Origin of the sequence: Streptomyces sp. NPDC091287 (assembly GCF_044768525.1) — a bacterium.
Lineage (GTDB): Bacteria > Actinomycetota > Actinomycetes > Streptomycetales > Streptomycetaceae > Streptomyces.
This window is the reverse complement of the sequence record NZ_JBIVUV010000002.1, coordinates 129018-183902: the sequence shown is the minus strand read 5'-3', so window position 1 is coordinate 183902 and position 54885 is coordinate 129018. Positions and strand designations below refer to the sequence as shown.

Genomic DNA, 54885 nt, shown 5'->3' with positions numbered 1-54885 from the left:
CCAAGCAGCTCGCCGAGCTGATGGTCGGCAGCGAGCTGCCCTCGCCGGAGACCCGCGAGTCCACCGTCACCGATGTGCCGATGCTGCGCGTCCAGGACCTGGCGCTCACGGTCACCGACCCCGACGGCACCGTCCGCGACGTGCTCGCCGGCATCGACCTCACCATCCACCAGGGCGAGGTCCTCGGCATCGCCGGGGTCGAGGGCAACGGGCAGACCGAGCTGATCGAGGCCCTGATCGGCATGCGCACCCCGGACGGCGGGGTGATCACCCTCGACCAGGACGACATCTCGCAGGTCCCCACCCGCAAGCGGCGCGAGGCCGGCATCGGGTACATCCCCGAGGACCGTCACCGCCACGGCGTCCTGCTGGACGCCCCGCTGTGGGAGAACCGCATCCTCGGCCACGTCACCGAGAAGCCCAACAGCCGCGGCTGGCTGCTGGACAACAAGGCGGCCCGCGCCGACACCGAGCGGATCGTGCGCGAGTACGACGTGCGCACCCCCGGCATCGAGGTCACCGCGGCCTCCCTCTCCGGCGGCAACCAGCAGAAGCTCATCGTCGGCCGCGAGATGAGCCACGCGCCCAAGCTCCTGATCGCCGCCCACCCCACCCGTGGCGTGGACGTCGGCGCGCAGGCGCAGATCTGGGACCAGATCCGCGAGGCCCGCCGCGAAGGGCTGGCCGTCCTGCTGATCTCGGCCGACCTGGACGAGCTGATCGGGCTCTCCGACACCCTGCGCGTCATGTACCGCGGCCGACTGGTCGCCGACGCCGACCCGGCCACCATCACCCCGGAGGAACTGGGCTCGGCCATGACCGGCGCCGCCACCGGGCACCTCGAAAGCCCGGAGGACGAGGCCCGATGAAGAAATTCGACAAGGACCGGCTGATCCTGGGCTTCGCCGGCCCGGTGCTCGCCCTGGTCGTCGCCCTCGCGCTGACGACCGTGGTGCTGCTCGCCTCCGGCCGGAACCCCTTCGAGCCGTACCGGATCATGTTCGAGTCGGCCAGCTACGTCGACGTACAGGTCCTGATCGTCAACCAGGCCGGTACGTACTACCTCGCCGCACTCGCCGTGGCCGTCGGCTTCCGGATGAACCTCTTCAACATCGGCGTCGACGGGCAGTACCGCCTCGCCGCCATGATGGCCGCGCTGGTCGGCGCGAGCGTCAGTCTGCCGGGGCCGCTGCACATCGCGCTGATCGTGGTCGTCGCGATGCTGGTCGGCGCGTTCTGGTCGGGCATCGCGGGCTTCCTCAAGACCACCCGCGGGGTGAGCGAGGTCGTCTCGACGATCATGCTGAACTCGATCGCCACCGCCCTGGTCGCCTGGCTGATCCTGCCGAAGAACTTCGGCGAGCAGCCCGCCGGGTCCAACAACCTCACCACCGGTGAGATCCCGGAGTCCGGCTGGTTCCCGGGGCTCCCGATGGGCGACCAGGCCGGAGAGATCTACGGCTTCACCTTCGTCGCCGCGGGCTGCGGCCTCCTGTACTGGTTCGTGCTGAACCGCACCCGGTTCGGCTTCGACCTGCGCGCCACCGGCGCCAGCGAGAGCGCCGCCCAGGCGTCCGGTGTGGACGCCAAGAAGATGATCCTCACCTCGATGCTGATCTCCGGTGCGGTCGCGGGCCTGGCCGGCATGCCGACCCTGCTCGGCGACACCCACACCTACAGCCTCGACTTCCCCACCGGTATCGGCTTCACCGGCATCACCATCGCGCTGCTGGGCCGCAACAACCCGCTCGGCATCGCCTTCAGCGCCCTGCTGATCGCCTTCCTGGACAAGTCGTCGGCCTCGCTCGACCAGTACGGGTACGAGAAGGAGATCGCCACGATCATGCAGGGCCTGATCGTGATCTCGGTCGTCGTCTCCTACGAGCTGGTCCGCCGGTACGGCATCCGCCGCCAGCAGCAGAAGGTCGGCGAGGAGCTCGCCGCCGGCCATGCCATCAAGACCGAGAAGGAGGCGGCCCTGTGAGCACGAGCAAAGCCACCGCCGCACGCGTCGCCCCCACCAAGGGCGGCGGCCGCCGCAAGCTCTCCCTGCCCGTCGTCCTCCTGATCATCGCGGGCGCGCTCGCCCTGGTCTCCCTGGTACGCCTCATCAGCGGCGCCAACGACGTCACCTCGGTCGGCCAGGTCGCCGGCGCCCTGGAACTGGCCGTCCCGATCGGCCTCGCCGGACTCGGCGGCCTGTGGGCCGAGCGCGCGGGCGTCGTCAACATCGGCCTCGAAGGCATGATGGTCCTGGGCACCTGGTTCGGCGCCTGGGCCGGGTTCCAGTGGGGCCCGTGGGTGGGCGTCCTCTTCGGCATCCTCGGCGGCTGCCTCGGCGGCCTGCTGCACGCGGTCATCACCGTCACCTTCGGCGTGAACCACATCGTCTCCGGTGTGGCCATCAACATCCTCGCCGTCGGCGTCACCCGCTACCTCTCCAACTTCGCCTTCGACGGCATCCAGGGCGGCTCCTCCAAGCAGTCCCCGCGCATCGATCCGATCGACAAGATCACCATTCCAGGGCTTTCGGACTGGATGCAGGACCTGCAACAACAGCACTGGTTCCTGATCTCCGACATCGCGGGCATCGTCGGCGGCCTGGTCACCGGGCTCTCCCTGCTGACCGTCGTCGCCCTGCTGCTGATCCCCGCCACCTGGTGGATCCTGTGGCGCACGCCGTTCGGGCTGCGGCTGCGCTCCTGCGGCGAGTCCCCGGTGGCCGCCGAGACCCTCGGCGTCAACGTGTACAAGTACAAGTACATCGCCGTCACGGTCTCGGGCGGTCTGGCGGGGCTGGGCGGCGCGTTCCTCGCGATCGTCGCCACCGGCATCTACCAGGAGGGCCAGACCGGCGGCCGTGGCTACATCGGCCTCGCCGCGATGATCTTCGGCAACTGGATGCCGGGCGGCATGGCGCTGGGCGCCGGGCTCTTCGGCTTCACCGACAGCCTCAAGCTGCGCGGCGGCGCGGAGAACGTCCACGCGATGCTGCTCCTGCTGGCGATCCTGCTGGTCATCGCGGTGTTCTGGCAGCTGTACCGGAAGAAGTACGTCGCCGCGGTGATCTCGGCGGCCGTCTCGGCGCTGCTGTTCACCTGGTACCTCCTGACCGACCAGGTGCCGAGCCAGTTCGTCGACGCCGCCCCGTACGTCACGACGCTGCTGGTCCTCTCGCTCTCCGCGCAACGGCTGCGGATGCCCAAGGCGGACGGCGTGCCGTACCGCAAGGGCGAGGGCAAGTGACGCCGCCCGCCGCCGGAGGCCCGTCCGCCGAGGCGTTCGGCGAGGCCGGCTGGGAGGCCCTGCGGGTCGCGGCCCGGGACGCCATGTCCCGGGCGTACGTCCCCTACTCGCGCTACCCGGTCGGTGTCGCCGCCCGGGTGGACGACGGCCGCACGATCACCGGCTGCAACGTGGAGAACGCCAGCTACGGCCTCTCGCTCTGCGCCGAGTGCGGTCTCGTGTCCGCGCTCCACGCCACCGGTGGCGGCCGGCTGACCCACTTCACCTGCGTGGACGGCACCGGGGCGATCCTGGTGCCGTGCGGCAGGTGCCGGCAGCTGCTGTACGAGTTCGGCGGCCCGGAGCTCCTCCTGGAGACGCCCGACGGGCGGCGCACGCTGGACGAGATGCTGCCCCAGGCGTTCGGCCCGCAGCACCTCGGCTGAACCCCGTTTCCTCGGCGGTGGCCCTTCCCCTTTCCCGGAAGGGCCACCGCTCTTCTCTCCCTCTATGCGCGTAGAGTCATCGAGGACTCTTGCGTACGCACCGGCCGGAAGGATTCCCATGGACGCCATCTCCGTCATCCGCACCAAGCGGGACCGAGGCGAGCTGACCCCCGAGCAGATCGACTGGGTCATCGACGCCTACACCCGCGGCGAGGTCGCCGACGAGCAGATGTCCGCCCTCGCCATGGCGATCCTGCTCAACGGGATGAACCGCACCGAGATCGCCCGCTGGACCGCCGCGATGATCGCCTCCGGCGAGCGGATGACCTTCGACGGGCTGTCCCGCCCCACCACCGACAAGCACTCCACCGGCGGCGTCGGCGACAAGATCACCCTGCCGCTCGCCCCGCTGGTCGCCGCCTGTGGCGCGGCCGTGCCGCAGCTCAGCGGCCGGGGCCTCGGCCACACCGGCGGCACCCTGGACAAGCTGGAGTCCATCCCCGGCTGGCGGGCCCACATCTCCAACGAGGAGATGCGGCACGTCCTCGACACCACCGGCGCGGTCATCTGCGCCGCCGGTGACGGCCTCGCCCCCGCCGACAAGAAGCTGTACGCGCTGCGCGACGTGACCGGCACCGTCGAGGCGATCCCGCTGATCGCCAGCTCGATCATGTCCAAGAAGATCGCCGAGGGCACCGGGGCGCTCGTCCTGGACGTCAAGGTCGGCTCCGGCGCCTTCATGAAGACCATCGAGGACGCCCGCGAACTGGCCTCCACCATGGTCGCGCTCGGCACCGACAGCGGTGTGCGCACGGTCGCGCTGCTCACCGACATGTCCACCCCGCTCGGCCTCACCGCGGGCAACGCGCTGGAGGTCCGGGAGTCGGTCGAGGTGCTGGCCGGCGGCGGCCCCAGGGACGTCGTCGACCTGACCCTCGCCCTCGCCCGCGAGATGCTCGACGCCGCCGGGCTCAAGGACGCCGACCCGGAGAAGGCCCTCGCCGACGGCTCCGCCATGGACGTCTGGCGCCGGATGATCGCAGCTCAGGGCGGCGACCCGGATGCCACGCTCCCCACCGCCCGCGAGCAGCACGTCGTCACCGCACGCTCCTCCGGCGTACTGACCCGCCTGGACGCCTACGACGTCGGCGTCGCCGCCTGGCGCCTGGGTGCGGGCCGCGCCCGCAAGGAGGACCCGGTGCAGGCGGGCGCCGGCGTCGAGCTGCACGCCAAGCCCGGCGACACCGTCACCGAGGGCCAGCCCCTCATGACGCTGCACACGGACACCCCCGAGAAGTTCGACTACGCACTGAAGGCGCTGCCGGAGGCGTACGACATCGCCCCGGCAGGCACGTCGTTCGCACCGCTGCCGGTGGTGCGGGAACGTATCGCCTGACCTGCGGATTCCCCATTTGGGTGAACGGGATCGGTGGACCGCTACCGGTTCCGTTCGGCATGCTGGACTCGGTGACGTACCGATAGAGGAGACCGCCATGAGCGCACTCACCGTCGAACCCGTGCCGGGCCAGGGACAAGGCCAGGACTGGGACGACCTCGTCCGGATCTGGGAGGAGACGGACGCACCCGAGGGCTGCAAGGTGGAGATCATCGAGGAGATCGTCACCGTGTCGCCGCCGCCGTCCAAGGACCACAACACCACCGCTGCCCTGCTCCAGCGCAGGCTCTATACCGTCATCCCGGAAGACTGGGAGATCTACCAGACCCTCGGCCTCTCGTTGCCGGGGCGGGGCGGCATCTACATTCCCGACCTCGTGGTCGTCCCCCGCGCGGTGGCCTCGGGGCCGGGCAGCACCGTGCCTGCCGAGGAGGCCCTGCTCGTCGCCGAGATCACCTCCCGCTCCAACGCCAACCACGACCGCGTCAGCAAGGTGAACGGCTACGCCAAGGCCGGAGTGGAGCTGTTCCTGCTCCTCGACCCCTGGCACTCCGGCCGGCCGACCGCGACGCTGTACGGGGAGCCGGAAAGCGGTACGTACCGGGTCCTGGAAACGGTCGAGTACGGGCGGAAGCTGACCCTCCCCGAGCCGTTCGGCCTTGTGCTCGACACCGGCGTCTTCCCCATCAGCTGACACACGGGCGGCCCGCCGCGCGGAGAGGATCCGTGCGGCGGGCCGCCGTCGTGCGAGCGTGAACTACCTTACGTATCGGGTCACTTGCCCAGGTAGGCGCTGTAGATCTTCACCGACGAGGTGTTGCCCTTCTTGTCGGTGACCTTGGCGGAGAAGGAGATCGACTTGCCCTTGGCCGGGTTCTTGACGGTGATCTTGCCCTTCTTGACGGTGACCTTCTTCCAGGTCTTGCCGCCGTTGTAACTGACGTACGTCTTCAGCGACTTCAGGTTCTTGCCCGCGGCCGCGCCGTGCACCTTCACCGGCACCGAGACGGTCTTGCCCGCCTTGACCCGGCCGTCGGCGCCCACGGCCGGGGTGAACCGGACGGTGGAGACGGGCAGCATCGTGAACGCGGTCTTCTTCGAGCGGAACGTCCAGGCCGCGTCCACCCGGGTGGAGAGCGGGCTGACCTTCGCGCTGTGGCTGACCGTGGTCGTCAGCCGGTAGTCGGCCGCGCCCGCCGGAACCCGGAAGGACTCGCCGCCGGACACCGGGTCGCCGTTCTGGCCGAGCTTCTTGCCGTTGCGGTACAGGACCGTCTTGGCCGACGTGAACAGCATCCCGCCCGCGTTGCCCCGGCCGTCGGCCAGCAGTGGGAGGGAGCCCGTGATGTCGTTGCCCTCACGGACGACGCCGTAGTTCTTGTTGTCGACCAGTGGGCCGAACACCGCGGTGTTCACGGACTTCGTGTACGTCTTGCCCGCCTTGTACGCCGCCTCCTTGCCGACCTGGTAGTTGGCCTCGTACGTCGGCCAGCCGTCCGCGTCGACCGGGCCCTGCTGGTCGAAGTCGAAGCTCCAGGCCACCTTGTCCGCGGTGGAGACGTACAGCGTGCGGGTGCCGGGCAGCTTCTGATCGATCGAGGTCGCCCAGCTGCCGCCCTGCGTGGGCAGGAAGGGGAAGGCGGTGATCGAACCCTTCTTCTTCGGCGCGGCCGCGCCCATGGCGATCTTCACCTTGGCCAGCTGCGCCGTGGTGAACTTCCGGTTGAAGCCGGTGGCGAGCTGCTTGACCGTGCCGCCCACCGCGATGTCGTACTCGGTCGACGCGCCCTTGCTCCAGGTACCCGACCAGTGCTGGGCGAGCGAACCGTCGGTGATCTTCGGGCCGGCGTGGAGCGTGCGGATGCCTGCCGGCGACTCCATCAGCCAGCCGAAGGAGACCGCGTCGTCTCCCGACTCCACCACGTAGTCCGGGGAGAACAGCTGAGCCTTCGCCTTCGCGTCCGGCACCGTGACGTTCACCGGCTTCGCCTTGCGGGCGTCGAACGTCAGTGAGGTGTTCTTGGTGACCGCGATCTTGGGCTGCGCGATCCAGTCGGCACCCTTGGTGACGTCGTCCGGGTCGATGTAGACCGTGGAGTTGACCACGTACGTGCCCTTGGGCACCCGGATCTTCGCCGTGCCGTCGACGACCTGCGGGCTCAGGAACGGGTTGCCGGACTCCGCACCGAAGCGGAAGAGCGTGCTGTCCGCGTACACGGCCGGACGGCCGTCCCGCCCGAGGTGCTTGACCGTGACGTCGTAGCTCTCCACCTCACGCTCGACCGCGGCGGCCGTGCGCACGGTCTGCCCGCCGCCGGTGGCCACCAGATACGCGGAGTACGTGCCGTCGGCCGTGGAGCCGAGCCGGGTGTCGGCGGTCAGGGTCACCTCCGCCGTGCCGCCCGCCGGGACGGTGACCCGGTCCGCGCCGAGGGTGAAGAAGCCGGCCGGAGCGGGCTTGCCGCCCGGTCCGGTGCCCGTCACCTTCAGATCGAGGGTGACCTCGCCCGTACCGAGGTTGCGGTACGTGACCTTCTCGGTGGCCGGCTCGTCGTCCGTGTGCGGCCACTGCTGCACCCCGAAGCTCACCGAGACCGGGTCGGCGACCACGGTCTGGGCGATCGCACGGTCCACCGCGATCCGGCCGGAGCCCTGCTGGAACGGGTTGTACGCCCCGGGCTTCGTGGACGCGGTCAGCGCGCCCTTCAGCTCGGTGTACGCCCAGTCGGGGTGCTGCTGCTTGAGCAGCGCGGCCGCGCCCGCGACGTGCGGGGTGGCCATCGACGTACCCGAGATCGTCGCGTAGCCGGCGGGGTTCTCACCCACCTCCTTCGCGATCTGCGAGCCGGACGGGATGGCCGCCGTGGTGTCCACGCCGGGGGCCGTCACGTCGGGCTTGACCGCCCCGTCCCCGACCCGCGGGCCGCGGCTGGAGAAGTCCGCCAGCTTGTCCTGGTCGTCGACCGCGCCCACGGTCAGCGCGGCGTCCGCGCTGCCCGGCGAGCCCACCGTGCCCGCGCCGTCGCCCTCGTTGCCCGCGGCGATGGCGAACAGGACGCCCTTGTCGGCCGACAGCTTGTCGACCGCGGCCTCCAGCGGGTCCACCTCCGGGGTGTCCGTCCCGCCGAGGCTCAGGTTGATGATGTCGGCGCCCTGGGCGACCGCCCACTCCATTCCGGCCAGGATGCCGGAGTCCTCGCCGTACCCCTCGTCGTCGAGCACCTTGCCCGAGAGCAGCTTGGCGTCCGGGGCCACGCCCTTGAGCTTCCCGCCCGACCTGGCGCCGGTGCCCGCCGCGATAGAGGCGACGTGCGTGCCGTGGCCCACCCGGTCCTTGGTGTCCGCGGAGGCGCTGAAGTTCTTCTCCGCGAGGATCTGGCCCTTGAGGTCGGGGTGGGTGGCGTCCGTTCCGGTGTCCAGGACCGCGATCTTGACGCCCTTGCCGGTGAACCCGGCCTTCCACGCCGCCTGGGCGCCGATCTGCGGGACGCTCTTGTCCAGGCTCGCCCGGCGCACCCCGTCCAGCCAGACCCGGTCGATGCCGGCCGCGGTGGTGACCCGCTCCCCGCCCGCGCGCCGGTCGGTGAGCGCCTTCCAGATGGCCGGCGCGTCGGCGGTCGGCGTGGTCACCGACTCGGCGTTCAGCGACGTCAGGCTCCGGCCCACCTCGGTGGAGCCCGCGTCGCGGACCTGCGCCTTCGCGGTGGCGGTCTGCTTGCCCCGGTAGCCGACGATCAGCTTCAGACCGTCGCGCTGGGCCCGGAGGTTCTCCGGGCGGCTCAACTCGGTGACGTCGAACAGCCGCCGGTCGAGCTTGCCGGAGACGATCAGCCGATGGGCGTCGGCCGGGACGACGAGTGTGTGCCCCTGGTTGCTCATCCGCTGCACCGGGATGTTCTCCCGGCCCTTCGCGGGCCGGAAGGCGACCGGCTTGCCCCGGTCGTCGACGGTGACCCGGTCACCCGTGACGAGGGTCAGCCGACGCAGCTCCCTCTCCTGGGAACGGTCCTGGGCCCGGGCGTCGGACGACGCCCTCGGATCCGGCTGGGCGACGGCGGACGAGGTCATGCCCGCCGCCAGTGCCACGGCCACGGCAGCGGCGACCGCCGGTATGCACGCGGTTCTCACGTGTCTGCGCAACTCTCCCCCTGGAGAACTCGATGGTTTCTCGGTCCCGCCGGTCCGCAGAGACGCAGGAACGACGGCTGCGGCCCGTCGGTTCACGGAACTAGAGGTAATGCTGGGGGAGTTGGTTCACGCACGAGGTGCCAGGAGCTCACAGTTGTCGCAAAACGGCCCCTCCGTGGCGGGGTCGCACGGAGGGGCCGATGAATTTCGCCCGCCGGTCCGGTCTGCCTGGTGTGGATAACGAGAATCCGATCGCCCTGACAGTGACGGGCCGGGTCAGCCGTGCCGTCGTACCCGACCTCTGCGTCGAGCTGGAGCGTGCCCTCGCCGACCCGCGCGGGGCCGCCCTCGCCCCGGGTGCGGCGGTGGACTGCGATGTGGGCGGGGTGATCCGGCCAGATCTGACCCTGGTCGAGGCGGTGGCCCGTCTCGCGCTCGTCGCCCGCCGGTCCGGACGCACGCTGCGGCTGCGCCGCGTGCCCCCCGAACTCCGCTCGCTGCTGGACCTGGTGGGGCTGGCCGACGTGGTGACCCTGGAGGAGGGGCCTGAGGGGCGGGTGCCCGATCCGCGCTGACGTCGGGCGCGCCTACATGCGTACGGCTGTCGGCCGGGGCCCGGCGCCCCCGGGTGTGCCGTGGGGTGCCGGGCCCGGCCGCCGACTCCTACGCGTCGGCCGGGAGCCGGTCATCCAGGCCGAACAGCGGGAACCAGCGCGGGACGTCCAGGAAGCAGTGCATCCCGGTGATCGCCCCGTCCTGGATGTCGATGACCTGGACCGCCCACGGCACGAACCCGTCCCCGTCCTCGGCGGGCTTGTAGTGCGCGAAGCCGGGGGAGCCGTTGGCCAGGACGGGCACCAGCTTGGAGCCCGCGCACGCCGCGCCGATGGAGGTCATGAAGCCCGTGATGTCTCCGGTGCCCCGGAGCCACAGGTCGAACGGCGGCATCGTCATCACCGCGTCCTCGTGGAGCAGCGCGGTCAGGGCGGTCATGTCATATCCCTCGAACGCCTTCACATAACGCTCCAGGAGCTTCTGCTGCTCCTCGTCGAGGGGGTCCGCCACATCGCCCGCCCGGCCCTCCGTCTCGGTCAGCGTGGCGCGGGCCCGCTGAAGGGCGCTGTTGACCGAGGCGACGGAGGTCCCCAGCAGCTCGGCCACCTCCGCGGCCTTCCAGGCGAGGACCTCGCGCAGGATCAGCACGGCGCGCTGCTTGGGCGGCAGGTGCTGGAGGGCGGCGACGAACGCGAGGCGCACCGACTCACGCGCCACGGCCGCCTCCGCCGGGTCCTGGACCGAGGGCAGGATCCGGCCGTCGGGCATCGGCTCCAGCCAGACGTTCTCCGGGCGGGGGCTCAGCGCGGCCTGGGCGAGCGGTGTGGGGCCCGTCAAGTCGACCGGGCGGGCCCGCTTGTTGCCCGCGTTCAGCATGTCCAGGCAGACGTTGGTGGCGATCCGGTAGAGCCAGGAGCGCAGCGAGGAGCGGCCCTCGAACTTGTCGAAGTTGCGCCAGGCCCGGACCAGGGTGTCCTGCACCGCGTCCTCGGCCTCGAAGGCGGATCCGAGCATCCGGTAGCAGTACCCCGTCAGCTCGGTCCGGTGCCCTTCCAAACGGCTGTCGATCCCGGCTGCGTCGGCGCCCCCGGCGCCCGCCGCCGCTCCTGTGGCCGTCGTCGTGGTCAGATCGCTCATCGCTCCACCCCTGTTGCGCGCAGCCGCGCTGTGGCATCCGTCACCCGGTACGTCGGAAGCTACCGCAGGCCACTGACAGTCGGGGCGGGAAAGAGGACGAGGGGGTGCCCGGCGGCCGTGGCTGCGGCCACGATCCGCCCGGCACCCCTCAAGTGTCCCGCCGGTACCGAGCGTGTCGCTCAGGTCCCGGGCTTGCGCCCGTACACGTACACGTCGTCGCCGTTCTTCAGCAGTTTCCAGTATGCCTTCGCGTCGGCGGGGCGCATGTTGACGCAGCCGCCGGAGCCCGGCGGGTTGTACATGGACTTGGTGACCGAGTGGAACGCCTGGCCGCCGTCGAAGAACTGGGAGTGCGGCATCCAGACCTTGTAGATGGTCGACCAGTGCTTGATGTTGCGCCAGTAGATCTTCTTGGACCCGGTCCGGGTCTCGACGCCGTTCCGGCCGGTCCGCACCGGCACCGGCCCGTACTTCAGCTTCTTGCCGTCCTGGATCCAGCTCAGCTGCCGCGTCAGGTCGACGCAGGCGATGCGCCCCTTGTTGGTGGGGCACTTCTTCGCCTTGTTGGGGTTCTTCCCGGCCGCCTTCTGGGCGAGCATCGTGTTCATCGTGCGCCAGGTCAGCGGACCGGCGTAGCCGATGGTGGGGGTGATCCCGTGCTTCTTCTGGAACTTCTGGGTCGCCTTGCAGTCGGCCGTCGACTGCTTGCCGTCCACGGGCCGCTTCAGGAACTTCTCGACCTGCTTCTGGTGCGGTCCCACCGACGTGGTGCAGGACGCCGCGTGGGCGGCGGTGCCGGTGCCCAGGACCAGGGCCGGAGCGGCCACCAGTCCGGCGACGGACAGTGCCACCCCTCGTCGCAGAGGTCTTCCGGATATCTTCGCCGTGACTCGCATGCGCGCCGACTCCCCTTCGCCCACAGTGCGTTGTTGGTTACGCCTGGTAGACGTGCGAAGGGGTGCGGTGGTTGCGCGCCGGTATGTCTCGGTTGTGCTTCAGCGCGTCGCGGGGACGAGCGCCCGCCGCTCCGCACGCGCCACCCGGGTCCCGTACAGGGTGATCGAGACGACCCCGAGGACCGCGAGCAGCCCCAGGGCCACCGTCGCCGTCCAGCCCCCGGCGTGGAAGGCGACCGCGCCCAGCGTGCCGCCCGCGCTGGAGCCCAGGTAGTACGCCGACTGGTAGAGCGCCGAGGCCTGTGCCCGGCCCGTCGTCGCGGTGCGGCTCACCGACGACGAGGCGACCGCGTGCCCGGCGAAGAAGCCGGCCGTGATCAGCACCAGGCCCAGCAGTACGGCGGCCAGCTGGTCGGCCAGCGAGAGCAGCAGCCCGGCGGCCGTGGTGGAGACCGCCAGATAGAGCGCGCCCCGGCGGCCGAGGCGGGCCACCAGACGTCCGGCGGCGGCGGAGGAGACCGTACCGACCAGATAGACCAGGAAGATCGAGCCGATGACGCCCTGCGGCAGGCTGAACGGCTCCTCGACCAGCCGGTAGCCGATCACCGTGTAGACCGCGCCGAACACCGTCATGAACAGCGCGCCGATCGCGTACAGCCGGACCAGCAGCGGGTCCGCCAGATGCGTGGCGACGGTCTTCGCGAGGGCCTTCGGGTTCAGCGAACCGGGACGGAAGTTCCGGGCCTTCGGGATGAGGAAGTGGAACGCGACGGCGCACGCCAGCGCGAGCAGCCCGACCGCCGCCAGCGCGGCGCGCCAGCCCCAGGCCTGGGCGACCCACCCGGTGAGGATGCGCCCGCTCATACCGCCGATGCTGTTGCCCGCGACGAACAGCCCGATCGCGGCGATCAGCGCCTTGGGCCGCACCTCCTCCGCGAGATACGCCATCGCGGAGGCCGGGAGTCCGGCGAGCGCCGCACCCTGGACGGCGCGCAGCGCGATCAACGCACCCATCGAGGGGGCGAGGGGCACCAGCAGTCCGACGAGCACCGCGATCGCCAGCGACGCCGTCATCATCTGCCGCCGCCCGAACCGCTCCGAGAGCGCGCTCAGCGGCAGCACGAACAGGGCCAGCGCCCCGGTCGCCGCCGAGACCGTCCAGCTCGCCTGTCCGGCGGTCGCGTCGAACGACGCGGAGACGGCGGGCAGCAGCGCCTGGGTGGAGTAGAGGAGAGCGAAGGCCGCGACACCGGCGGCGAAGAGGGCGAAGCTCATCCGGCGGTAGCCGGGGCGGCCGGGCTCCAGGCGCTCATGGGTGGCGGCGGCGGGCGCGGCGGTGGTGGTGACGGGGGACTGCGGGGCAGAGGCATCCACGACGATGGTGGATGCCCCGGTACTGGCGGGAGGCATACGTCGAAAGTAGAGCGCGACGTTTCATGCGTCCAATGCACAAAACTGCGATAATCAATCCCATGGTGCATGAACGCAGCTCAGGGCCTCGGCTGTCACCGAGCAGTTACGAAGAAGACATCCGGGCCGTGCTCGCTCCCCGCCTCGCGTACTTCGAGGCGGTCGCCCGGCACGAGCATGTGACCCGCGCCGCACACGAGCTGGGCGTCCCGCAGTCCACCCTCTCGCGGGCCATGGTCCGGCTCGAAGCGGACCTGGGCGTCGCCCTGTTCGCCCGCAGGGGCCGCACGGTCTCGCTCACCCCGGCGGGCCGCACCTTCCTCGGCTCGGCGGAACGGGCCCTGGCCGAGGTGGAGAAGGCCGCCGACACGGTCCGGGCGGACGCCGACCCGACGGCGGGCCGGGTCTCCTTCGGCTTCCTGCACACCATGGGCTCGGAGACCGTGCCCGCCCTGATCCGCGCCTTCCGGGTCGACCACCCCAAGGTCCGCTTCCAGCTCGTGCAGAACTACGGCGAGGCGATGATCGAACGGCTGCGCGCGGGCGGCCTCGACCTCTGCCTCACCTCACCCGTGCCCGACGCCCCCGACCTGGTCGCCCGCCGCCTCGACGAACAGCGGCTGCGCCTCGTGGTCCCCGACGACCACCGCCTGGCGTCCCGCCGGCGCATCCGGCTCGCGGAGGCCGCCGACGAAACGTTCGTCACCCTGGAGCCCGGTTACGGGCTGCGCCGGATCACCGACGACCTGTGCGCCCAGGCGGGCTTCAGGCCCCGGGTCGCCTTCGAGGGCGAGGAGGCGGAGACCCTGCGCGGGCTGGTCGCCGCCGGGCTCGGGGTGGCCCTGCTGCCGCCGCCCGCGGTCGCCCGCCCCGGCGTCGTCGAGCTGACGGTCACCGCGCCGCGCGCCGCCCGCGAGATCGGGGTCGCCTGGCTGGACGGCCACCCCGACACCCCGCCGGTCGCCGCCTTCAAACGCTTCCTGCTCTCGCGCCGGGGCAATCTGCTGCCGGACTGAGCGGGCGCCCGGCGGGGCGTGCGTTCAGTGCCGCAGCGACCGGCCGAACCCGGCGGCCAGCGGCATCCGCAGCCCCAGCGGCGGCGGTGCGGCGAGCGCGTCCGCGACCGGGCGGGCGTAGGACCGGGCGAAGAGCGAGCCACGCACGAAGTCGGCGGCCAGCGCCATCACTTCGGGGCGGTGCTGGCGCAACGCGTGGCCGTCGGAATGGACTTCGAAGCGGCAGGTGTCCCGGTTGGACTTCTTCGCCCGCTCGGCCAGCCGGTAGGACAACTCCGGGTCGGTGCGCTCGTCGTTGGTGCCGTGCACGATCAGCACCCGCCGCCCCACCAGCTGCTTCACCGGCTCCGGTTCGGCCGCCGCCCGCTCCGGCAGCCACGGGGCCAGCGCCAGGACCGAGGTGACCGCGCCGTGCCCGGCGGCCCGCAGCGCGGCCCGCCCGCCCATCCCGTGGCCGGCCAGGCAGACCGGTACGTCGCCGTACCGGCGCTGGACCTCGTCGGCCGCCCACGCGGCGTCCTCCACGGGATGCGCGTCGTCCGCGTTCCAGCCCCGGCGGCGGTAGTGCAGCACGTGCACCGCGAGCCCGTCGCCCGTCCCGGCGCGGGCCAGGGAACGCGCGAACGGCAGCTGTGCCGCGTACGACAGGGGGGAGGGGCGACGGTGCGAGTCGGCCCGGCCGTCCGGGAGCAGCAGCACCACGCCGCTGACCTCGTCCATCGTTCCGGCCGACCGAACGGCCCGTCCCAACCTGGGGGGCGTCTTGTCGGTCATGCCGGGCTCGCGGGGTCTGGTGCCGCGCCTCGCCGCGTTGTCGTCACTCGCCATGGCTCCGCCATGACTCCCTTCTCCGCCTTGCGATGCACGGCACCAGACCCCGCTCCCTGATCCGGCCTGACCGACAAGACGCCCCCTGGCATCGGGCGAGGAGAGTGCGCGCTGTCCCATGACAGAACAGTGTCAGAAGGAGAGGTGTACTCCACCCGACTTCGCGGTCACTGTTACGCATCGACCCCAGGCGCTCTACGCGCGTAGGCGCTAGAGTGCCAAGATGACGAGCCAGACCCCGAATGTCCCTGATTCCGACCAGATCCGGCGCGCCCCCAAGGTGCTGCTCCACGACCACCTCGACGGCGGCCTGCGGCCGGGCACCATCGTCGAGCTGGCCCGCGCGCAGGGTTACGACTCCCTCCCCGAGACCGAGGCCGACAAGCTCGGTATCTGGTTCCGCGAGGCCGCCGACTCCGGTTCGCTGGAGCGCTACCTGGAGACGTTCGCCCACACCTGCGCCGTCATGCAGACCCGTGACGCGCTGTTCCGGGTGGCCGCCGAGTGCGCCGAGGACCTCGCCGAGGACGGCGTCGTCTACGCCGAGATCCGCTACGCCCCCGAGCAGCACCTGGAGGGCGGCCTGACCCTCGAAGAGGTCGTCGAGGCCGTCAACGAGGGCTTCCGCGAGGGCGAGCGCACCGCCCGTGCCAACGGCCACCGCATCCGCGTCGGCGCCCTCCTGACCGCGATGCGGCACGCGGCCCGCGCACTGGAGATCGCCGAACTCGCCAACAGCTACCGCGACCAGGGCGTCGTCGGTTTCGACATCGCGGGCGCCGAGGCCGGGTTCCCGCCCACCCGCCACCTCGACGCGTTCGAGTACCTCAAGCGCGAGAACAACCACTTCACCATCCACGCGGGCGAGGCCTTCGGCCTGCCGTCGATCTGGCAGGCGCTCCAGTGGTGCGGCGCCGACCGCCTCGGCCACGGGGTGCGGATCATCGACGACATCGAGGTCGCCGAGGACGGCTCGGTCACCCTCGGCCGCCTCGCCTCCTACGTACGGGACAAGCGCGTCCCGCTGGAGATGTGCCCGACCTCCAACCTCCAGACCGGCGCGGCCACCTCGTACGCCGAGCACCCGATCGGACTGCTGCGCAAGCTGCACTTCCGGATCACCGTGAACACGGACAACCGGCTGATGAGCGGCACGAGCATGACCGGGGAATTCGAGCGGCTGACCGAGGCCTTCGGATACACGCTCGATGACATGCAGTGGTTCACAGTCAATGCGATGAAATCAGCTTTCATTCCTTTCGACGAACGTCTCGCCATGATCAACGACGTCGTCAAGCCCGGCTACGCGGAGCTGAAGTCCGAGTGGCTCTTCCGTCAGACCGCTGTGACCAGCGGTTCCGGGGCCTCCACGGGCTGAGGCCCCCGACAGGCAAAAGGGCCGGGAAGCAAAATCCCGGCCCTTTTCCGCGTGTCGGGATGTTTGCGATAGGGGCAGCGGGATGGCTAGCTTGCAGAGCCGCTCACATCCCCTTCCCCAAGGATGAATTCGCCATGAAGAAGTCTGCTGCCAAAACTCTCGGTGTCGCCGCTCTCGGCGCCGCTTTCGCCGCTGCCGCCGCCGGCAGCGCCTCCGCAGCCCCCTCGCTGCCGCTGGAGGCCGCGGCCGGGGTGCTCCCCGTCTCGACGATGGCGCTCGACACCGTCGCCAAGTCGGCCCAGAACGCGCCGGTCCAGGAGACCGTCGGCAAGGTCCTCGGCGGCGACGCCACCGACGCGGCCGCCCCGGTCACCGGCCTGCTCGGCGGACTGCCCACCAAGGGCCTCACCGCCAACGGGATCCCGCTCGGCGGCTGAGAGGCTGCCGGGTGACCCCGGGGCGGACAGTGGACGCGGTCCGACCCGGCCCGCGCGCCGGGCCACCGGCGCCACCCGTACCTGCCAGTGGGGCGCACACCCTGAACCAGGGTGTGCGCCCCACCGTGCGTTCTCGCTCCCCGTGGTCCGGCGCGTCACCAGGCCGTCGCGGAGGAGGCGGACTTCTCCGACGGCAGCAGCGCCCACAGGGCCAGGTAGAGCAGGAACTGCGGGCCGGGCAGCAGACAGGAGACGACGAAGATGACGCGCATCGTGTTGGCGGAGATACCGAAGCGCCGGGCGAGGCCCGCGCACACTCCGCCGATCATGCGGCCTTCGCGGGGGCGGACAAGTGCGGCCATGGTGGGCTCCTTCGCGAACCGTTGCGTGAGGAGCGGCCTTGTGCGCTCCCCGATGTATCCATGGTGCGCCGCGAAGGGGGACAAAGCATCGCTCTACGGTGCGAGGCCGACCCCGGTAATCGTCGGGGTCGACCCCCCAGGGGCCTCGTCCCTGAGACGGGTCTCCTGCCGGTAGTAGGGCAGGTCCCGTACCCCCGGCACGCCCCGGCGGCGCAGCCGAGCCCGGCAGACCGGGACGACCAGCAGATGGGCCAGCACCACCCCGGTGGTGTTCAGCAGCAGCGAGTCGATGTCGACGATCTGACCGGGCACCCCGGTCTGGCCCAGCTCGATGGCCAGCGAGATCAGCGCACCGGCGGCGACCGTACGCAGCAGTGAGACCCAGGGGGAGACGAAGATCCGGCCCCCGGCCATCGGCAGCAGCACCCCCAGCGGGGCCAGCAGCAACAACGCCCCGCCGATCCGGCGGGCCGCCTCTGCCGGTCCCAGCGCGAGGTCCGCCCTGATCCCGGCGAGCGGCTCGAAATTCGCCGCCGTGATCCAGGGAACGTCCAGCGGGCGCAGCGTCAGCCACCCGACGAACAGCAGATGCGCGGCAAGGAGAGTGACCCCCGCCGCGCGGAAGTGGATGACGGTCTCGCCGTCCGAACTGTGACGCACGTCCACCAAGACGCCACGACCGGCAGGATCGGTTCCGCGCCGCCGCGGCCCGCCTCCCGGACGGCCTTCTCGGACGGCTCTCCCGGGCGGCCCCGCGGACCGCCCGGAACCCGCGTCAGTCCAGCCGGACGCCGTCCGGCGTGGCCAGGTCGCCCGGCCGGGACTTCGTCTGTGAGGTGCACAGATAACCGCGCGGCGGGTAGTCCCCGGGCCCGCCCAGGACCACCGAGCCGTCCCGGACCAGCGTCTCGCTCTCCGCGTACGTGCACACCAGCTGGGCCAGCGCCTCCGCCGACAGGTCCTCCGGCTGGCTGCTGAGGCGCACGGCGCCCGCCGGGTCGCCGTTCCGGGCCGGCGCCACCCGCAGCCCCGCCGGAACCGCGGTGGTGAACCCGGCCCGCCGCTCGTTCGCGGGCGGCGCCTGCTGGACCTCCTTCAGCAGCGCCCGGGCGACCACCAGGGGGTCGGTGCCGGTCGCGTCCGCCGCCACCGGACGTTCCGCGGTGACCAGCTGCGAGGTGCACACCAGATACACCGTGGTGCTCACGCTGTCCGGCGACCGGGTGGCGACGTCCGAGGAGGACAGCCGGCACGGCACCCGGGAGGGCGCGGCCCCCGCGTCCACCGGCACCGAGGTCGTACGGATCCCGCACCCGGAGACCAGCGCCGCGGCCGCCAGCACGGCCGCCAGCGAGGCTGCCGTACGTCGCCGGAGCGGGTCTCGCCGGTACGTGACATCGCCGCGCTTCACGTCGTCTCGTTCCCGTCCGGGGCGTCCGCCCCCGGTTCGCCGTGGTGCGCGAGCTTCTCGGCGTCGCGCGGCAGCCGCAGTTCGAAGACGGCGCCGCCGTCCGGGGAGTTCGCCGCCGTGATGTCACCGCCGTGGATGTGCGCGTTCTCCATGGCGATGGAGAGGCCGAGCCCACTGCCCTCCGACCGCGGCCGGGAGGCGCTGGCCTTGTAGAACCGGTCGAACACGTGCGGCAGCACGTCCTGGGGGATCCCCGGACCGTGGTCCCGTACCTCGATGACCAGCTCGTTGCCCTCGGTCCGCACCCGTACGCCCACCGGCGAACCCCCGTGCTTGAGGGCGTTGCCGATCAGGTTGGCCAGGATCACGTCCAGCCGGCGCGGATCGAGCCGGACCATCATGCCGCGCTCCGCGTCCAGGTCCACCGCGTCCAGCCAGGCCCGCGCGTCGATGCACGCGGTCACCTGGTCGGCGACGTCGACCGTGTCCAGCACCAGCCGGGCCGTGCCCGCGTCGAAGCGGGTCACCTCCATCAGGTTCTCCACCAGGTCGTTGAGCCGCCGGGTCTCGCTGACCACCAGATGCACGGCGGGCGCGATCATCGGGTCGAGGGTGTCCGCCTCGTCCTCCAGCACCTCGGCCACCGCCGTGATCGCGGTCAGCGGGGTCCGCAGCTCGTGCGACATGTCGGCGACGAACCGGCGGCTCGCCTCCTCCCGCGCGCTCATGTCCGCGACCTTCTTCTCCAGCGATCCGGCCGTTTTGTTGAACGTACGGGAGAGATCGGCGAGTTCGTCCGTGCCGGACACCTCCAGCCGGGTGTCGAGCTTGCCCTCGCCGAGCTTGCGGGCCGCGTCGCCGAGCCGCTGCACCGGACGCAGCACCGTCGTCGCGGCGGCCTGCGCCAGCAACGCCGAGCCGACCAGCGCGAGGGCGGTGGCGATCCCCAGCGACCAGGCCAGCGAGTTGAGGTCCTGCCGCTCCTGGTCGAGGGACTTGAGCATGTAGCCGGTCGGGCCGCCGCCGATGATCCGCGTACCGGCGACCAGATACGGCGTGCCCGCGATGCTCGTCCGCTGCCAGAACAGGTGGTACTCGTGCTCGTTGCTCGACGTCAGCGACTGCTTGCGGGCCACCTGCTTCTGCAACGAGTCCGGCACATCGGCCAGGGTGAAGCTGTCCAGGTCGGAGTAGCCCACGATCGGCTTGCCGCGCTCGCGTTCGGCCTCCAGCAGCACGCTGTAACCCGGGCTGCTGGACGCCATCTCACCGGCGGCCCGCTGGAGGTCGTCCTTGGTGGGACCGGTCGGCAGCCCGGCCGCGGTCTCCTGCATCTGCCGCCGGAAGTCGTCGAGCGCGGTGTCCTGGGTACGGGTCAGCACGGCCTCGCGGTTGAGCCAGTACGCGATCCCCGAAGCGGAGACCGCGGCCGTCAGCGCCACCAGCGCGAACACCACGACCAGGCGCAGCCGCAGACTGGTCCAGCGCAGACCGGCGCGCAGGGACCGCTTGGCGGTTTCGGTCACTGAGGCGAGTCCAGCCGGTAGCCCACGCCCCGCACCGTACGGATCAGGGTCGGCGAGGACGGCACGTCCTCCACCTTCGCGCGCAGCCGCTGCACACAGGCGTCCACCAGACGGGAGTCGCCCAGGTAGTCGTGCTCCCACACCAGGCGCAGCAACTGCTGCCGGGACAGGGCCTGGCCGGGCCGGCGGCTCAGCTCCAGCAGGAGCCGCAGCTCGGTCGGCGTGAGCTGCAGATCCTCACCGTCCTTGGTGACGGTCATGGCGGAGCGGTCGATCACCACGTTGCCGAAGGTCGCCGAGTCGGTCGACTCGCGCTCCCCCCGGCGCAGCACCGCCCGGATGCGGGCGTCGAGCACCCGTCCCTGGACAGGTTTCACCACATAGTCGTCCGCGCCGGACTCCAGTCCCACCACGACGTCGATGTCGTCGCTGCGCGCGGTCAGCAGAATGATCGGCAGCTGGTCGGTGCGGCGGATACGCCGACACACCTCGAAACCGTCGATCCCGGGCAGCATCACATCCAGCACGACCAGGTCGGGCCGCTGCTCGCGCAGCAGCTCCAGGCCGTCCTCTCCCGTCGCCGCGGTGGCCACACGGTGGCCCTGGCGTGACAACGAGAGTTCGAGGGCCGTGCGGATGGCGTCGTCGTCCTCGATCAGCAACAGGAAAGGCACGAACGTCATTCTGGCCCATGGTGGCGCTTCAGTTCGACCTGTGGCCCGGTCCGATTGTCCGGGCACGGCCCCGACCACCCCTGTGACAGGCCTGTGACAGTCGGGGGACAGCGCCATGAAACTGCCCCGGCAAGCTCTTCGACAACAGGGAACGAACGGACTCCACCGATAGGGGGCGCGAGATGAACGCACTGCACAGCACCAGCTCAAGCGCAGTTGTCACGCGTCTCCACGACGTCGGGCGGAGCACGGAGAGGTCCGGCGCCACGGGGGGTGCCTCCCTGCTCGAGCGCAGCCGAGAGCTTGGGGGAGTACGGGGGTGTGTTCGGAGCGCCGGGCGTCAGCACCAGACGGTGGCGGAGCAGGTGCGCATGCCGTACATGACGGTGCTCGACGCGCCCAAGGGGGCGACGAGCGCGTACGGGGAAGCCACGGGGGATCGCACGGCCAGGGCGGGAGACGCGGACGCCGAAGCGGCGTTCACGGCCTACGTCCAGGAGCGACGGGCCTCCCTGTACGCGACCGCCTACCACCTGACCGGTGACCGGTTCGAGGCCGAGGACCTGCTGCAGAGCGCCCTCTTCTCGACGTACCGGGCGTGGGACCGGATCAGCGACAAGGCGGCGGTCGGCGGCTATCTGCGCCGCACCATGACCAATCTGCACATCAGCGCCTGGCGCAGGCGCAAGCTCAACGAATACCCGACCGAGGAGCTGCCGGAGACGGTGGGCGACACGGACGCGATGCGCGGCACGGAGCTGCGGGCGGTGCTGTGGCAGGCGCTCGCCCGGCTGCCCGAACTCCAGCGCACGATGCTGGTCCTGCGGTACTACGAGGGCCGCACCGACCCGGAGATCGCGTCGATCCTCGACATCAGTGTCGGCACGGTGAAGTCCAGCATCTGGCGCTCCCTGCGCCGGCTGCGCGAGGACGAGGTCCTCAGCTTCGGACGTGACGAGCAGGAGTCCTTCGGCGAGTTGGTGGCCTGAGGCTGGGCCCTTCGTCTCGGGGGAGGCGGGGGCCACGGGGGAGTACGGGGGAGCAGTAAAAAACGGGGACCGAGGGGGTTCGGGGGAACCACGGGGGAACGGCCCGTCGCTTCGGGGGAGGCGCGGGTCACGGGGGAGACACAGCGGGGTCGTACGGGCCGGGGGGTCCTGTACGGCCCCGCTTTCTCTCTACTCCGGGACCGGCGCCCCCACGCCCGCCCGGCGGCACCGCCCCGCCGCCGCGGCGGCGAACCGCCCCAGCGCCTCCTCCTTGCCACAGGGGTACGCCCCCAGGGCGGTCTGGCGGGCCACGATGCGGCGTTCGGCCCGCATCAGCCGCCAGCCCCGCCGCAGCAGGAACGGCACCGACTTGCGGCCCTCGCGCAGATCCCGCACCAGCCGCCGCCGGAACGTGGTGGACGGGCGGCCGCGCAGACACAGCGCGTCGGCCAGCAGCCCCAGGTCCTGGCAGCGTTCGACGATGTCCGCCGCGAAGATGCCCTCCGCCACGAACAGCGGTGACCGCTCGATGTGGAAGGCCTCGTGGTCCGTACGGGAGCTGGTGGCGATGTCGTACACCGGAACGTCCGTACGGCCGCACCGGCACAGCTCGGCGATGGCGGCCACCGCCGCGTCCGCGTCCCAGGACCCGGCGGAGTCCCAGTCGATGTCCGTGGAGCCCGGCACCCGGGGCAGCGTCGGGTCGTCGTGCTCCTTGTAGAAATCGTCCAGGCGCAGCACCGGCAGACCGGTGCGGGCGGCCAGGACGGACTTGCCGGAGCCGGAGGGGCCCGCGAGCAGCACGACGCGGGTCGGGATCGGTTGGGAACTCACAGAACAGAAGTGTGAGGCATTGACCCGCGCAGGGGACCCCTCGGGCCTCCTGTTGGTATCCAGCATCACACCTCAACTACTCTGCGCGCACAGACGATTACCCAACCAGATCGATCAGGTGGAAAACATGGCACTTCATGCACGTAAGCCCGAACGTCGCGTCCTGCTGCGTGCCGGTCTGACCCTCACCGCGCTGGGGGCCGCCCTGGGGGCCGGTGCGGGCTCCGCGGGGGCCGTTCAGCTGCCCCCGGTCGCGGAGATCCCGGACCAGGGCGCCTCGGCGCTCCAGGCGGTCGGCGAGACGGCCGGACCGGCGGTGACCAGCGCGCTCGGGACCTCGCTGACCGAGAGTGTCGCCCCGATCACCGAGCTCCAGCTGGACCCGCTGGCCAACACCGGGGTGGACCCCCTGGACAACGCCGTGGGCACCCAGATCGCGGACTTCAAGCCGCTGACCACGGCCGTCCTGACGGACCCGATCACCAGCGGCGGCTCGCTGGGCGACCTGCCGGTGGTGGGGACGGTCACCGGGCTCATCACCGGCTGACGCCCGGCGCGGAGAGACGGCGGACGGGGCCGCCCCGGGGTGGGAGGGCGGCCCCGTCCGGGCATCGGGTGGGTGTCAGTACGAGGAGCCGGCGGCCCCCAGGGCGCCCGTCGGGTGCCACACCGTCTTGGTCTCCAGGAACGCCGTCAGGCGGTGCGTGCCGGGGGAGGCCGACCAGTCCGCGGAGTCCGCCGCGCCGTCCGCGTCCGCCGGCCCCGGGCGCAGTACGCGCTTCAGGTTGTCCGCCGCCGCGATCTCCAGCTCCTTCGCCAGGGCGGTGTCCGCGCCGGTGAGGTCGATCGCGTTGACGTCCTGGTGGGCGGCGAGCGGGGCCGCCAGCTCCGCCGTGACGCCCGACAGGACGTTGACCACGCCGCCGGGCACGTCGGAGGTGGCGAGCACCTCGCCCAGCGACAGCGCGGGCAACGGGGCGTCGGCCGAGGCGACGACGACCGCCGTGTTGCCGGTCGCGACGACCGGGGCGATCACCGAGACCAGGCCGAGGAACGACGACTTCTGCGGTGCGAGGACCGCGACCACGCCCGTCGGCTCGGGGGTGGAGAGATTGAAGAAGGGGCCCGCGACCGGGTTCGCCCCGCCGGAGATCTGCCCGATCTTGTCGGTCCAGCCCGCGTACCAGACCCAGCGGTCGATCGCCGCGTCCACCACGGCCGCCGCCTTGGACTTCGACAGCCCCTCGGAGGCGGCCACCTCACGGACGAACTGGTCCTTGCGGCCCTCCAGCATCTCCGCGACGCGGTAGAGGACCTGGCCGCGGTTGTACGCGGTCGCGCCCGACCAGCCGCCGAACGCCTTGCGCGCGGCCACGACCGCGTCGCGCGCGTCCTTGCGGGAGGACTGCGGCGCGTTGGCGAGCCACGCACCCTTGGAGTCGGTCACCTCGTACACCCGGCCGCTCTCGGAGCGGGGGAACTTGCCCCCGACGTACAGCTTGTAGGTCTTGAAGACGCCAAGTCGGTTCTGCTCAGACATCGAGGTACGCCTCCAGGCCGTGGCGGCCGCCCTCGCGGCCGTAGCCCGACTCCTTGTAGCCGCCGAACGGCGACGTCGGGTCGAACTTGTTGAACGTGTTGGCCCAGACGACGCCCGCGCGGAGCTTGTTCGCCACCGCGAGGATGCGGGAGCCCTTCTCCGTCCAGATGCCGGCCGAGAGGCCGTACTGACTGTTGTTCGCCTTGGCGACCGCCTCGTCCGGGGTGCGGAAGGAGAGGACGGAGAGCACCGGGCCGAAGATCTCGTCGCGGGCCACCGTGTGCGCCTGGGTGACGTTCGTGAAGAGCGTCGGGGCGAACCAGTAACCCGACGACGGCAGTTCGCAGGGGGCGCTCCAGCGCTCCGCGCCCTCCGCCTCGCCGGTCTCCACCAGGGAGGTGATCCGGGCGAGCTGTTCGGAGGAGTTGATCGCGCCGATGTCGGTGTTCTTGTCCAGCGGGTCGCCCAGGCGCAGCGTGGACAGCCGGCGCTTCAGGGCGTCCAGCACCTCGTCCTGGACCGACTCCTGGACCAGCAGCCGGGAACCGGCGCAGCAGACCTGGCCCTGGTTGAAGAAGATCCCGGTGACGATGCCCTCGACGGCCTGGTCGATCGGCGCGTCGTCGAACACGATGTTCGCGCCCTTGCCGCCCAGCTCCAGGGTGACCTTCTTGTCCGTGCCCGCGACGGAGCGCGCGATGGCCTTGCCCACGGCGGTCGAACCGGTGAAGGCGACCTTGTTCACGTCCGGGTGCGTGACGAGTGCCTCGCCCGCGTCCCCGTAACCGGTGAGGATGTTGACGACGCCCTTGGGGAGTCCCGCCTGGCGGCAGATGTCCGCGAAGAACAGAGCGCTGAGCGGGGTCGTCTCGGCGGGCTTCAGGACCACCGTGTTGCCCGTGGCGAGCGCCGGGGCGATCTTCCACGCGAGCATCAGCAGCGGGAAGTTCCACGGGATGACCTGACCGGCCACGCCCAGCGGCCGGGGGTTCGCCCCGTACCCCGCGTGGTCCAGCTTGTCGGCCCAGCCCGCGTAGTAGAAGAAGTGCGCCGCGACCAGCGGGAGGTCCGCGTCGCGGGTCTCCTTGATCGGCTTGCCGTTGTCGAGGGTTTCGAGAACGGCGAGCTCGCGGCTGCGCTCCTGGATGATCCGGGCGATCCGGAACAGGTACTTGGCGCGCTCGGAGCCGGGCAGCGCCGACCACTTCTCGAACGCCTTGCGGGCCGCCTTCACGGCCCGGTCCACGTCCGCCGCGCCGGCCTGCGCGACCTCGGAGAGGACTTCCTCGCTGCTCGGCGAGACGGTCTTGAAGACCTTGCCGTCGGCTGCCTCGGTGAACTCGCCGTCGATGAACAGCCCGTAGGAGGGGGCGATGTCGACGACGGCGCGGGACTCCGGCGCCGGTGCGTACTCGAATGCGGATGCCATGGCTATCAGTCCACCGTCACGTAATCGGGGCCGGAGTAACGGCCGGTGCTGAGCTTCTGGCGCTGCATCAGCAGGTCGTTGAGCAGGCTGGACGCGCCGAACCGGAACCAGTGCGGGGCCAGCCAGTCCTCGCCCGCGGTCTCGTTCACCAGCACCAGGAACTTGACCGCGTCCTTGGTGGTGCGGATCCCGCCGGCCGGCTTCACGCCGATCTGCGTACCGGTCTGCGCCCGGAAGTCGCGGACGGCCTCCAGCATGAGGAGCGTGTTGGCGGGGGTGGCGTTGGTGGCCACCTTGCCGGTCGAGGTCTTGATGAAGTCGGCGCCCGCCAGCATCCCGATCCAGGAGGCCCGGCGGATGTTGTCGTACGTGGACAGCTCACCGGTCTCGAAGATCACCTTGAGGCGGGCGGGGCCGCACTCCGCCTTCACGGCGAGGATCTCCTCGTACACCTTCAGGAACCGGCCGGAGAGGAACGCCCCCCGGTCGATCACCATGTCGATCTCGTCGGCCCCGGCCGCCACGGCGTCGCGGACGTCCGCGAGCTTGACGTCCAGCGCGGCACGGCCCGCCGGGAAGGCGGTCGCCACGGACGCCACCTTCACGCCGGAGCCGGCCAGCGCGGCGGCGGCGGTGGCCGCCATGTCGGGATAGACGCAGACCGCGGCGGTGCGCGGGGCGGTGCGGTCGGTCGGGTCGGGGTTGACGGCCTTGGCGGCGAGAGCCCGGACCTTGCCCGGGGTGTCCGCGCCTTCCAGCGTCGTCAGGTCGATCATCGAGATGGCGAGATCGATGGCGTACGCCTTGGCCGTCGTCTTGATCGAACGGGTTGCGAGGGAGGCGGCGCGCGCTTCGAGGCCGACGGCGTCGACGCCGGGCAGCCCGAACAGGAAGCGGCGCAGCGCACTGTCGGACGCCGTCGCGTCGGAGAATGCGGGAGCAGTGGTGGGCATGGTCACCAGGGGAGCATATCTACGCGCGTAGCGACCTGTACAGAGGGCCAGGTCATCCGTGCGTCCCGCACCCCGCACCCGCGCGTCCTCCCTCGGGACGCCACGGCCCGGCGGCGGGCGGCCGTGCGGTGCGTCCGCTGCGCCGCCCTCCGCGCCCGTCAGGCAGAATCGGCCCCATGACGAGCCCCACACCTCCCGCGGAGCCGCCCCCCGCGACACGGACCTACCGCTCCGTCGCCGCACTGGTCTGCGGGTCGCTGCTGCTCCTGCTGATCGCCTGGATGGCCGGCGACGCCATGATCCGGGGCGAGGGACGGGTGCCCTGGCTGGCGACGGCCGCGCTGCTCCTCGTGGTGCCGCTGGTCGTGGCGTTCACCCTGCGGCCCGCCGTCTTCGCGGACGACGAGCGCATCCGGGTCCGCAACCCGTTCCGGACGATCCAGCTGCCCTGGACCGAGGTCGCCGACGTACGGGCTTCGTACTCCTCCGAGCTGCTCGCCCAGGACGGCACGAAGTACCAGCTGTGGGCGATCCCGGTCTCCCTGCGCGCCCGCAAGCGCGCGGCGCGCGGCGCGGCCCGCGCGGCGCACGACGACCCCTACGGCCGCACCTCCGTCAGCGCCGACGTCCGCGACTCCGCCGCGCGCACCGCACCCGCCGACCAGAGCGTCCGCGATCTGCGGGACATCGCCGAGCGGGCCGGCGACACGACCGCCGAGGGCGCGGACCGGGGCTCCGTGCGCTGGGCGTACGAAGTGATCGCCCCGGCCGTCGCGGGGGCCGTCCTGCTTGTGGTGGTGGGGGCGCTCGGCTGAGCCCGACGCCTTCGAACACCGAAGGGCCGGTACCCGGGGAGGGGTACCGGCCCTTCGGCGTGAAAGCGGTCGTCAGATCCCCGCTGCCGCCGCCAGGTCCCGCTTGATCCCGGCGAGCAGTTCGGCGCCCCGGGCCCGCGCGGCGGGCAGCCCGGCCGCGTCCGCCACCGGGACGACGACCTCCAGGTAGCACTTCAGCTTCGGCTCGGTGCCGCTCGGGCGGACGATCACCCGGGCGCCCTCCAGCTGGTAGCGCAGCCCGTCGGTGGGCGGCAGCCTGTCCGTGCCCCGCGCCAGGTCCTCGGCCGAGGTGACGGCGAGACCGGCCAGCCCGGTCGGCGGCTGCTCGCGGAGCCGGGCCATGGCGTCCGCGATGACCGACAGGTCCTCCACCCGCACCGAGAGCTGGTCGGTGGCGTGCAGACCGTGCGCGAGCGCCAGGTCGTCCAGCAGATCCAGGAGCGTACGGCCCTGCTCCTTGAGTACGGAGGCGAGCTCGGCGACGAGCAGGGCGGCGGTGATGCCGTCCTTGTCGCGGACGCCCTCGGGGTCGACGCAGTAGCCGAGCGCCTCCTCGTACCCGTACCGCAGGCCGTCCACCCGGGCGATCCACTTGAAGCCGGTCAGCGTCTCCTCGTAACCGAGGCCCGCCTTCTCCGCGATCCGGCCGAGCAGCGACGACGACACGATCGACTCGGCGAACACGCCGCTCACGCCCCGCTCCACCAGGTGCGCGGCCAGCAGCGCGCCCACCTCGTCGCCGCGCAGCATCCGCCAGCCGCCCTCCGTGGCGGTGTCGGGCACGGCGACTGCGCAGCGGTCCGCGTCCGGGTCGTTGGCGATGACCAGGTCCGGCGCCGCCCGGCGCGCGGTGGCGAAGGCGAGATCCATCGCGCCGGGCTCCTCCGGGTTGGGGAAGGCCACGGTGGGGAACGCGGGGTCGGGCTCGGCCTGCTCGGTGACGAGGACCGGTGCCGGGAACCCGGCCCGCTCGAACGCGGCGGTCAGCACGGAGGTGCCGACGCCGTGCATCGCGGTGTAGACCGCGCGAGCCGTACGGGGGCTGTCGGGGGCCAGGACCGCGTCCGTACGGGCCAGGTAGGCGGCCAGGACCTCGTCCCCGAGGGTCTCCCAGCCGTCCTCGGGGCGCTCCACGCCCGCCAGCGGGCCGACCGCGTCGATGGCGGCGGCGATCTCGCCGTCGGCCGGAGGCACGATCTGTGAGCCGTCGCCGAGGTAGACCTTGTAGCCGTTGTCGCGCGGCGGGTTGTGGCTGGCGGTGACCTCGACCCCGGCGACCGCGCCCAGATGCCTTATGGCGTACGCCAGTACGGGGGTGGGGAGCGGGCGGGGCAGCACGGCGGCGCGCAGCCCGGCCCCGGTCATCACGGCCGCCGTGTCGCGCGCGAAGTCTTCCGACTTGTAGCGGGCGTCGTAGCCGATGACGACGAGCCCGCCCTCCTCGCCCTGGGCCTTCAGATACGCGGCGAGGCCCGCCGCCGCCCGGATCACCACGGACCGGTTCATCCGCATCGGCCCGGCTCCCAGCTCCCCGCGCAGCCCGGCGGTGCCGAACTGGAGCGTGCCCGCGAAGCGGGCCGCGAGCTGCTGGGTGTCACCCGCCTCGATGATCGCGCCCAGCTCCGCGCGCGTCTCGGGGTCGGGGTCCTCGGCCAGCCAGGTCCTGGCCTGCGCGATGAGGTCGTGCTGCACGGGGGCCGCCTTTCGGGGGGTGTGCGGAAGGGGGGTACGGGGGTGGGGTGCGGGTGGGGCGGGTGCGGGTGGGGAGGGGTGGGCGCTGCGCGGGCTGTTCCCCTCCCCGCCCCTTCCCGAAACCGGGGCTCCGCCCCGGGCCCCGGTCCTCAAACGCCGGACGGGCTGAAAAATACGCAGCCGGGGCGGGCTGGTAACGCAGTCGAACAGGCTGGAAATGCAGCCGGACCGGCTGCGGCACGCCCTAGACGCGCTCCAGCACCCTTGCCAGCAGCGCGCCCATCCGGGTCGCCGAGTCGCGGCCGGCCTGGAGGACCTCCTCGTGGTTGAGGGGTTCTCCGGACAGGCCCGCCGCCAGGTTGGTGACGAGGGAGAGGCCGAGCACCTCGGCGCCCGCCTCCCGGGCCGCGATGGCCTCCAGGACCGTGGACATGCCCACCAGGTCGCCGCCCATGACCCGGACCATGTTGATCTCGGCCGGGGTCTCGTAGTGCGGGCCGGGGAACTGGACGTAGACGCCCTCTTCGAGGGTGTCGTCGATCTCCTTGCACAGCGCGCGCAGCCGCGGGGAGTACAGGTCGGTCAGGTCGACGAAGTTGGCGCCGATGATCGGGGAGGCGGCCGTCAGGTTGATGTGGTCGCTGATCAGGACCGGCTGTCCCGGGCGCATCCCATCGCGCAGACCGCCGCAGCCGTTCGTCAGGATGACGGTCCCGCAGCCCGCGGCCACCGCCGTACGGACCCCGTGGGCGACGGCGGCGACGCCCCGGCCCTCGTAGAAGTGCGTGCGGCCGAGGAAGACCAGCACGCGCTTCTCGCCGATCCTGTACGAGCGGACCGTGCCGCCGTGGCCCTCGACGGCGGGCGCCGGGAAGCCGGGCAGGTCGGTCACGGGGAACTCGGCCTCCGGGACGCCGAGTGCTTCGCCCGCGGGCGCCCAGCCGGAGCCCATGACCAGGGCGACGTCATGGGTCTCGGCGCCGGTCAGCTCGCGCAGGCGTGCGGCGGCCCCGGCGGCGGCTGCCCGCGGGTCGGCCTGGATGTTGTCCGGAATAACAGATGCGTTCACGCGGACGAGCGTAACCGCTCAATCCCTACGCGCGTAGATGTACTGGCGCAAAGACGCGCCGCGGGTCTTTGTGCTTTTGCACGAACACGGCGCGACCGGGCCCCGGTCCGCCCTGGTCAGCAGGGGCGCTTGCGCAGTTCCATCACATAGTCGTGCGGTGCGCCGGCGGATTCCGCGGCGTCCGCGATCTCGCCGAGATAGCGCGCCGAGGGCAGCCCGCCCTCGTAGCCGTTCAGCACGTACATCCAGGCCGGCTCCTCGCCGTCCAGGGTGTGCACCCGCACCCGCATCCGCCGGTAGATATCGAGCCCGACACCCTCCCAGCGGTCCATCGAGTCCTCGTCCATCGGCGCCAGGTCGTACAGCGCGACGAAGACCTGGGAGCGCGGCGCCTCGACCACGGTGGCCAGCGCCCCCTCCCAGCCCATCTGCTCCCCGCCGAAGGTCAGCCGCCAGCCGTTGAGCCAGCCGGTGCTGCGCATCGGGGAATGCGGAGCGCGGCGGGTCATGAGCCGCGCGTCGAGGTTGCCGGCGTACGCGGCGTAGAGCGACATGGGACCGAGGGTACGGGAGGTGGGCGCGGGAGCGGCGGTTCCTGTGACGAAGGCCCCGGTCGGGGGGGTGCGGGGCGGGTCCCCGGTTTCGTTCCCGGCGGTTCGTTCCCGTGCGGCGGACGCCCTCTTTCCCGTATGGAGGGCCCCGGGGCGAAGCACCTTGGCGCGTGCGGGACAATGGAGTACGTACTGCATTCCCCCGGGGCGATCCCCCGGACCCCCGGCCGGGGCGGCAGACGGCCGCGGGTTACACAACGCGAGGCGGACTTTTCGTGACCCGGATCGTGATCATCGGCGGCGGCCCCGGCGGCTACGAGGCAGCCCTGGTGGGCGCCCAGCTCGGCGCGGAGGTGACCGTCGTCGACTGCGACGGTCTGGGCGGGGCCTCGGTCCTCACCGACTGCGTGCCCTCGAAGACCCTGATCGCCACGGCCGAGGTGATGACCACCTTCGACTCCTCGTACGAGGAGCTGGGCATCATCGTCGCCGACGACACCCCGCACGTGGAGCAGGCCGCCCGGGTCGTCGGCGTGGACCTCGGCAAGGTCAACCGCCGGGTCAAGCGCCTCGCGCTCGCCCAGTCCCACGACATCACCGCCTCCGTCACCCGGGCCGGCGCCCGCGTGATGCGCGGCCGGGGCCGGCTCGACGGGCTCCAGGCCGCCGACGGGTCGCGCCAGGTCGTCGTCACCGCCGCCGACGGCACCGAGGAGCGGCTCACCGCCGACGCCGTGCTGATAGCGACCGGCGGCCACCCCCGGGAGATCCCGGACGCGCAGCCCGACGGCGAGCGCATCCTGAACTGGACCCAGGTCTACGACCTCGACGAGCTTCCCGAGGAGCTCATCGTCGTCGGATCCGGTGTCACCGGCGCCGAGTTCGCCGGGGCCTACCAGGCACTCGGCTCGCGCGTCACCCTCGTCTCCTCCCGCGACCGGGTACTGCCCGGCGAGGACCCGGACGCCGCCGCCGTCCTGGAGGACGTCTTCCGCCGCCGCGGGATGAACGTCATGGCCCGCTCCCGCGCCCAGTCCGCCAAGCGCGTCGGCGACCGGGTCGAGGTGACGCTGGCCGACGGCCGGGTCATCACCGGCTCGCACTGCCTGATGGCGGTCGGGGCGATCCCGAACACCGCGGGCATGGGCCTGGAGGAGGCCGGCGTACGGCTCAAGGAGTCCGGGCACGTCCTCACCGACCGGGTCTCGCGCACCAGCGCCCCCGGCGTCTACGCGGCCGGTGACGTCACCGGGATCTTCGCGCTGGCCTCGGTCGCCGCGATGCAGGGCCGCATCGCGATGTACCACTTCCTGGGTGACGCGGTCGCCCCGCTGAACCTCAAGGCCGTCTCCGCCAACGTCTTCACCGACCCGGAGATCGCCACCGTCGGCTACAGCCAGGCCGAGGTGGACGCGGGCAAGATCGAGGCCCGGATGGTGAAGCTGCCGCTGCTGCGCAACCCGCGCGCCAAGATGCAGGGCATCCGCGACGGCTTCGTCAAGATCTTCTGCCGCCCCGGTACGGGGATCGTGGTCGGCGGCTGCGTGGTCGCGCCGCGCGCCAGCGAGCTGATCCACCCCATCTCGATCGCGGTCGACAACAACCTGACGGTGGAACAGATCGCAAACGCATTCACCGTGTACCCGTCCCTGTCCGGATCGATCGCCGAAGTGGCCCGGCAGCTGCACACCCGCAAGCTCACGGGCGAGGGCTGAGAGCCCGGGAAGCGCGGCATTTCCGGCATCTCGCCGCAACTGGGCGGCAGTCCGGCGGCGCGGCGATCGCTTGACGATCACCGCCGAACAACAAAGGGGCCTCCTATACCACTTGGAGGCCCCTTTGAAGTACAACTTCTGTTATTCGGCGCAAACTGCTGAAAACTCACCGGCGGCCAGGTTACTGTCAGTTTCGTGTTCGCTGCAGAACGTCGTCAGTTGATCCTCGAAATGGTGCGTGCCAACGGGGCGGTATCGCTCCGTGAGCTCGCCCGCGTCGTCCAGACCTCCGAAGTGACCGTACGGCGGGACGTGCGGGCACTGGAGGCAGAAGGACTCCTCGACCGCCGGCACGGCGGTGCGGTCTTGCCGGGCGGTTTTACGCGGGAGTCCGGCTTTCCGCAGAAATCCCATCTCTCCACCGCGGAGAAGACTGCCATCGCCGACCTGGCCGCAGGCCTCGTCGGCGAGGGCGAGGCCATTGTGGTCGGCGCCGGCACGACCACGCAGGAGCTGGCCCGCCGGCTCGCGCGGGTCCCCGGTCTGACCGTCGTCACCAACTCCCTGCTGGTGGCCCAGGCGTTGGCCCATGCCAACCGGGTCGAAGTCGTCATGACCGGCGGCACCCTGCGCGGGAGCAACTACGCGCTGGTGGGCAGCGGGGCCGAGCAGTCCCTCCAGGGGCTGCGGGTCTCCCGGGCCTTCATCTCCGGGAGCGGACTCACGGCGGAGCGTGGCCTGTCCACCTCCAACATGCTCTCGGCCAGTGTCGACCGGGCTCTCGTGCAGGCCGCCGCGGAGGTGGTCGTCCTGGCGGACCACACCAAGCTCGGCTCGGACACCATGTTCCAGACGGTGCCCACCGAACTGATCACCCGTCTGGTGACGGACGAGCCCCCGCTCCACGACGAGCGGGCCGCCGCCGAGCTCCAGTCCCTGGCGGACCAGGGTGTGGAGATCACGGTGGCCGGCCCGGACGCGGACGCGTCCGGCGGGGACGGCCCCCCACCGGGGCGTCAGCCCCGCCGGGACATGCCGCTCCCCGGCCAGCGGCGCACGCAGAACGGCGGTCTCGGGCCGCAGCTCCGCAGCGCTTCCGCCTTGGCGGACGTACCGGGCGAACGGGCCCGCGTGGCGGACCTGCGGCGGCGGTAGGGCCGCCTTTCAGCCCCTCCGGCGTTTGAGGAGCGGGGTCCGGGGCGGAGCCCCGGGTTCGGGAAGGGGCGGGGCGGGGAGAGGCCCCGCGCAGCGGCCGACCACGCCGGGCGCACGGGCGGAGCCCCGGGTTCACGCCCCCTACTTCAGCCCGCGCAGCGTCAGCCGCAGCAGCCGCTCCGCCAACTCCGGGTCATCGGGCGACTGCTCGGCCGCCAGCGCGATCGCGTTGGTGAGCTGGAGCAGATCGTCGATCGAGACGTCCGCCCGGACCGACCCGCTCTCCTGGGCCCGGCGCAGCAGCCCCGCGCCCGCCTCCCGGAGCGGCAGATGGCACTGGACGAGTGCCGAGGTCCCGTTGCGCGAGGCGGACATCAGGCCGTGGGCCAGGCCGCGGTACTCACCCGCATGAGTGACGATCGCGCCCAGCCAGTCCACCAGCGCCCGGCACGGGGCTTCCGCCGCCGCCAGCTCCCGGGAGCGGTCCAGGAGCGAACTCAGGGCGTCCTGGAAGACCGCGTTCATCAGGGCGTCCCGGTTCGGGAAGTGCCGGTAGAGGGTGCCGATGCCCACGCCCGCCCGGCGGGCGATGTCCTCCAGCGACGCGTCCGTGCCGTGCTCGGCGAAGGACCTGCGAGCCTCGCCCACCAGCCGGTCGTGGTTCCGGCGCGCGTCCGCGCGCATCGGCCGGACCGGCGGTTGTGCCGTGCTCGTCTCGATCGGGATCGCCCCTGCCATGGCTTCCGCCCCTCCCTCGGTCCTCGGACCTTCTGTGGGTTCCAGGATGCCACTGTGACGAAGGGGCCCGGCCCGCGTCGTCACGACGTGGACCGGGCCCCTTCGGAGTGCGGCGGGCGGTCAGTCCTTGATCTCGCAGATCAGGGCGCCGGAGGAGACGGAGGCGCCGACCTCGGCGGTGAGGCTCTTGACGGTGCCGGAGCGGTGCGCGTTGAGCGGCTGCTCCATCTTCATGGCCTCCAGGACGACGACGAGGTCGCCCTCCTTGACCTCCTGGCCCTCCTCCACCGCGATCTTGACGATGGTGCCCTGCATGGGCGAGGCGAGGCTGTCGCCCGAGGCGGCGGAGCCGGCCTTCTTCGCGGCGCGGCGCTTGGGCTTCGCGCCGGCGGCGAGGCCGGTGCGGGCCAGCGACATGCCCAGCGAGGACGGCAGCGACACCTCCAGGCGCTTGCCGCCGACCTCGACGACGACGGTCTCCCGGCCCGCCTCGTCGTCCGTGTCCGCGTCGGCGGGGGCGGCGAAGGGCTTGATGTCGTTGACGAACTCGGTCTCGATCCACCGGGTGTGGACGGTGAACGGGTCCGCGGTGAAGGCGGGGTCCGCGACGACGGCACGGTGGAACGGGATGGCGGTGGCCATGCCCTCGACGGTGAACTCGGCGAGCGCGCGGGCGGCGCGCTGGAGCGCCTGTTCGCGGGTCGCGCCGGTCACGATGAGCTTGGCGAGCAGGGAGTCCCAGGCCGGGCCGATGACCGAGCCGGACTCGACGCCCGCGTCGAGGCGGACGCCGGGGCCGGTCGGCGGCGCGAAGGTGGTGACGGTGCCGGGGGCGGGCAGGAAGCCGCGGCCCGGGTCCTCACCGTTGATACGGAACTCGAAGGAGTGACCGCGCACGGCGGGGTCGCCGTAGCCGAGCTCCTCGCCGTCGGCGATGCGGAACATCTCGCGTACGAGGTCGATGCCCGTGACCTCTTCGGTGACGGGGTGCTCGACCTGGAGGCGGGTGTTGACCTCAAGGAAGGAGATCGTGCCGTCGACGCCGACGAGGAACTCGACCGTCCCGGCGCCGACGTAGCCGGCCTCCTTGAGGATCGCCTTGGACGCCGCGTACAGCTCGTCGTTCTGCGCCTGCGTCAGGAAGGGGGCCGGGGCCTCCTCCACGAGCTTCTGGTGGCGGCGCTGGAGCGAGCAGTCACGGGTGGAGACGACGACCACGTTGCCGTGGGTGTCGGCCAGGCACTGGGTCTCCACGTGGCGCGGCTTGTCGAGGTAGCGCTCGACGAAGCACTCGCCCCGGCCGAACGCCGCGACGGCCTCGCGCACCGCGGAGTCGTACAGCTCCGGGATCTCCTCCAGGGTGCGGGCCACCTTCAGGCCGCGACCGCCGCCGCCGAAGGCGGCCTTGATCGCGACCGGCAGTCCGTTCTGCTCGGCGAACGCGACGACCTCGTCGGACCCGGAGACCGGGTCCGGGGTGCCGGCCACCAGCGGGGCCCCCGCGCGCTGGGCGATGTGCCGGGCGGCCACCTTGTCGCCCAGGTCGCGGATGGCCTGCGGCGGCGGGCCGATCCAGGTCAGCCCGGCGTCCAGGACGGCCTGGGCGAACTCCGCGTTCTCCGACAGGAATCCGTACCCGGGGTGGATCGCGTCCGCCTCCGAGTCCTTGGCGGCCTGCAGCACCTTGGCCATGTCCAGGTAGCTGGCGGCCGGGGTGTCACCGCCCAGGGCGAACGCCTCGTCTGCGGCCCGGACATGCAACGCGTCCCGGTCCGGCTCGGCGTAGACCGCGACGCTCGCGATCCCCGCGTCCCGGCACGCCCGAGCAACGCGGACAGCGATTTCGCCACGGTTGGCGATGAGCACCTTGCGCACGATGACTCCCTCCTCGAAACAAGCTGAGTTTAGGGACTACCGACACGGCTGTACGACCCGTCCCCATTGGTGAGCTTGCCCACACGGAGTGTGATCCGAGGCTTGCCCCAGTAGTGGAATCCCTTGTGGCACCACGGTACGCCGCGATCCTCAACCGCACAGTAACCAGCCGGTGTGGTGCAGGTCTCTGTCTTTAGGGTCAACGCCTCACAGCATTTCTTTGTGGGGTCCCTACGAACGGTCGATGGATTCTTTGCCCGGCGTACGGGCCTGTCCGACCCCTTGCCCGAAGGAATACCCATGAGTAGGGTCCGCGCTACGCACGTACCGCAGGTAACAGGGGGTGGATCGGTCATGCGCAGACCGGTGGCGATAGTGACCGCGCTCGTCCTGTTCGGGGAGGCGGTGGGCATCGTGCTCATCAACGCCGTCCTGGCCACGGTCGCCGAGAACCAGAACATGTCGCTCGCCGGCCTGGACCCGGACGCCATGTCCACCGGCACCTGGGTGATGGGCGGCGTCTCCGGGCTGCTGCTGGTCCTGTGCGGGCTGATCGCCCTGCTGGCCGGGGCCCGCGACCGCGCCCCGGGGCGCTTCGGACGCGTCGCCCTGATCGGCTGCGCGGTCGTGCACGGCGTCCTCGGCGCGGTCACCGTCGGCCTGGTGGGCTGGAGCGCCTTCGCGTTCATGGTGCTCGTGCTGGCCCTGCTGGTGCTCACCCTGCTGGCGTACGGGCCCGAGACCCGGGCCGAGGACGGCGTGAGCGGCGGGGCGGGCCCGGCGGAGGCCCGGACGGCCTAGAAGGCGTGCGCCGAGGTCGCCGCGGGTCTCGGACCCGCACTCCGTTACGGATCAGAACCAAGCTCCGTGACGGATCAGACTCACAGCTCCGTGACGGATCAGACCCACAGCTCCGTGACGGATCAGACCCACAGCTCCGTGACGGATCAGACCCACAGCTCCGTGACGGAGACGTCCAGCTCGCCCAGCAGTCGGCGCAGCAGCGGCAGCGAGAGCCCGATGACATTGCCGTGGTCGCCCTCGATGGAGTCGACGAACGGCGCCGAGCGGCCGTCCAGGGTGAACGCCCCCGCGACATGGAGCGGTTCGCCCGAGGCCACGTAGGCGGCGACCTCGGCGTCGCTCGGCTCGCCGAACCGTACGACCGTGGACGCCGTCGCCGAGGCCGTACGGCCCGAGGCGGTGTCGATCACGCTGTGCCCGGTCCGCAGGACGCCCGACCGGCCGCGCATCGACTTCCAGCGGGCGGTGGCCTCCTCGGCGTCGGCCGGCTTGCCCAGCGCCTCGCCGTCCAGCTCCAGCACCGAGTCACAGCCGATGACCAGGGCGCCCGCCGCCTCGGCGCGCTCCGCGACGGCCGCCGCCTTGGCCCGGGCCAGGACGAGCGCCAGCTCGGCGGGGGTCGGTGCGCTCAGGGCGTCCTCGTCCACCCCGCTGACGATCACCTCGGGAGCGAATCCGGCCTGCCGCAGCAGACCGAGACGGGCGGGGGAGGCGGAGGCGAGCACGAGACGGCGCTGATCAGTCATGCGGGCCATCGTAGAAGGGCGCGCGGGGGACGGGCGGCCACGGGCCCGCCACCCTCTCAGCGGATGCCGAGGACGAACATCGCCACCAGCATCGCCAGCGCCACCAGGACGCCCGCTCTGCGCATCATGTCCTGGGCGTCGCGCAGTTCCTTCGGCGGCTTGTTCTCGGGGTCGGACCACAACATGCTTCCGATCCTGCTGCGCCGCCCGCCCCTACGCCTGAGTACGGGTACTCAAAGCCGCCCCCGTGCGGACGGGGGCGGCTTCGCGCGCCTCAGGCCGGCCAGTACGTCCGCGCCCAGGCCCGGGGGCCCGGCTGCGGGCTGCCGCCGCGGGCGATGCGCCCCGGGTCGGACCACTGCTCGGGCGGCAACGGCGCGCCGGACGAGACGGCGGACGCCGCCACGGCGCGCGCCCGGACCACCGCCAGTGCGGCGGCCAGCTCCTCCGGGGTGGGGTTGCCCCGTACGACCTTGATCATGGGCAGACCTTTCTGCGAGCGGCTGATGGGACGCGGCTAGAGCGGGATGTTGCCGTGCTTCTTCGGAGGCAGTGATTCCCGCTTCGTACGCAGCTGACGCAGCCCCTTGACGATATGGGCCCGCGTCTCGGACGGCATGATCACCGCGTCGACGTAGCCGCGCTCGGCCGCCACGTACGGGTTGAGCAGTGCGTCCTCGTACGCCGTCATCAGCTCGGCGCGCGTGGCGTCCGGGTCCTCGGCGGCGGCGATGGTGCGGCGGTGCAGGATGTTGACCGCGCCCTGCGCGCCCATGACGGCGATCTGCGCGGTCGGCCAGGCCACGTTCAGGTCGGCGCCCAGGTGCTTGGAGCCCATCACGTCGTACGCGCCGCCGAAGGCCTTGCGGGTGATCACGGTGATCAGCGGGACCGTCGCCTCCGCGTAGGCGTAGATCAGCTTCGCGCCGCGCCGGATGATGCCGCCGTACTCCTGGTCCACGCCGGGCAGGAAGCCCGGCACGTCCACGAAGGTGATGACGGGGACGTTGAACGCGTCGCAGGTGCGGACGAAGCGCGCCGCCTTCTCGCTGGCGTTGATGTCCAGGCAGCCGGCGAACTGCATCGGCTGGTTGGCGACGATGCCGACCGGGTGGCCCTCGACCCGGCCGAAGCCGGTGATGATGTTCGGCGCGAACAGGGCCTGGGTCTCCAGGAACTCGCCGTCGTCCAGCACGTGCTCGATCGCGGTGTGCATGTCGTACGGCTGGTTCGCCGAGTCCGGGATGAGCGTGTTCAGCTCGCGGTCCTCGTCGGTGGTGGCGAGGTCCGCCTCCTCCGGGAAGACCGGGGCCTCGGAGAGGTTGTTCGACGGGAGGTACGACAGCAGCGACTTGACGTACTCGATGGCGTCCTTCTCGTCGCCCGCCATGTGGTGCGCCACCCCGGAGGTGGTGTTGTGCGTACGGGCGCCGCCCAGCTCCTCGAAGCCGACGTCCTCACCGGTGACCGTCTTGATGACGTCGGGGCCGGTGATGAACATGTGCGACGTCTGGTCGACCATCACCGTGAAGTCGGTGATCGCGGGGGAGTAGACCGCACCGCCCGCGCACGGGCCGACGATCAGCGAGATCTGCGGGATCACCCCTGAGGCGTGCACGTTGCGGCGGAAGATCTCGGCGAACAGGCCGAGCGCGACGACGCCTTCCTGGATCCGCGCGCCGCCGCCGTCGTTGATGCCGATGACCGGACAGCCGGTCTTCAGCGCGAAGTCCATGACCTTGACGATCTTCTCGCCGTAGACCTCGCCGAGCGAACCGCCGAAGATCGTGAAGTCCTGCGAGTACACGCAGACGGGGCGGCCGTCGACCGTGCCGTAACCGGTGACGACACCGTCCCCGTACGGGCGGTTCTTCTCGATGCCGAAGTTGGTGGAGCGGTGCCGGGCGAACTCGTCGAGCTCCACGAAGGAGCCCTCGTCCAGCAGCAGGTCGACCCGCTCACGGGCCGTCAGTTTGCCCTTGGCGTGCTGCTTCTCGACCGCGCGGGCCGAACCGGCGTGCGTCGCTTCGTCGATGCGGCGCGTCAGGTCCGCGAGCTTGCCCGCGGTGGTGTGGATGTCGCTTAGCGGCTCGGACATCGGGGGGCGGCTCCCTGCCTGGTCACGGGGACGACGTCTGGCACCGGTCACGGGGGGACGGCCAGCCGTCAGTCCGGCTCTGGCTACTGACTCGTAGGGTATCGGCGCGCCTCCGGAAAGGCAGTGCGTCCTTTGCCACACCTAGGCTGGGTTGCATGACACCCCCGGATGCGCCACACAACCGCTGGTCGGACCTGGACCGGCCGCCCCTCAACGTGACCGCGCTGCGGCGCGGACTGCTGCGGCCGGACGCGCTGTGGACGTCGCTGGAGGTCGTGGAGTCCACCGGATCCACCAACACCGACCTCGCCGGGCAGGCCCGTGGCGGGGCGGCGGGCGAGGGCACGGTGCTGGTCGCCGAGGAGCAGACCGCCGGGCGCGGGCGGCTGGAGCGGACCTGGACCGCACCGCCCCGCTCCGGGCTGTTCTTCTCGGTCTATCTGGAGCCCGGCGACATCCCCGTGGAGCGGTGGGGGTGGGTGCCGCTGCTGGCCGGGGTCGCCGCCGCGACCGGGCTCGCGAAGTCGGCGGGTGTCGACATGTCGCTGAAGTGGCCCAACGACCTGCTGGTCACGGTGGAGGGGAAGGAACGCAAGACGGGCGGCATCCTCGGCGAGTTCGCCGGGAACGGCATCGTCGTCGGCCTGGGCATCAACGTCTCGCTCCGCGCCGACGAGCTGCCCGCACCCACCGCCGGGTCGCTGGCGCTCGCCGGAGCGGTCTCCACCGACCGGGAGACCCTGCTGCGCGCCGTCCTGCGCTCGCTGGAGGACTGGTACGGGCGGTGGAAGGCGGCGGACGGCGACGCGGCCGCGAGCGGGCTCCAGGCCGCCTACGCGGCGGGCTGCGCGACGCTGGACCGGACCGTGCGGGCGGAGCTGCCGGGGGGGACGTCCCTGGTCGGCGAGGCGGTCGCGATCGACGGGGACGGGCGTCTTGTCCTCTCCACCGAGGGCGGGCTCCAGCGGCCGGTGTCGGCCGGGGACATCGTCCACCTGCGGGGCGCTGCGGGCGGCCTGACCTGATCGGCCATGCGGCCCCGGCGGGCGTACCGGTGGATACCGCGTATGCCTGAGATGTCACGCGCGACGCACCGATGACGGACAACCAAGGACGTGAGCTGGGGCACACCTGCCGTATCGTTGAGGCGATCCAGCGACAGATCGGCAGGGCAGTGCGCAGGGAACGGGCAGGAGGCGGCTGGTGACCGTCGGCGACACGACGTCCGGCGCGGGTGAGGAGCCCGGGTCGGACTCCTCGGTCCACGCCACACCCCACCACGAGGTCGACCACACGGTGGAACCGACCGACGACCCCCTCGCCATCCGCCTCGAAGCGCTGATCCTGGGGGCCGACCGGCGCTACACGCCCTTCCAGGCGGCCCGCACCGCCGGGGTCTCCATGGATCTGGCCTCCCGGTTCTGGCGGGCCATGGGCTTCGCCGACATCGGCCAGGCCAAGGCGCTCACCGAGGCCGACGTGCTCGCCCTGCGGCGGCTCGCCGGTCTCGTCGAGGCGGGGCTGCTCAGCGAGCCGATGGCGATCCAGGTCGCCCGCTCCACCGGGCAGACCACCGCCCGGCTGGCCGAGTGGCAGATCGACTCGTTCCTGGAGGGGCTGACCGAGCCGCCCGAGCCCGGCATGACCCGCACCGAGGTCACGTATCCGCTGGTCGAGCTGCTGCTCCCGGAGCTCCAGGAGTTCCTCGTCTACGTGTGGCGGCGCCAGCTCGCCGCCGCCACCGGCCGGGTCGTACAGGCCGCGGACGACGAGGAGATGGTCGACCGGCGGCTCGCCGTCGGCTTCGCCGACCTGGTCGGCTTCACCCGGCTGACCCGGCGCCTTGAGGAGGAGGAGCTCGGCGAACTGGTCGAGTCCTTCGAGACGACCGCCGCCGACCTGGTCGCCGCGCACGGCGGCCGGCTCATCAAGACCCTCGGCGACGAGGTCCTCTTCGCCGCCGACGACGCGGGCACCGCCGCCGAGATAGCGCTCCGGCTGATCGAGGCCATGTCCCAGGACGAGACGATGCCCGCCCTGCGCGTCGGCATCGCCTTCGGCACGGTCACCACCCGGATGGGCGATGTCTTCGGCACCACGGTGAACCTCGCCAGCCGGCTCACCTCGATAGCGCCGAAGGACGCCGTCCTGGTCGACGGGGCGTTCGCCAAGGAGCTGGTCAGGCACGGCGACGCCCCGGAGTCCGAGGCGCAGGCCGCCGAGGCCGTCGCGGCCGCCGCCGAGCGGGCCCGGGTCGCCGAGAAGGAGGGCCGCGAGCCCGACGACGAGCCGCCGCTGCCGACGTACCGCTTCGGGCTCCAGCCGATGTGGCAGCGCCCGGTGCGCGGGCTCGGTGTGGTGGAGCCGTGGCTGCTGGCCCGGCGGGGGAAGACCGGCTCCTGAGCGCGGCCCGCCCCTTGGTCGCGCCCCTGCCGTCAGGCCCGTCGTCACGCCTCCGTCCCGGTCGTTACGTCCCCGGCCCCGTCCCGCCCTGTCGGGGGCGGGCACGTCCTGTCTAGGATCCGTGACGGTAACGCTCGTTAACAGGCCGTCCATGACAGGGGTGCAGCCATGACCGTCACGTCCGAGCAGCGGTACGGGGAGTTCGTCGTCGTACGACGGCACGAGGGGCAGGACCACGTCGCCGAGCTGGTCCTCGACCGGCCCAAGGCCATGAACGCCGTCTCCACCGACATGGCCCGCTCCATCGCCGCCGCCTGCGACGCACTCGGCGCCGACCGGGACGTCCGGGCCACCGTCCTGACCTCCAGCCACGAGCGGGCCTTCTGCGTGGGCGCGGACCTCAAGGAGCGCAACTCCTTCACCGACGCCGACCTCGTACGTCAGCGGCCCACCGCCCGCGCCGCCTACACCGGGGTCCTGGAGCTGCCGATGCCGGTGATCGCCGCCGTGCACGGCTTCGCCCTCGGCGGCGGCTTCGAACTCGCCCTCGCCTGCGATGTGATCGTCGCCGACGCCACCGCCGTGGTCGGGCTGCCCGAGGTGTCCGTGGGCGTCATCCCGGGCGGCGGCGGTACGCAACTGCTGCCGCGCCGGGTGGGGGCGGCGCGCGCCGCCGAGCTGGTGTTCAGCGCCCGCCGCGTCGAGGCCGCCGAGGCCCGCGAGCTGGGGCTGGTCGACGAGCTGGTCGAGGCGGGCCGGGACCGCGAGGAGGCCCTCGCGCTGGGCGGCCGGATCGCCGCCAACTCGCCGGTCGGGCTGCGTGCGGCCAAGAAGGCGCTCCGGCTGGGGCAGGGGCTCGACCTGCGGGCGGGCCTGGAGGTGGAGGACGCGGCCTGGCGGTCGGTGGCCTTCTCCGGGGACCGGGCGGAGGGGGTGGCCGCGTTCAACGAGAAGCGGCGCCCCGACTGGCCCGGCGAGTGAACCGGAATGCTTGTTACGCAGAGTGAGAGCACTGCCGGGAAATAGTTGAAATTAGTTACGCTTCAAACTGATCAAAAGGGAACAAATCTACATAAGCTGTAGAAATGGGTGGTGACGATGAGCGGCTGCGAGCCGTGGTTTCGCTTGCGCAGACCATGGCCGCGGCCTACACGCCGCGCGAATCGTGGCGGGCGGCGGCGCTGGGCGCCTGTGAGGCGCTGAGCGGCAGTTTCGCCGCGCTCTCCGTGTGGGAGCGGGACCGGGGCAGGCTGCGGGTGCTGGTGAACGCGGGGCAACGGGCCGAGGGGGAGGAGGAGTTCCCCGAGGAGGAGGCCTACCCGGTCCATGAGTTCCCGGAGATCACCGAGTTCCTGCACGAGCGCTGGGCCGGCGGCGGCGAGCCCGACGCCTGGGTGGAGACCGCCGACGGGCAGCCCGGCGCGGGCGGTCCGGCGCGCGGCGCCCGCCCGTACTGCCACCAGCGGGTCGCGGCGCTCCGGCGGCGCGGCCGGGGCTGCTGCGTGGTCGCGCCGATCGTGCTGCACGGCCGGGCGTGGGGCGAGCTGTATGTGGCGCGGCAGGCCGGGCGGCCCGTCTTCGACCGGGCCGACGCGAACTTCGCGACCGTGCTCGCCGCCGTCGTGGCCTCCGGGATCGCCCAGACCGAGCGCCTGGAGGAGGTCCGCAAGCTGGCCTTCACCGACCCGCTGACCGGTCTGGCGAACCGTCGCGCGGTCGACATCCGGCTCGACGAGGCCGTCGAGCGGCATCGGGTCGACGACACGGTCGTCAGCCTCGTCGTCTGCGATCTGAACGGCCTCAAGGCGGTGAACGACACCCACGGCCACGCCGTCGGCGACCGTCTGCTGGAACGTTTCGGCTCCGTGCTGTCGCTGTGCGGGGCGATGCTGCCGGAGGCGCTGGCGGCCCGGCTGGGCGGCGACGAGTTCTGCCTGCTGGCGGCGGGCCCCCCGGCCGACGCGGTGGTCGGCGTCGCCACTGAGCTGTGCGACCGGGCGGCGGTGATCGAGCTGGGCGACGGGGTCGCCTGCGGGGTCGCCTCCACCGGCGACCCGATCGGCCCGGTGCGCTCGGCCCGCCGGCTCTTCCGGCTCGCGGACGCCGCCCAGTACCGGGCCAAGGCCGCCCGCTCGCTGGGCCCCGTGGTGGCCGGGCGGGACGGCGAGGTCATCCGGCTCGCGGACTCCCCGCCGAAGTCCGCGCACGACCGGCGCAGGCTGCGCGGCAACAGGCCGTGAGCCCGGGCGCGCCGCCGCTCGGGCTGAGCGCGGGCGCGACGACCGGCGCGCGGTGGCGCATCGGGTCTCGGCGCGCGGAGGCGCGTCGGGCCTCAGTGCGGTGGCGGCATCCGGTCCAGGGCGTTCTGGATCGTGCAGCCGCCCTCTCCGCGCATCCGCTGTATCCGGGACGGCACCCACACCTCGGTGGCGCCCGGGCCGACCCGGCCGAGGAGGCAGTCCTGCGGGTCGTAGCCGTTGCCCTCCACCGACAGGAGGACACCGACCCGGTCGGCGCCCGCCTTCACCTCGGTACGGATCGCCTCGTCCAGGTCCAGCGCGGCGACCGCCCGGCGCACCTCGGCCTCGTCCACCCGGCCGCCCTCCGGCACCCGGGGAAGCTTCACGCGCAGCTCCTCGTACGGCAGCGCGGGCGGTTCGGGCGGCGGCGCGAAGGTCAGCCGGGGGCCGTCCGGGCAGTCCACGTCGCGCGGGTCCTCGCGCCACCGGGACTTCGGCGACACCCGGACCGCGAAACAGCGCCGCACGGTGACCGGCTCGGGGTCGAACTTCTGGTCGTACGCCGTGCCGGACGTGCGGACGACCACCTCGACGCCGTCCCCGTCGCGGGTCGAGGCGCCCTTCACCCGCAGCACCTCCACCCCCTCGATGCCGGAGGCGATGTACCCGACCTCCTCCGCCGTGCGCGGACGCTGACCGTAGAGCCGCTCGCCCGCCTTCCTGGCCACGTCCCGCGCGGAGTCCGTGGCCTCGCCCTCGGAGGACTGGAACATTCCGCAGCCGGAGACGGAGAACAGCAACAACGGGGCGAGCAGCAGGAGTCGACGCATGCGTGCAGCCTTCCGGCAGCGCGCGCGGCGGGCAAGGCGCTCACGTACTCACCCTGTCCCGTAAGGGGCCCTGCGGGGCACCACTAGTGACATGAAGGCTTTCAATACGTACGCTGCTGAATATGGATATGCACACTGTTGTGGTGGGGACGTCCGGAACCACCGCCGAGGACGTCGTCGCCGTGGCCCGCCACGGCGCCCGGGTCGAGCTCTCCGCCGCCGCCGTGGAGGCCCTGGCCGCCGCCCGTCTCATCGTGGACGCGCTCGCCGCCAAGCCCGAGCCGGTCTACGGCGTCTCCACCGGCTTCGGCGCCCTCGCCAGCCGCCACATCAGCCCGGAACTGCGGGCGCGGCTCCAGCGCAACATCGTCCGCTCGCACGCGGCCGGCATGGGCCCCCGCGTCGAGCGCGAGGTCGTCCGCGCGCTGATGTTCCTCCGGCTGAAGACGGTCGCCTCCGGCCACACCGGCGTACGCCCCGAGGTCGCGCAGACCATGGCCGACGTGCTGAACGCGGGCATCACGCCCGTCGTCCACGAATACGGCTCGCTCGGCTGCTCCGGCGACCTGGCCCCGCTCTCGCACTGCGCGCTCACCCTGATGGGCGAGGGTGACGCGGAGGGCCCCGACGGCACCGTCCGCCCGGCGGGCGAGCTCCTCGCCGCGCACGGCATCACCCCGGTCGAGCTCCGCGAGAAGGAGGGCCTGGCCCTCCTCAACGGCACCGACGGCATGCTCGGCATGCTGGTCATGGCCCTCGCCGACCTGAAGAACCTCTACACCTCGGCCGACATCACCGCCGCCCTCTCCCTGGAGGCGCTGCTCGGCACGGACAAGGTCCTCGCCCCCGAGCTGCACGCCATCCGCCCGCACCCCGGCCAGGGCGTCAGCGCGGACAACATGCTGCGGATCCTGGCGGGCTCGGGCCTGACAGGCCATCACCAGGACGACGCGCCCCGGGTCCAGGACGCCTACTCGGTGCGCTGCGCGCCCCAGGTCAACGGCGCGGGCCGGGACACCCTCGACTACGCGGCCGTCGTCGCGGGCCGCGAGCTGGCCTCCTCCGTCGACAACCCGGTGGTGCTCGGCGACGGCCGGGTGGAGTCCAACGGCAACTTCCACGGCGCGCCCGTCGCGTACGTCCTGGACTTCCTCGCGATCGTCGCCGCCGACCTCGGCTCGATCTGCGAACGCCGTACCGACCGGCTGCTCGACAAGAACCGCTCGCACGGCCTGCCGCCGTTCCTCGCGGACGACGCCGGGGTCGACTCGGGCCTTATGATCGCCCAGTACACCCAGGCCGCCCTGGTCAGCGAGATGAAGCGGCTCGCGGTCCCCGCCTCCGCCGACTCGATCCCGTCCTCCGCGATGCAGGAGGACCACGTCTCCATGGGCTGGTCCGCGGCGCGCAAACTCCGTACGGCCGTGGACAACCTGGCCCGGATCGTCGCCGTCGAGCTGTACGCCGCGACCCGCGCCGTCGAGATCCGCGCCGCCCAGGGCCTGACCCCCGCCCCCGCCTCGCAGGCCGCCGTGGACGCGCTGCGGGCCGCCGGCGCCGAGGGTCCGGGCCCGGACCGCTTCCTCGCGCCGGACCTGGCCGCCGCCGACACGTTCGTACGGCAGGGGCGCCTGGTCGCGGCCGTGGAGCCGGTCACGGGGCCGCTGGCCTGAGCCGGTCCCGTACGTACGCACGGAAGAGGGCCCCCGCGCCATTGTTGCGGGAGCCCTCTCGCGTACGTACGGGAGCCCTCTCGCGTACGTAGCGGGATGCTCAGAGCGCCGGGCGCGTCCCGGCGCCGGAGCGGCGCACCGAGTACGTGACGAAGCCCGCGCCGAGGCCCAACAGGGCTGTGCCGCCGATGAGATACGGCGTCGTGTCCGGCCCCGGACCGGTGTCGGCGAGGAGCGCGCCGGAGGCGTCGTCGGAGCTCCCCGCGGGCCGTTCGGCGGCTCGGTCGGACGCGGCGGCCGGGGCGCCCTGAGCGCCGTTCTCACCGGTCGCGTTGGCCGACGGGACGAACCAGAGAGCGGCCAGCAGGGTGCCTGCGGCGGTGGTGGTCAGCAGTGTGCGACGAGCGACGGACACAGATTCGATCCCCTTGCGACAACCATGAGTTAGCCCCGTGGGCCGATGCTAAGCAAAGCAGCGGGTCGGTGGAAAGTCGCGGCCTCGGCGGGCCTTACGCTCCGGCCTATGAGCACAGAAGAGACATCCAGGTTTGTTCGACTTCGCGTGGAGATGGTGCTGGAGGTCACCGACCTCGACGCCCTGACCGGCACCGCCCTCGAATCCATCGCCGCCGAGTACGGGGAGCCCGTCGCGGCGGTCGCCGGGAGCGACACCGCCGAGGAGCGGATGCATGCAGAGGCCACGGTCCGGGCAGACGGTGCGGAGGCCCTCGCCTCGCTGGTCGATCCCTTCGACCTGGTCAGCGAGGTGCCCGGGGTCGAGCTGGCCCAGGCCTCCTGGAGCAGCGAGAGCATCGAGTACGACCCCGACGCGGAGGGCTGGGACGGAGCGGACGACGGCGACGAGGACCTCTTCCTGCCGCCGGACGGGGACGACGAGGAGGGGTACGGCGGCGCGGTCGCGCACAATGGGAAGAACGACGGCGAGGACGGTGACCCCGCGCAACGGGTGTGACGTGTGAGAACACCGGCCCCGGACCCGCTCACCGGCGGACCGGGGCCGCGCCGGGCGCCGGCGGAAAGCGGGGCCGGGTCGCGGGAACCACCGCTGCCGGGGACGCGTCGATGAGTGGTGTTCCCCACATCTGTCGTGGATGTGGAACGGAGCACCCTTTCCGGGTGTTCTTGGAACATTGACGGGGAATAGCGGCCTGGCGGCCCCGTCCGGGGATTCTGGGGAATCGGCAACGATGGAGAAGCGTGTGATGACGGACAGCAAGCGGCGCAGGGGCCTCATGGCCATGTCCGCACTGCTCGGCGGCGTGCTGGTGCTTTCGGCCTGTAGCGACGACGGCGACAAGGGCGGCAAGACGAACGCCGGGAGCTCGGAGTCGTCGCAGCAGGAGGTGGACGAGGCGGCAGCCGCGGACGCCTCCGAGGCGCAGATAGCGATCAAGCCGAAGAACGGCGCGACCAATGCCAGCATCAACAACGCGGCTCAGGTCACCGTTGCCAAGGGCAAGCTGACCAAGGTCGTCATGACCACGGCGGACGGCGACCCGGTCGAGGGCACGCTGGCGGCCGACGGGTCCAGCTGGAAGCCCGCGGGCCAGCTGGAGCGGTCCACCACGTACAAGATCGACGCCACGGCGGCCGACTCGAAGGGCCGTGAGGCCCACGAGAACAGCTCCTTCACCACCGTCTCGCCCGACAACAGCTTCATCGGGAACTTCACCCCCGAGGACGGCTCCACGGTCGGCGTCGGGATGCCCGTCTCGATCAACTTCAACAAGGCGATCACGGACAAGAAGGCCGTCCAGGCCGGCATCACCGTGACCTCCAGCAGCGGCCAGGAAGTCGTCGGCCACTGGTTCAACTCCCAGCGCCTGGACCTGCGCCCGGAGAACTACTGGCAGGGCGGCTCCACCGTCACCCTGAAGCTGGCCCTCGACGGCGTCGAGGGTGCGGACGGCGTCTTCGGCGTCCAGCAGAAGACCGTGACCTTCAAGGTCGGCCGTGACCAGGTCTCCACCGTCGACGTGAAGGCCAAGACGATGACGGTCACCCGCGACGGCAAGACGATCAAGACGATCCCGATCTCCGCGGGCTCGCCCGAGAACCCCACGTACAACGGTCAGATGGTGATCTCCGAGAAGCACAAGGAGACCCGGATGAACGGCGCCACCGTCGGCTTCACCGATGACGACGGCAAGGGCGAGTACGACATCAAGGACGTGCCGCACGCCATGCGCCTGTCCACGTCGGGCACCTTCATCCACGGCAACTACTGGGGCAAGGGCATCTTCGGCAACGCCAACACCAGCCACGGCTGCGTGGGCCTCGCCGATGTGAAGGGCGCGAACGACCCCAGCGCCCCCGGCGCCTGGTTCTACGACAACTCGATCGTCGGCGACGTGGTCATCGTCAAGAACTCCCCGGACAAGACCATCACCCCGGACAACGGCCTCAATGGCTGGAACATGAGCTGGTCCGAGTGGACGGCCGGCTCCCAGGCCTGATCCCACCGCCGTTCCTCATCGGCACCCCCCGTCCCCGCCCGAAGGCGGCGGCCCCGGAAGACTCCGGGACCGCCGCCTTCGGCGTGTCCGGTGTCCCTATGGCGCTGTGTCCAGCCCCGTGAGGACGCGGCGGAGGAATGCGGCGTCGGGCCCTGCCGTCGCCGTCGGCCGGGGAATGGGATGCCTGGTCTCCTGCCGCCGCGGCAAGGGCGGCCGCACGGCCAGCTCGGCCCATACTGCCTTTCCGCCCCCGGCGCGGAAGGAACCCCAGCGCCGCGCAAGCCGCTGTACGAGGAACAGCCCGCGCCCGCCCTCGGCGTCGTCGTCGGCACGCTTGAGCGCGGGGGGCTCGCCGGATACGTCCCACACCTCGATGACGATGCTGTCCCGCAGGCCGACGAGACGGACGTGGACGAGGTCGAGCCGCTCCAGCTCGCCCCACGTCGGCTTCTCGGCCACCACTCCGGTGATGGCGACGGCGTTGGTGACCAGCTCCGAAGAGACGAGAAGGACGTCGTCCTCGATGAGATCCGCGTGCCACTTGGCGAGAGCGAACCGTAGGAAGCGACGCGAGGTCGAGATGGCCGACCGCACGGCGGTCACGGAGAGTTGGTCGACGAAACGCACATGCTCTGGCTGGTAGGGCACCTCCTGACGCGTCATGAGCGGTCGTCCAGGCTGATGACTTCCGCGCCGCCGGTGGCGTACGAGAGGTGCGTGAGCATGGCGTCCTGGAGCGACCGGTTGAGCGCCAGCTCGCGGTAGGACGGCACGACCACGTGCTTGGCCTCGGCGCGCTTGACGGCCTCGACCAACTCCGTGAACGCGTACTGCACGCCTGGCACGTACTCGTAGAACACGGTCGCGAGGTGGAAGCCGTTGGTCTCGGCGTAGGCGCTGAGGTCGTCCTGTTTCTGCTTGGCCTCCTCGTCGCTCATGTCGTCGGGCACTCGCATGTAGCCAAAGATCAGCGGGTTCATCGCGCTCGGTCCCCTCGCCACGCCTGCGATCACACGGCGTGATCGTGACAGTTCTGTGGGTCACCGAGTGAAGCATTGAAGGGCTCTATTATGCAAGACTACATTTTTTAACAATCGATTCGCAGTACTCGAACTCTCATGCGACATTGCGAACCGGAACCCCCGGCCATTACATTTCGGGTGCAAGAGGCATCCGTATTGAAGGAAGGCGGCCGCCTGTGAGTGGCGCAACGACTGGTTCGACCGTGCCTCGGCGACAACTCGGTCGGCACCTGCGCGACTTGCGCAATGCCTCGCGCCTGACGGTGCGCGCCGCAGCCAAGCAGCTGGAGTGGTCGGAGCCGAAGATCTGGCGCATCGAGACGGGCCAGGTGTCGCTTCGCAGCCTTGACGTCGAGGCAATGTGCCGGACGTACGGGGCGGATCCCGAACTGACCAAGGGCCTGATGGGGCTGGCGAAGGAGACGAAGAACCGGGGCTGGTGGCACGCTTACGGCGACGTGATCCCCGAGGGCTTCGATCTCTATATCGGGCTCGAAGAGGCGGCCGAACGTCTGTCTTGGTATTCGTCCGAACTGGTGCCAGGGCTTCTCCAGACGCCGGATTACGCCGAAACCTTGATTCGCAACGACAACCCCGGAGTGCCGGACGAGGAAATCGCGCGGCGCGTAGAAGTGCGCATTGCACGGCAAGCGCTCGTGACCAGGGTGACGGCGGCACCCACCGTGGAAGTCGCACTGAACGAGGCTGTTCTTCGCCGCCCTGTAGGGGGAACCAAGGTGATGGGCAGTCAGCTGGAACGTCTGGTCGAGTTGAACGAGCTGGACAACGTGGCTGTCCGTGTCGTGCCGTTCAGGGCGGGCCTGCACGCTGGGATCATGTCCGGCCCGTTCGTCAAGATGCGCTTCCCGACCAACGGTGACGGTCGGGACACGGAGCCTCCCACGGTCTACGTGGAGGGCTTCACCGGGGCCCTGTACCTCGACAAGCCCCACGAGATCGATCGCTATGACGCAGCCTTCGAAGCGATCTGGGGCTCTGCCTTGAATCACGAGGCGACACAGGGCCTTCTACTCCAAGCCACAAGGGAGCTGTAGAAAGTGAAGAGTTCCGACCTGACGGGCGCGGTGTGGCGCAAGAGCACTCGCAGCAACGGCCAGGCCGAGTGCGTCGAGGTCGCTTTCCTCGGCGATGGTCGCGTGGCCATGCGTGACTCCAAGGACCAGGGCAACGGCCTTGCCCTGGTCTTCACCTCCGGTGAGTGGGCCGCGTTCGAAGGCGGCGTTGTGGGCGGCGCGTTCAAGCGGTCGTAGCACGAGCCCTCCCCGCACGCAGCCCCAAGAGCGCCCGGCCGGTCGTCCCGGCCGGGCGCTTCACCATGCCGGGTCGCCGTGCCTTACTGGGCGCATGCGCTATGAGAAGAGAGCCGAGAGAGTCAGGATCAGGGTCGTGAAGGCCCTGATCCCGCTGGCCATCCTTGTCGCCTTACCAGTGTTGCTGATTGCCGGGGCACCGATCCGACGCCGCTACCTCCGCTACGTCTACCGCGATGGGGCCCCGCTCATCCTCGACAAACAGCGGGGCCACGTCAGCGCCCACTACTTCGTCGTCACTCACCCGCTTCTCGGATGGCCCTGCCGGCCCACCGAGGCGCTCCCCCGCCTTGTCGGACGCCGAGGGCAGAGCAACAAAAGGTGCTGAATGGCTGATCAACCCACAGGGCCCCCGTGCTCGTCTCCCTCCGCAGGGCAGCGGTGCGGGGGCTTCTCCGTGTTCCCAGCATGCGAATAATTCAGAATCACCCCGGACAGAGCCCCCTTCGGATCATCATGCTTGCGCTGTTGTGTCCGACGACGAGGGGAACGGTCATGGCCAGGCGTCTGCGGGTCCTCGGAAGCACGTCCGGAGTGGGCGACTGCCCGACCCTGTACGAGGACCTGGACAGTGGGGAAGCGCTCGTACAGGGGGACGAGGTGACCGATCCCACGGACGTGGCGCAGCTCAAGTTCGTCAAGGAGGGAGAAGCGTTCGTGGTGGTGCCGCGGGCGCTGCTGGCGAACTTCTCGCCGAAGGAGGTCACGTACGTGCCGGAGTTCGTTCCGCAGCAGAAGATCAGCGAGTTCATCAACGATGGGTTCGAGCAAACCGCTTGGCGGCTGGAGACTCGGAGCGGGTACGCGTCCGATCAGGCTATGCCGTCGTACCAGGAGTTCCTGCGGACGGGTGACACCGCCGGGGAAGTCGGGCGACCCGGAGAGTCAGCCCCGTCTCCTCGACCAGCTCACGCCACTTACGGGCGACCGCGACGAACCGGAGCGCCGCACGCCCCCATCGCACGGCCTCGCATCGCCGGCAGGTGCACCGGGGCTCGGCGCCACTGGCAGGCAGCGGACTCTGCGGATCACTCGGCACGACGATCTCGGGACCGTACGTTCTCCGCTGATCGTGCGCGGCTCGACACGTACTTTGCCAAGGTCGCCGAAGCGTTCACGCCGCGCGAGCGTCCGTCCTCACTGCTGATCACCCATCTGCTGCCCGAGCGACCGGCGTTCGTCGGCGCCGTGAGCAGGGTCTCGCACCTGCGTGCAGTCCTTCCCAAGCCCAACGTGCGGCGCATAGTGGACAGCGGCAAGCGGTTCGAACGGGTGCGGATCGTGGACAATCGGCTGACGACCGGGCATTTCGCCGGGTCTGGACAGGCGAAACTCCGTACGGACGTCTCTGCTGGCGGATAGCGTCGTGTTCACGGTGAAGGGGGATTTGTGCTCACGCCAGAGCGTGCGGTTCCGCCTCGCGTGGTGGCCGCGGAGCGTGTCGCTACCGAGACGGGTTTCAAGAAAAGTTGCATTCCTGAGGTGGGCAGGTTGCTGAGGCTGGCCGCTGCTGCGAAACCCCACGGAGTCATTGCGGAGAGTGGCACCGGCTCGGGCGTGGGTACCGCCTGGCTGCACAGTGGGCTCGGCGCCGGTGCCCGCCTGGTCACGGTGGAGCGTGACGAGGAGCTGGCCCATCGAGCGGCCGGTGTCTTCGCGGACGACGGCCGCGTCAGCGTCCTCACCGGTGACTGGCGGCTGCTTGAGCAGCATGCCCCCTTCGATGTCTTCTTCTGCGACGGCGGAGGCAAGCGTGACGACCCCGAGGGGGTCGTCGAGCTGCTTGCTCCTGGTGGCCTTCTCATCCTGGACGACTTCACCCCATCGCCCCATTGGCCGCCTCGTTTCGGCGGCGTAGTGGATGAGCTCCGCCTGTTCTACCTCAATCATCCAGCGCTGGTCGCCACTGAGATACTCACAACACCCGTCAGTTCGACGGTTGTTGCGGCTCGCCGCCTCTAGTGCCGCATCAAGCAACGTTCGCCCTGGAGTGATACCGCTCCCTGCCCGTCGGACAGTAGGCATCAACTGCCACAGTTGGGGGATGAACGAGAACTTCTTGGCTCGACACCATGACCGGCTGACTGCGTGGCTGAGGGACGGAGAGGCCGAAAGCCTCGACGCATTCCTGGTCGCACACCACGAGTCCTTCGTGCTCGTGACGACAGGTGGAGCGATCCTCGACCTTGAGACGCTGGAAGAATCCCTGCGCGGTGCGGGTGGCAGCCAGCCTGGTCTGTCGATCCATATTGAGGGAGTCACCAGCATTACCCCCGAGGCGTACCGATTCCTGGAGCGCCACATCGTGGACGGCTCCGTCGTGGACGTGCGGGTGGTGACTGCCGTGATGGAGGACGGGTTGTTGCTCAGCGTGCAGGAAACCGCCCGTCGGTAGTGGAACCGGCAGGCGTCACGCTTCGGCGTTATGGGTCTCGCGTGGCGCGTACTCGTTCTACCGACCGCATTGCCTGCAACACCTCGCCGCCCGAGCCGGCGTTCGAACGGCACGTCATGTCGCAACAGGGCAAACGTTGCCTGATGTGGCACTAGTGTGATGCGCCAGAAATCCTGAGGGTTAGTAAGTACCCTGTTGTCATGTCGCATTCGGGGCCTTCTGCTGTGGCGATCACGTTGTCCGAGGCCGAGCGTGCCGAGTTGTTGCGCCGGACAGAGGTGCCGCACCGGCGCTCGGCTGAGAAGGCCCGCATCATCCTGGCGTGCGCTGAGGGCATGTCAAACGCTGGTGTCGCACGGCTCGTGGGTGTCCAGGCCAAGACGGTCGGCAAGTGGCGTCGGGCTTTCGCGGTGGAGCGGATGGCCGGGCTTGAGGACGCCGGGTGGATTGGCCGGCCGAAGGCCGACCTGATCCTCGACGAGACTGAGCGCAGGCAGCTGCAGCAGTGGGCGCGGCGGGCCAAGACCGCTCAGTTCCTCGCGTTGCGTGCCAGGATCGTGCTGCGCTGTGCGGAGGGTGGGACGAATCAGCAGGCTGCGGCCGACCTCGGCATCGACAGGTCGACCGTGGACCGCTGGCGGGCCCGGTTCATCGCGAAGCGCCTC

At 71.2% G+C, this 54885-nt stretch carries 56 protein-coding genes (1 of these 56 cut by a window edge); 29 read left to right on the top strand and 27 right to left on the bottom strand.

Going from position 1 to position 54885, the window contains the following annotated elements; translation table 11 throughout:
• The 6 genes from ACIQRW_RS03695 to ACIQRW_RS03670 all read left to right on the top strand — a co-directional run.
• A protein-coding gene (locus ACIQRW_RS03695; RefSeq protein WP_403754414.1) for an ABC transporter ATP-binding protein crosses the window boundary here: on the top strand, positions 1 to 869 show its 3' portion. Its footprint begins 715 nt before the window's first position; 869 of the gene's 1584 nt are visible here — the last part of the coding sequence; the start codon falls outside the window, past its left edge; the stop codon is at positions 867 to 869.
• Entirely contained in the window at positions 866 to 1984 is a 1119-nt protein-coding gene (locus ACIQRW_RS03690) for an ABC transporter permease (RefSeq protein WP_403753877.1), read from the top strand. Before ACIQRW_RS03695 ends, ACIQRW_RS03690 begins: the two co-directional genes overlap by 4 nt.
• Positions 1981 to 3246 carry an ABC transporter permease gene (locus ACIQRW_RS03685; protein WP_403753875.1) on the top strand — a complete coding sequence of 422 codons (1266 nt, stop codon included), beginning with the start codon at positions 1981 to 1983 and terminating at the stop codon, positions 3244 to 3246. The genes ACIQRW_RS03690 and ACIQRW_RS03685 overlap by 4 nt, the downstream gene beginning before the upstream one ends.
• Complete coding sequence (locus tag ACIQRW_RS03680; protein WP_403753872.1) at positions 3243 to 3671, top strand: cytidine deaminase; 429 nt, start codon at positions 3243 to 3245, stop codon at positions 3669 to 3671. Before ACIQRW_RS03685 ends, ACIQRW_RS03680 begins: the two co-directional genes overlap by 4 nt.
• A gap of 118 nt (positions 3672 to 3789) precedes the next feature.
• Entirely contained in the window at positions 3790 to 5067 is a 1278-nt protein-coding gene (locus ACIQRW_RS03675; protein ID WP_403753870.1) for a thymidine phosphorylase, read from the top strand.
• A gap of 97 nt (positions 5068 to 5164) precedes the next feature.
• A complete protein-coding gene (locus tag ACIQRW_RS03670; RefSeq protein WP_403753867.1) occupies positions 5165 to 5761 on the top strand; it encodes a Uma2 family endonuclease in 597 nt (198 codons plus the stop codon).
• An 80-nt stretch (positions 5762 to 5841) separates the two neighbouring features.
• On the opposite strand, the gene ACIQRW_RS03665 is transcribed toward ACIQRW_RS03670, so the two are convergent.
• Entirely contained in the window at positions 5842 to 9135 is a 3294-nt protein-coding gene (locus tag ACIQRW_RS03665) for a S8 family peptidase (protein WP_403754411.1), read from the bottom strand.
• A 260-nt stretch (positions 9136 to 9395) separates the two neighbouring features.
• Here ACIQRW_RS03665 and ACIQRW_RS03660 point away from each other — a divergent pair, with 260 nt between their 5' ends.
• Positions 9396 to 9770, top strand: coding sequence for an STAS domain-containing protein (locus tag ACIQRW_RS03660; RefSeq protein ID WP_403753864.1), 375 nt, complete (start codon positions 9396 to 9398; stop codon positions 9768 to 9770).
• An 88-nt stretch (positions 9771 to 9858) separates the two neighbouring features.
• Here ACIQRW_RS03660 and ACIQRW_RS03655 read toward each other — a convergent pair whose 3' ends face one another.
• From ACIQRW_RS03655 to ACIQRW_RS03645, 3 genes are all read right to left on the bottom strand, one after another.
• Positions 9859 to 10887 carry a sigma-70 family RNA polymerase sigma factor gene (locus ACIQRW_RS03655; RefSeq protein ID WP_403753861.1) on the bottom strand — a complete coding sequence of 343 codons (1029 nt, stop codon included), beginning with the start codon at positions 10885 to 10887 and terminating at the stop codon, positions 9859 to 9861.
• A gap of 179 nt (positions 10888 to 11066) precedes the next feature.
• Positions 11067 to 11783 (bottom strand): L,D-transpeptidase family protein, encoded by a 717-nt coding sequence (locus tag ACIQRW_RS03650; protein ID WP_403753858.1) that lies wholly within the window; start codon positions 11781 to 11783, stop codon positions 11067 to 11069.
• Between the two features lie 99 nt (positions 11784 to 11882).
• A complete protein-coding gene (locus ACIQRW_RS03645; RefSeq protein WP_403753855.1) occupies positions 11883 to 13193 on the bottom strand; it encodes an MFS transporter in 1311 nt (436 codons plus the stop codon).
• A 62-nt stretch (positions 13194 to 13255) separates the two neighbouring features.
• Here ACIQRW_RS03645 and ACIQRW_RS03640 point away from each other — a divergent pair, with 62 nt between their 5' ends.
• Entirely contained in the window at positions 13256 to 14209 is a 954-nt protein-coding gene (locus ACIQRW_RS03640; RefSeq protein ID WP_403753852.1) for a LysR family transcriptional regulator, read from the top strand.
• Between the two features lie 24 nt (positions 14210 to 14233).
• Here ACIQRW_RS03640 and ACIQRW_RS03635 read toward each other — a convergent pair whose 3' ends face one another.
• Complete coding sequence (locus ACIQRW_RS03635) at positions 14234 to 14911, bottom strand: alpha/beta hydrolase family protein (protein ID WP_403754409.1); 678 nt, start codon at positions 14909 to 14911, stop codon at positions 14234 to 14236.
• 349 nt (positions 14912 to 15260) lie between these two features.
• On the opposite strand from ACIQRW_RS03635, the gene ACIQRW_RS03630 reads away from it, so the two are divergent.
• Both ACIQRW_RS03630 and ACIQRW_RS03625 read left to right on the top strand, forming a co-directional pair.
• Positions 15261 to 16415 carry an adenosine deaminase gene (locus ACIQRW_RS03630; RefSeq protein ID WP_403753849.1) on the top strand — a complete coding sequence of 385 codons (1155 nt, stop codon included), beginning with the start codon at positions 15261 to 15263 and terminating at the stop codon, positions 16413 to 16415.
• A 134-nt stretch (positions 16416 to 16549) separates the two neighbouring features.
• A complete protein-coding gene (locus ACIQRW_RS03625) occupies positions 16550 to 16852 on the top strand; it encodes a hypothetical protein (RefSeq protein ID WP_329158851.1) in 303 nt (100 codons plus the stop codon).
• Positions 16853 to 17007: 155 nt separating this feature from the next.
• Here ACIQRW_RS03625 and ACIQRW_RS03620 read toward each other — a convergent pair whose 3' ends face one another.
• From ACIQRW_RS03620 to afsQ1, 5 genes are all read right to left on the bottom strand, one after another.
• Entirely contained in the window at positions 17008 to 17214 is a 207-nt protein-coding gene (locus tag ACIQRW_RS03620) for a PspC domain-containing protein (protein WP_215111184.1), read from the bottom strand.
• Between the two features lie 93 nt (positions 17215 to 17307).
• The gene (locus ACIQRW_RS03615) at positions 17308 to 17880 is read right to left on the bottom strand and encodes a VanZ family protein (RefSeq protein ID WP_403753845.1); all 573 of its coding nucleotides are present in this window, start codon (positions 17878 to 17880) and stop codon (positions 17308 to 17310) included.
• Positions 17881 to 17989: 109 nt separating this feature from the next.
• A complete protein-coding gene (locus tag ACIQRW_RS03610; RefSeq protein WP_403753843.1) occupies positions 17990 to 18625 on the bottom strand; it encodes a hypothetical protein in 636 nt (211 codons plus the stop codon).
• On the bottom strand, positions 18622 to 20151 hold the full coding sequence (locus tag ACIQRW_RS03605; RefSeq protein WP_403753840.1) for an ATP-binding protein: 1530 nt from the start codon (positions 20149 to 20151) through the stop codon (positions 18622 to 18624). Before ACIQRW_RS03605 ends, ACIQRW_RS03610 begins: the two co-directional genes overlap by 4 nt.
• Complete coding sequence (gene afsQ1, locus ACIQRW_RS03600) at positions 20148 to 20825, bottom strand: two-component system response regulator AfsQ1 (RefSeq protein ID WP_006127084.1); 678 nt, start codon at positions 20823 to 20825, stop codon at positions 20148 to 20150. The genes ACIQRW_RS03605 and afsQ1 overlap by 4 nt, the downstream gene beginning before the upstream one ends.
• Before the next feature lie 182 nt (positions 20826 to 21007).
• Between afsQ1 and ACIQRW_RS03595 the strand changes: the two genes are divergently transcribed.
• The gene (locus ACIQRW_RS03595) at positions 21008 to 21814 is read left to right on the top strand and encodes a SigE family RNA polymerase sigma factor (protein WP_403753837.1); all 807 of its coding nucleotides are present in this window, start codon (positions 21008 to 21010) and stop codon (positions 21812 to 21814) included.
• Between the two features lie 189 nt (positions 21815 to 22003).
• Here the strand turns inward: ACIQRW_RS03595 and ACIQRW_RS03590 are convergent, their stop codons facing one another.
• Positions 22004 to 22714, bottom strand: a complete 711-nt coding sequence (locus ACIQRW_RS03590) for a uridine kinase (protein WP_329158862.1) — start codon at positions 22712 to 22714, stop codon at positions 22004 to 22006.
• Between the two features lie 61 nt (positions 22715 to 22775).
• On the opposite strand from ACIQRW_RS03590, the gene ACIQRW_RS03585 reads away from it, so the two are divergent.
• Positions 22776 to 23195, top strand: a complete 420-nt coding sequence (locus tag ACIQRW_RS03585) for a hypothetical protein (RefSeq protein WP_403753835.1) — start codon at positions 22776 to 22778, stop codon at positions 23193 to 23195.
• 75 nt (positions 23196 to 23270) lie between these two features.
• Here ACIQRW_RS03585 and ACIQRW_RS03580 read toward each other — a convergent pair whose 3' ends face one another.
• The 3 genes from ACIQRW_RS03580 to deoC are packed head-to-tail and all read right to left on the bottom strand — an operon-like array spanning position 23271 to position 26570.
• Complete coding sequence (locus ACIQRW_RS03580) at positions 23271 to 24188, bottom strand: aldehyde dehydrogenase family protein (RefSeq protein ID WP_403753832.1); 918 nt, start codon at positions 24186 to 24188, stop codon at positions 23271 to 23273.
• The gene (locus ACIQRW_RS03575) at positions 24181 to 25617 is read right to left on the bottom strand and encodes an aldehyde dehydrogenase family protein (RefSeq protein WP_403753829.1); all 1437 of its coding nucleotides are present in this window, start codon (positions 25615 to 25617) and stop codon (positions 24181 to 24183) included. Before ACIQRW_RS03575 ends, ACIQRW_RS03580 begins: the two co-directional genes overlap by 8 nt.
• A gap of 5 nt (positions 25618 to 25622) precedes the next feature.
• The gene (gene deoC, locus ACIQRW_RS03570; RefSeq protein ID WP_403754406.1) at positions 25623 to 26570 is read right to left on the bottom strand and encodes a deoxyribose-phosphate aldolase; all 948 of its coding nucleotides are present in this window, start codon (positions 26568 to 26570) and stop codon (positions 25623 to 25625) included.
• Positions 26571 to 26746: 176 nt separating this feature from the next.
• On the opposite strand from deoC, the gene ACIQRW_RS03565 reads away from it, so the two are divergent.
• Complete coding sequence (locus tag ACIQRW_RS03565) at positions 26747 to 27385, top strand: PH domain-containing protein (protein ID WP_403753826.1); 639 nt, start codon at positions 26747 to 26749, stop codon at positions 27383 to 27385.
• 72 nt (positions 27386 to 27457) lie between these two features.
• Here the strand turns inward: ACIQRW_RS03565 and ACIQRW_RS03560 are convergent, their stop codons facing one another.
• The 3 genes from ACIQRW_RS03560 to ACIQRW_RS03550 all read right to left on the bottom strand — a co-directional run bounded on the left by ACIQRW_RS03560 (position 27458) and on the right by ACIQRW_RS03550 (position 30721).
• Entirely contained in the window at positions 27458 to 29098 is a 1641-nt protein-coding gene (locus tag ACIQRW_RS03560) for a phospho-sugar mutase (protein ID WP_403753824.1), read from the bottom strand.
• Positions 29099 to 29342: 244 nt separating this feature from the next.
• On the bottom strand, positions 29343 to 30167 hold the full coding sequence (locus ACIQRW_RS03555) for a purine-nucleoside phosphorylase (RefSeq protein ID WP_403753821.1): 825 nt from the start codon (positions 30165 to 30167) through the stop codon (positions 29343 to 29345).
• A 116-nt stretch (positions 30168 to 30283) separates the two neighbouring features.
• Positions 30284 to 30721: a gamma-glutamylcyclotransferase gene (locus ACIQRW_RS03550; RefSeq protein WP_007458837.1), complete on the bottom strand. Its 438-nt coding sequence runs from the start codon at positions 30719 to 30721 to the stop codon at positions 30284 to 30286.
• A gap of 272 nt (positions 30722 to 30993) precedes the next feature.
• On the opposite strand from ACIQRW_RS03550, the gene ACIQRW_RS03545 reads away from it, so the two are divergent.
• Complete coding sequence (locus ACIQRW_RS03545) at positions 30994 to 32433, top strand: NAD(P)H-quinone dehydrogenase (RefSeq protein WP_403753819.1); 1440 nt, start codon at positions 30994 to 30996, stop codon at positions 32431 to 32433.
• Between the two features lie 195 nt (positions 32434 to 32628).
• A complete protein-coding gene (locus ACIQRW_RS03540) occupies positions 32629 to 33588 on the top strand; it encodes a DeoR/GlpR family DNA-binding transcription regulator (RefSeq protein WP_215102412.1) in 960 nt (319 codons plus the stop codon).
• Between the two features lie 141 nt (positions 33589 to 33729).
• On the opposite strand, the gene ACIQRW_RS03535 is transcribed toward ACIQRW_RS03540, so the two are convergent.
• Together ACIQRW_RS03535 and ACIQRW_RS03530 are read right to left on the bottom strand one after the other, a co-directional pair.
• On the bottom strand, positions 33730 to 34326 hold the full coding sequence (locus ACIQRW_RS03535; RefSeq protein WP_403753816.1) for a TetR/AcrR family transcriptional regulator: 597 nt from the start codon (positions 34324 to 34326) through the stop codon (positions 33730 to 33732).
• Between the two features lie 120 nt (positions 34327 to 34446).
• Positions 34447 to 36201: an acetyl/propionyl/methylcrotonyl-CoA carboxylase subunit alpha gene (locus tag ACIQRW_RS03530; RefSeq protein WP_403753813.1), complete on the bottom strand. Its 1755-nt coding sequence runs from the start codon at positions 36199 to 36201 to the stop codon at positions 34447 to 34449.
• 354 nt (positions 36202 to 36555) lie between these two features.
• On the opposite strand from ACIQRW_RS03530, the gene ACIQRW_RS03525 reads away from it, so the two are divergent.
• Complete coding sequence (locus tag ACIQRW_RS03525; protein ID WP_403753810.1) at positions 36556 to 37002, top strand: hypothetical protein; 447 nt, start codon at positions 36556 to 36558, stop codon at positions 37000 to 37002.
• A gap of 146 nt (positions 37003 to 37148) precedes the next feature.
• On the opposite strand, the gene ACIQRW_RS03520 is transcribed toward ACIQRW_RS03525, so the two are convergent.
• From ACIQRW_RS03520 to ACIQRW_RS03505, 4 genes are all read right to left on the bottom strand, one after another.
• Positions 37149 to 37760, bottom strand: a complete 612-nt coding sequence (locus ACIQRW_RS03520; RefSeq protein WP_215102404.1) for a nucleoside triphosphate pyrophosphatase — start codon at positions 37758 to 37760, stop codon at positions 37149 to 37151.
• A 47-nt stretch (positions 37761 to 37807) separates the two neighbouring features.
• Positions 37808 to 37936, bottom strand: coding sequence for a morphogenic membrane protein MmpB (gene mmpB, locus ACIQRW_RS03515; RefSeq protein WP_403753807.1), 129 nt, complete (start codon positions 37934 to 37936; stop codon positions 37808 to 37810).
• A gap of 89 nt (positions 37937 to 38025) precedes the next feature.
• Positions 38026 to 38232, bottom strand: a complete 207-nt coding sequence (locus ACIQRW_RS03510) for an acyl-CoA carboxylase epsilon subunit (RefSeq protein ID WP_403753804.1) — start codon at positions 38230 to 38232, stop codon at positions 38026 to 38028.
• Positions 38233 to 38268: 36 nt separating this feature from the next.
• On the bottom strand, positions 38269 to 39849 hold the full coding sequence (locus ACIQRW_RS03505; protein ID WP_403753801.1) for an acyl-CoA carboxylase subunit beta: 1581 nt from the start codon (positions 39847 to 39849) through the stop codon (positions 38269 to 38271).
• Between the two features lie 155 nt (positions 39850 to 40004).
• Here ACIQRW_RS03505 and ACIQRW_RS03500 point away from each other — a divergent pair, with 155 nt between their 5' ends.
• From ACIQRW_RS03500 to ACIQRW_RS03485, 4 genes are all read left to right on the top strand, one after another.
• Positions 40005 to 40874 carry a biotin--[acetyl-CoA-carboxylase] ligase gene (locus tag ACIQRW_RS03500; RefSeq protein ID WP_403753798.1) on the top strand — a complete coding sequence of 290 codons (870 nt, stop codon included), beginning with the start codon at positions 40005 to 40007 and terminating at the stop codon, positions 40872 to 40874.
• A 178-nt stretch (positions 40875 to 41052) separates the two neighbouring features.
• Complete coding sequence (locus ACIQRW_RS03495; protein ID WP_215102396.1) at positions 41053 to 42252, top strand: adenylate/guanylate cyclase domain-containing protein; 1200 nt, start codon at positions 41053 to 41055, stop codon at positions 42250 to 42252.
• Between the two features lie 168 nt (positions 42253 to 42420).
• Complete coding sequence (locus ACIQRW_RS03490; RefSeq protein WP_007458812.1) at positions 42421 to 43233, top strand: enoyl-CoA hydratase/isomerase family protein; 813 nt, start codon at positions 42421 to 42423, stop codon at positions 43231 to 43233.
• A 104-nt stretch (positions 43234 to 43337) separates the two neighbouring features.
• Positions 43338 to 44492 carry a diguanylate cyclase domain-containing protein gene (locus ACIQRW_RS03485; RefSeq protein ID WP_403753794.1) on the top strand — a complete coding sequence of 385 codons (1155 nt, stop codon included), beginning with the start codon at positions 43338 to 43340 and terminating at the stop codon, positions 44490 to 44492.
• 92 nt (positions 44493 to 44584) lie between these two features.
• Here the strand turns inward: ACIQRW_RS03485 and ACIQRW_RS03480 are convergent, their stop codons facing one another.
• Positions 44585 to 45322, bottom strand: coding sequence for a translation initiation factor IF-2 (locus tag ACIQRW_RS03480; protein WP_403753791.1), 738 nt, complete (start codon positions 45320 to 45322; stop codon positions 44585 to 44587).
• 122 nt (positions 45323 to 45444) lie between these two features.
• Between ACIQRW_RS03480 and hutH the strand changes: the two genes are divergently transcribed.
• The gene (gene hutH, locus ACIQRW_RS03475) at positions 45445 to 46995 is read left to right on the top strand and encodes a histidine ammonia-lyase (protein WP_403753788.1); all 1551 of its coding nucleotides are present in this window, start codon (positions 45445 to 45447) and stop codon (positions 46993 to 46995) included.
• Between the two features lie 100 nt (positions 46996 to 47095).
• Here the strand turns inward: hutH and ACIQRW_RS03470 are convergent, their stop codons facing one another.
• A complete protein-coding gene (locus tag ACIQRW_RS03470) occupies positions 47096 to 47410 on the bottom strand; it encodes a hypothetical protein (RefSeq protein ID WP_403753785.1) in 315 nt (104 codons plus the stop codon).
• A 153-nt stretch (positions 47411 to 47563) separates the two neighbouring features.
• Here ACIQRW_RS03470 and ACIQRW_RS03465 point away from each other — a divergent pair, with 153 nt between their 5' ends.
• Positions 47564 to 47968, top strand: a complete 405-nt coding sequence (locus ACIQRW_RS03465) for a hypothetical protein (RefSeq protein ID WP_403754403.1) — start codon at positions 47564 to 47566, stop codon at positions 47966 to 47968.
• Positions 47969 to 48203: 235 nt separating this feature from the next.
• Positions 48204 to 49472 carry an Ig-like domain-containing protein gene (locus ACIQRW_RS03460; RefSeq protein ID WP_403753782.1) on the top strand — a complete coding sequence of 423 codons (1269 nt, stop codon included), beginning with the start codon at positions 48204 to 48206 and terminating at the stop codon, positions 49470 to 49472.
• 96 nt (positions 49473 to 49568) lie between these two features.
• On the opposite strand, the gene ACIQRW_RS03455 is transcribed toward ACIQRW_RS03460, so the two are convergent.
• A complete protein-coding gene (locus ACIQRW_RS03455) occupies positions 49569 to 50135 on the bottom strand; it encodes an ATP-binding protein (protein ID WP_403753778.1) in 567 nt (188 codons plus the stop codon).
• The gene (locus ACIQRW_RS03450; RefSeq protein WP_403753775.1) at positions 50132 to 50428 is read right to left on the bottom strand and encodes a recombinase family protein; all 297 of its coding nucleotides are present in this window, start codon (positions 50426 to 50428) and stop codon (positions 50132 to 50134) included. Before ACIQRW_RS03450 ends, ACIQRW_RS03455 begins: the two co-directional genes overlap by 4 nt.
• Before the next feature lie 242 nt (positions 50429 to 50670).
• Between ACIQRW_RS03450 and ACIQRW_RS03445 the strand changes: the two genes are divergently transcribed.
• The 6 genes from ACIQRW_RS03445 to ACIQRW_RS03420 form a co-directional block, all read left to right on the top strand.
• A complete protein-coding gene (locus tag ACIQRW_RS03445; protein ID WP_403753772.1) occupies positions 50671 to 51549 on the top strand; it encodes a helix-turn-helix domain-containing protein in 879 nt (292 codons plus the stop codon).
• Between the two features lie 3 nt (positions 51550 to 51552).
• The gene (locus ACIQRW_RS03440; RefSeq protein ID WP_403753769.1) at positions 51553 to 51765 is read left to right on the top strand and encodes a DUF397 domain-containing protein; all 213 of its coding nucleotides are present in this window, start codon (positions 51553 to 51555) and stop codon (positions 51763 to 51765) included.
• A 555-nt stretch (positions 51766 to 52320) separates the two neighbouring features.
• Positions 52321 to 53187 carry a DUF6879 family protein gene (locus ACIQRW_RS03435; RefSeq protein WP_403753766.1) on the top strand — a complete coding sequence of 289 codons (867 nt, stop codon included), beginning with the start codon at positions 52321 to 52323 and terminating at the stop codon, positions 53185 to 53187.
• Positions 53188 to 53214: 27 nt separating this feature from the next.
• Positions 53215 to 53787, top strand: a complete 573-nt coding sequence (locus tag ACIQRW_RS03430) for an O-methyltransferase (protein WP_403753763.1) — start codon at positions 53215 to 53217, stop codon at positions 53785 to 53787.
• Positions 53788 to 53869: 82 nt separating this feature from the next.
• Positions 53870 to 54220 (top strand): hypothetical protein, encoded by a 351-nt coding sequence (locus ACIQRW_RS03425; RefSeq protein ID WP_403753760.1) that lies wholly within the window; start codon positions 53870 to 53872, stop codon positions 54218 to 54220.
• A gap of 200 nt (positions 54221 to 54420) precedes the next feature.
• On the top strand, positions 54421 to 54885 hold a 465-nt coding region (locus ACIQRW_RS03420), incomplete at its 3' end, for a helix-turn-helix domain-containing protein (RefSeq protein WP_403753757.1).

What these genes read in the sequence shown, in the direction of transcription:
- ACIQRW_RS03690 (WP_403753877.1), top strand. Translation starts at nt 866, where the DNA reads ATGAAGAAATTCGACAAGGACCGGCTGATCCTGGGCTTCGCCGGCCCG.
- ACIQRW_RS03675 (WP_403753870.1), top strand. Translation starts at nt 3,790, where the DNA reads ATGGACGCCATCTCCGTCATCCGCACCAAGCGGGACCGAGGCGAGCTG.
- ACIQRW_RS03670 (WP_403753867.1), top strand. Translation starts at nt 5,165, where the DNA reads ATGAGCGCACTCACCGTCGAACCCGTGCCGGGCCAGGGACAAGGCCAG.
- ACIQRW_RS03665 (WP_403754411.1), bottom strand. Translation starts at nt 9,135, where the DNA reads ATGACCTCGTCCGCCGTCGCCCAGCCGGATCCGAGGGCGTCGTCCGAC.
- ACIQRW_RS03660 (WP_403753864.1), top strand. Translation starts at nt 9,396, where the DNA reads ATGAATTTCGCCCGCCGGTCCGGTCTGCCTGGTGTGGATAACGAGAAT.
- ACIQRW_RS03655 (WP_403753861.1), bottom strand. Translation starts at nt 10,887, where the DNA reads ATGAGCGATCTGACCACGACGACGGCCACAGGAGCGGCGGCGGGCGCC.
- ACIQRW_RS03650 (WP_403753858.1), bottom strand. Translation starts at nt 11,783, where the DNA reads ATGCGAGTCACGGCGAAGATATCCGGAAGACCTCTGCGACGAGGGGTG.
- ACIQRW_RS03645 (WP_403753855.1), bottom strand. Translation starts at nt 13,193, where the DNA reads ATGCCTCCCGCCAGTACCGGGGCATCCACCATCGTCGTGGATGCCTCT.
- ACIQRW_RS03640 (WP_403753852.1), top strand. Translation starts at nt 13,256, where the DNA reads ATGGTGCATGAACGCAGCTCAGGGCCTCGGCTGTCACCGAGCAGTTAC.
- ACIQRW_RS03630 (WP_403753849.1), top strand. Translation starts at nt 15,261, where the DNA reads ATGACGAGCCAGACCCCGAATGTCCCTGATTCCGACCAGATCCGGCGC.
- ACIQRW_RS03625 (WP_329158851.1), top strand. Translation starts at nt 16,550, where the DNA reads ATGAAGAAGTCTGCTGCCAAAACTCTCGGTGTCGCCGCTCTCGGCGCC.
- ACIQRW_RS03620 (WP_215111184.1), bottom strand. Translation starts at nt 17,214, where the DNA reads ATGGCCGCACTTGTCCGCCCCCGCGAAGGCCGCATGATCGGCGGAGTG.
- ACIQRW_RS03595 (WP_403753837.1), top strand. Translation starts at nt 21,008, where the DNA reads ATGAACGCACTGCACAGCACCAGCTCAAGCGCAGTTGTCACGCGTCTC.
- ACIQRW_RS03590 (WP_329158862.1), bottom strand. Translation starts at nt 22,714, where the DNA reads ATGCTGGATACCAACAGGAGGCCCGAGGGGTCCCCTGCGCGGGTCAAT.
- ACIQRW_RS03585 (WP_403753835.1), top strand. Translation starts at nt 22,776, where the DNA reads ATGGCACTTCATGCACGTAAGCCCGAACGTCGCGTCCTGCTGCGTGCC.
- ACIQRW_RS03580 (WP_403753832.1), bottom strand. Translation starts at nt 24,188, where the DNA reads ATGTCTGAGCAGAACCGACTTGGCGTCTTCAAGACCTACAAGCTGTAC.
- ACIQRW_RS03575 (WP_403753829.1), bottom strand. Translation starts at nt 25,617, where the DNA reads ATGGCATCCGCATTCGAGTACGCACCGGCGCCGGAGTCCCGCGCCGTC.
- deoC (WP_403754406.1), bottom strand. Translation starts at nt 26,570, where the DNA reads ATGCCCACCACTGCTCCCGCATTCTCCGACGCGACGGCGTCCGACAGT.
- ACIQRW_RS03565 (WP_403753826.1), top strand. Translation starts at nt 26,747, where the DNA reads ATGACGAGCCCCACACCTCCCGCGGAGCCGCCCCCCGCGACACGGACC.
- ACIQRW_RS03550 (WP_007458837.1), bottom strand. Translation starts at nt 30,721, where the DNA reads ATGTCGCTCTACGCCGCGTACGCCGGCAACCTCGACGCGCGGCTCATG.
- ACIQRW_RS03535 (WP_403753816.1), bottom strand. Translation starts at nt 34,326, where the DNA reads ATGGCAGGGGCGATCCCGATCGAGACGAGCACGGCACAACCGCCGGTC.
- ACIQRW_RS03525 (WP_403753810.1), top strand. Translation starts at nt 36,556, where the DNA reads ATGCGCAGACCGGTGGCGATAGTGACCGCGCTCGTCCTGTTCGGGGAG.
- ACIQRW_RS03520 (WP_215102404.1), bottom strand. Translation starts at nt 37,760, where the DNA reads ATGGCCCGCATGACTGATCAGCGCCGTCTCGTGCTCGCCTCCGCCTCC.
- mmpB (WP_403753807.1), bottom strand. Translation starts at nt 37,936, where the DNA reads ATGTTGTGGTCCGACCCCGAGAACAAGCCGCCGAAGGAACTGCGCGAC.
- ACIQRW_RS03510 (WP_403753804.1), bottom strand. Translation starts at nt 38,232, where the DNA reads ATGATCAAGGTCGTACGGGGCAACCCCACCCCGGAGGAGCTGGCCGCC.
- ACIQRW_RS03505 (WP_403753801.1), bottom strand. Translation starts at nt 39,849, where the DNA reads ATGTCCGAGCCGCTAAGCGACATCCACACCACCGCGGGCAAGCTCGCG.
- ACIQRW_RS03500 (WP_403753798.1), top strand. Translation starts at nt 40,005, where the DNA reads ATGACACCCCCGGATGCGCCACACAACCGCTGGTCGGACCTGGACCGG.
- ACIQRW_RS03490 (WP_007458812.1), top strand. Translation starts at nt 42,421, where the DNA reads ATGACCGTCACGTCCGAGCAGCGGTACGGGGAGTTCGTCGTCGTACGA.
- ACIQRW_RS03485 (WP_403753794.1), top strand. Translation starts at nt 43,338, where the DNA reads ATGGGTGGTGACGATGAGCGGCTGCGAGCCGTGGTTTCGCTTGCGCAG.
- ACIQRW_RS03480 (WP_403753791.1), bottom strand. Translation starts at nt 45,322, where the DNA reads ATGCGTCGACTCCTGCTGCTCGCCCCGTTGTTGCTGTTCTCCGTCTCC.
- hutH (WP_403753788.1), top strand. Translation starts at nt 45,445, where the DNA reads ATGGATATGCACACTGTTGTGGTGGGGACGTCCGGAACCACCGCCGAG.
- ACIQRW_RS03465 (WP_403754403.1), top strand. Translation starts at nt 47,564, where the DNA reads ATGGTGCTGGAGGTCACCGACCTCGACGCCCTGACCGGCACCGCCCTC.
- ACIQRW_RS03460 (WP_403753782.1), top strand. Translation starts at nt 48,204, where the DNA reads ATGGAGAAGCGTGTGATGACGGACAGCAAGCGGCGCAGGGGCCTCATG.
- ACIQRW_RS03455 (WP_403753778.1), bottom strand. Translation starts at nt 50,135, where the DNA reads ATGACGCGTCAGGAGGTGCCCTACCAGCCAGAGCATGTGCGTTTCGTC.
- ACIQRW_RS03450 (WP_403753775.1), bottom strand. Translation starts at nt 50,428, where the DNA reads ATGCGAGTGCCCGACGACATGAGCGACGAGGAGGCCAAGCAGAAACAG.
- ACIQRW_RS03435 (WP_403753766.1), top strand. Translation starts at nt 52,321, where the DNA reads ATGGCCAGGCGTCTGCGGGTCCTCGGAAGCACGTCCGGAGTGGGCGAC.
- ACIQRW_RS03425 (WP_403753760.1), top strand. Translation starts at nt 53,870, where the DNA reads ATGAACGAGAACTTCTTGGCTCGACACCATGACCGGCTGACTGCGTGG.